The sequence below is a fragment of the Pseudomonas inefficax genome (genome assembly GCF_900277125.1).
Lineage (GTDB): Bacteria > Pseudomonadota > Gammaproteobacteria > Pseudomonadales > Pseudomonadaceae > Aquipseudomonas > Aquipseudomonas inefficax.
Window position 1 is genome coordinate 1 of the sequence record NZ_OPYN01000083.1, and the last position, 56,292, is coordinate 56,292.

Annotated in this window: 53 protein-coding genes, 7 tRNA genes and 1 pseudogene; 49 read left to right on the plus strand and 12 right to left on the minus strand. The window is 63.5% G+C overall.

Annotated features, from left to right (window positions below):
• Positions 1-325: 325 nt before the first annotated feature.
• From JV551A3_RS10400 to murB, 7 genes are read left to right on the plus strand one after another with little or no spacing between them, the layout of a single operon-like run.
• Positions 326-961: a MotA/TolQ/ExbB proton channel family protein gene (locus JV551A3_RS10400; protein WP_016391244.1), complete on the plus strand. Its 636-nt coding sequence runs from the start codon at positions 326-328 to the stop codon at positions 959-961.
• On the plus strand, positions 958-1,392 hold the full coding sequence (locus JV551A3_RS10405) for an ExbD/TolR family protein (protein WP_046617071.1): 435 nt from the start codon (positions 958-960) through the stop codon (positions 1,390-1,392). Before JV551A3_RS10400 ends, JV551A3_RS10405 begins: the two co-directional genes overlap by 4 nt.
• Positions 1,392-2,393, plus strand: coding sequence for a tetraacyldisaccharide 4'-kinase (lpxK, locus tag JV551A3_RS10410; RefSeq protein WP_133970739.1), 1,002 nt, complete (start codon positions 1,392-1,394; stop codon positions 2,391-2,393). The genes JV551A3_RS10405 and lpxK overlap by 1 nt, the downstream gene beginning before the upstream one ends.
• Before the next feature lie 44 nt (positions 2,394-2,437).
• Positions 2,438-2,623, plus strand: a complete 186-nt coding sequence (locus JV551A3_RS10415) for a Trm112 family protein (RefSeq protein WP_003247142.1) — start codon at positions 2,438-2,440, stop codon at positions 2,621-2,623.
• Positions 2,620-3,384: a 3-deoxy-manno-octulosonate cytidylyltransferase gene (gene kdsB / locus JV551A3_RS10420; RefSeq protein ID WP_133970740.1), complete on the plus strand. Its 765-nt coding sequence runs from the start codon at positions 2,620-2,622 to the stop codon at positions 3,382-3,384. The genes JV551A3_RS10415 and kdsB overlap by 4 nt, the downstream gene beginning before the upstream one ends.
• Positions 3,384-3,848, plus strand: a complete 465-nt coding sequence (locus JV551A3_RS10425) for a low molecular weight protein-tyrosine-phosphatase (protein ID WP_003259973.1) — start codon at positions 3,384-3,386, stop codon at positions 3,846-3,848. Before kdsB ends, JV551A3_RS10425 begins: the two co-directional genes overlap by 1 nt.
• Complete coding sequence (murB, locus tag JV551A3_RS10430) at positions 3,845-4,864, plus strand: UDP-N-acetylmuramate dehydrogenase (protein WP_133970741.1); 1,020 nt, start codon at positions 3,845-3,847, stop codon at positions 4,862-4,864. Before JV551A3_RS10425 ends, murB begins: the two co-directional genes overlap by 4 nt.
• 264 nt (positions 4,865-5,128) lie before the next feature.
• Here murB and rne read toward each other — a convergent pair whose 3' ends face one another.
• The gene (gene rne, locus JV551A3_RS10440; protein WP_177421270.1) at positions 5,129-8,407 is read right to left on the minus strand and encodes a ribonuclease E; all 3,279 of its coding nucleotides are present in this window, start codon (positions 8,405-8,407) and stop codon (positions 5,129-5,131) included.
• A 797-nt stretch (positions 8,408-9,204) separates the two neighbouring features.
• Here rne and rluC point away from each other — a divergent pair.
• From rluC to sppA, 3 genes are read left to right on the plus strand one after another with little or no spacing between them, the layout of a single operon-like run.
• Positions 9,205-10,161 carry a 23S rRNA pseudouridine(955/2504/2580) synthase RluC gene (gene rluC / locus JV551A3_RS10450; RefSeq protein ID WP_103449704.1) on the plus strand — a complete coding sequence of 319 codons (957 nt, stop codon included), beginning with the start codon at positions 9,205-9,207 and terminating at the stop codon, positions 10,159-10,161.
• A 3-nt stretch (positions 10,162-10,164) separates the two neighbouring features.
• Complete coding sequence (locus JV551A3_RS10455; RefSeq protein ID WP_133970744.1) at positions 10,165-10,839, plus strand: HAD family hydrolase; 675 nt, start codon at positions 10,165-10,167, stop codon at positions 10,837-10,839.
• 6 nt (positions 10,840-10,845) lie between these two features.
• Entirely contained in the window at positions 10,846-11,835 is a 990-nt protein-coding gene (gene sppA / locus JV551A3_RS10460; protein WP_133970745.1) for a signal peptide peptidase SppA, read from the plus strand.
• Between the two features lie 137 nt (positions 11,836-11,972).
• On the opposite strand, the gene JV551A3_RS10465 is transcribed toward sppA, so the two are convergent.
• The gene (locus JV551A3_RS10465) at positions 11,973-12,551 is read right to left on the minus strand and encodes a Maf family protein (RefSeq protein ID WP_133970746.1); all 579 of its coding nucleotides are present in this window, start codon (positions 12,549-12,551) and stop codon (positions 11,973-11,975) included.
• A 96-nt stretch (positions 12,552-12,647) separates the two neighbouring features.
• Between JV551A3_RS10465 and JV551A3_RS10470 the strand changes: the two genes are divergently transcribed.
• The 17 genes from JV551A3_RS10470 to JV551A3_RS10550 all read left to right on the plus strand — a co-directional run bounded on the left by JV551A3_RS10470 (position 12,648) and on the right by JV551A3_RS10550 (position 26,772).
• Positions 12,648-13,175, plus strand: coding sequence for a YceD family protein (locus tag JV551A3_RS10470; protein WP_012313431.1), 528 nt, complete (start codon positions 12,648-12,650; stop codon positions 13,173-13,175).
• Positions 13,176-13,188: 13 nt separating this feature from the next.
• On the plus strand, positions 13,189-13,371 hold the full coding sequence (gene rpmF / locus JV551A3_RS10475; RefSeq protein ID WP_003247154.1) for a 50S ribosomal protein L32: 183 nt from the start codon (positions 13,189-13,191) through the stop codon (positions 13,369-13,371).
• Between the two features lie 3 nt (positions 13,372-13,374).
• Entirely contained in the window at positions 13,375-14,385 is a 1,011-nt protein-coding gene (plsX, locus tag JV551A3_RS10480; RefSeq protein WP_133970747.1) for a phosphate acyltransferase PlsX, read from the plus strand.
• A 253-nt stretch (positions 14,386-14,638) separates the two neighbouring features.
• Complete coding sequence (gene fabD / locus JV551A3_RS10485) at positions 14,639-15,577, plus strand: ACP S-malonyltransferase (RefSeq protein WP_112253334.1); 939 nt, start codon at positions 14,639-14,641, stop codon at positions 15,575-15,577.
• Between the two features lie 15 nt (positions 15,578-15,592).
• On the plus strand, positions 15,593-16,333 hold the full coding sequence (fabG, locus tag JV551A3_RS10490) for a 3-oxoacyl-ACP reductase FabG (RefSeq protein ID WP_003247160.1): 741 nt from the start codon (positions 15,593-15,595) through the stop codon (positions 16,331-16,333).
• A 202-nt stretch (positions 16,334-16,535) separates the two neighbouring features.
• Positions 16,536-16,772 (plus strand): acyl carrier protein, encoded by a 237-nt coding sequence (gene acpP, locus JV551A3_RS10495; protein ID WP_016715141.1) that lies wholly within the window; start codon positions 16,536-16,538, stop codon positions 16,770-16,772.
• A gap of 185 nt (positions 16,773-16,957) precedes the next feature.
• On the plus strand, positions 16,958-18,202 hold the full coding sequence (gene fabF, locus JV551A3_RS10500) for a beta-ketoacyl-ACP synthase II (protein WP_133970748.1): 1,245 nt from the start codon (positions 16,958-16,960) through the stop codon (positions 18,200-18,202).
• Positions 18,202-19,017 (plus strand): aminodeoxychorismate lyase, encoded by an 816-nt coding sequence (gene pabC, locus JV551A3_RS10505; RefSeq protein WP_133970749.1) that lies wholly within the window; start codon positions 18,202-18,204, stop codon positions 19,015-19,017. Before fabF ends, pabC begins: the two co-directional genes overlap by 1 nt.
• Positions 19,018-19,021: 4 nt before the next feature.
• Positions 19,022-20,224, plus strand: a complete 1,203-nt coding sequence (gene mltG, locus JV551A3_RS10510; RefSeq protein WP_133970750.1) for an endolytic transglycosylase MltG — start codon at positions 19,022-19,024, stop codon at positions 20,222-20,224.
• Positions 20,225-20,233: 9 nt separating this feature from the next.
• Positions 20,234-20,866, plus strand: a complete 633-nt coding sequence (gene tmk, locus JV551A3_RS10515; RefSeq protein WP_133970751.1) for a dTMP kinase — start codon at positions 20,234-20,236, stop codon at positions 20,864-20,866.
• Positions 20,859-21,845, plus strand: a complete 987-nt coding sequence (locus JV551A3_RS10520) for a DNA polymerase III subunit delta' (protein ID WP_133970752.1) — start codon at positions 20,859-20,861, stop codon at positions 21,843-21,845. Before tmk ends, JV551A3_RS10520 begins: the two co-directional genes overlap by 8 nt.
• A gap of 30 nt (positions 21,846-21,875) precedes the next feature.
• Positions 21,876-22,664: a TatD family hydrolase gene (locus tag JV551A3_RS10525; RefSeq protein WP_133970753.1), complete on the plus strand. Its 789-nt coding sequence runs from the start codon at positions 21,876-21,878 to the stop codon at positions 22,662-22,664.
• Between the two features lie 342 nt (positions 22,665-23,006).
• Complete coding sequence (locus JV551A3_RS10530; protein ID WP_003260720.1) at positions 23,007-23,642, plus strand: TetR/AcrR family transcriptional regulator; 636 nt, start codon at positions 23,007-23,009, stop codon at positions 23,640-23,642.
• A 282-nt stretch (positions 23,643-23,924) separates the two neighbouring features.
• Positions 23,925-24,893 carry a GTP 3',8-cyclase MoaA gene (locus JV551A3_RS10535; protein ID WP_133970754.1) on the plus strand — a complete coding sequence of 323 codons (969 nt, stop codon included), beginning with the start codon at positions 23,925-23,927 and terminating at the stop codon, positions 24,891-24,893.
• A 66-nt stretch (positions 24,894-24,959) separates the two neighbouring features.
• Positions 24,960-25,565: a DUF4823 domain-containing protein gene (locus JV551A3_RS10540; protein WP_133970755.1), complete on the plus strand. Its 606-nt coding sequence runs from the start codon at positions 24,960-24,962 to the stop codon at positions 25,563-25,565.
• Positions 25,566-25,575: 10 nt separating this feature from the next.
• A complete protein-coding gene (locus JV551A3_RS10545) occupies positions 25,576-26,136 on the plus strand; it encodes a DUF1285 domain-containing protein (protein WP_133970756.1) in 561 nt (186 codons plus the stop codon).
• Positions 26,137-26,355: 219 nt separating this feature from the next.
• Positions 26,356-26,772, plus strand: a complete 417-nt coding sequence (locus JV551A3_RS10550; RefSeq protein WP_133970757.1) for a cupin domain-containing protein — start codon at positions 26,356-26,358, stop codon at positions 26,770-26,772.
• Between the two features lie 353 nt (positions 26,773-27,125).
• Here JV551A3_RS10550 and JV551A3_RS10560 read toward each other — a convergent pair.
• Together JV551A3_RS10560 and JV551A3_RS10565 are read right to left on the minus strand one after the other, a co-directional pair.
• Positions 27,126-27,201, minus strand: a tRNA-Asn gene (locus JV551A3_RS10560).
• Positions 27,202-27,263: 62 nt separating this feature from the next.
• Positions 27,264-28,460 (minus strand): amino acid aminotransferase, encoded by a 1,197-nt coding sequence (locus JV551A3_RS10565; protein WP_075044142.1) that lies wholly within the window; start codon positions 28,458-28,460, stop codon positions 27,264-27,266.
• Between the two features lie 288 nt (positions 28,461-28,748).
• Between JV551A3_RS10565 and uvrB the strand changes: the two genes are divergently transcribed.
• The 13 genes and pseudogenes from uvrB (at position 28,749) to JV551A3_RS10640 (ending at position 37,357) form a co-directional block, all read left to right on the plus strand.
• Complete coding sequence (gene uvrB / locus JV551A3_RS10570) at positions 28,749-30,764, plus strand: excinuclease ABC subunit UvrB (protein ID WP_133970759.1); 2,016 nt, start codon at positions 28,749-28,751, stop codon at positions 30,762-30,764.
• 210 nt (positions 30,765-30,974) lie between these two features.
• Positions 30,975-32,456 (plus strand): glutamate--tRNA ligase, encoded by a 1,482-nt coding sequence (gltX, locus tag JV551A3_RS10575; RefSeq protein WP_025338230.1) that lies wholly within the window; start codon positions 30,975-30,977, stop codon positions 32,454-32,456.
• A 289-nt stretch (positions 32,457-32,745) separates the two neighbouring features.
• Positions 32,746-32,821: transfer RNA gene (locus JV551A3_RS10585), tRNA-Ala, on the plus strand.
• A 72-nt stretch (positions 32,822-32,893) separates the two neighbouring features.
• Positions 32,894-32,969, plus strand: a tRNA-Glu gene (locus JV551A3_RS10590).
• A 53-nt stretch (positions 32,970-33,022) separates the two neighbouring features.
• Positions 33,023-33,098: transfer RNA gene (locus JV551A3_RS10595), tRNA-Ala, on the plus strand.
• Between the two features lie 42 nt (positions 33,099-33,140).
• A tRNA-Glu gene (locus JV551A3_RS10600) sits at positions 33,141-33,216 on the plus strand.
• 60 nt (positions 33,217-33,276) lie between these two features.
• Positions 33,277-33,352, plus strand: a tRNA-Ala gene (locus JV551A3_RS10605).
• Positions 33,353-33,394: 42 nt separating this feature from the next.
• Positions 33,395-33,470 (plus strand) — tRNA-Glu (locus tag JV551A3_RS10610).
• A 173-nt stretch (positions 33,471-33,643) separates the two neighbouring features.
• Positions 33,644-34,183, plus strand: a complete 540-nt coding sequence (locus JV551A3_RS10615) for a TetR/AcrR family transcriptional regulator (RefSeq protein WP_133970764.1) — start codon at positions 33,644-33,646, stop codon at positions 34,181-34,183.
• A gap of 15 nt (positions 34,184-34,198) precedes the next feature.
• Positions 34,199-35,026: pseudogene (locus tag JV551A3_RS10620) on the plus strand (alpha/beta fold hydrolase); the annotation flags it as partial.
• Between the two features lie 194 nt (positions 35,027-35,220).
• On the plus strand, positions 35,221-35,655 hold the full coding sequence (locus tag JV551A3_RS10625; RefSeq protein ID WP_112253317.1) for an acyl-CoA thioesterase: 435 nt from the start codon (positions 35,221-35,223) through the stop codon (positions 35,653-35,655).
• A gap of 51 nt (positions 35,656-35,706) precedes the next feature.
• Complete coding sequence (locus JV551A3_RS10630; protein WP_133970765.1) at positions 35,707-36,678, plus strand: tRNA dihydrouridine synthase; 972 nt, start codon at positions 35,707-35,709, stop codon at positions 36,676-36,678.
• Between the two features lie 235 nt (positions 36,679-36,913).
• Positions 36,914-37,357, plus strand: a complete 444-nt coding sequence (locus tag JV551A3_RS10640) for an Hsp20 family protein (RefSeq protein ID WP_133970766.1) — start codon at positions 36,914-36,916, stop codon at positions 37,355-37,357.
• 208 nt (positions 37,358-37,565) lie between these two features.
• Here the strand turns inward: JV551A3_RS10640 and JV551A3_RS10645 are convergent, their stop codons facing one another.
• Positions 37,566-40,862: a PAS domain S-box protein gene (locus JV551A3_RS10645; RefSeq protein WP_133970767.1), complete on the minus strand. Its 3,297-nt coding sequence runs from the start codon at positions 40,860-40,862 to the stop codon at positions 37,566-37,568.
• A 62-nt stretch (positions 40,863-40,924) separates the two neighbouring features.
• Positions 40,925-41,803, minus strand: coding sequence for a LysR family transcriptional regulator (locus JV551A3_RS10650; RefSeq protein ID WP_112253314.1), 879 nt, complete (start codon positions 41,801-41,803; stop codon positions 40,925-40,927).
• Positions 41,804-41,933: 130 nt separating this feature from the next.
• Here JV551A3_RS10650 and leuC point away from each other — a divergent pair, with 130 nt between their 5' ends.
• The 9 genes from leuC (at position 41,934) to JV551A3_RS10710 (ending at position 50,165) form a co-directional block, all read left to right on the plus strand.
• Positions 41,934-43,367 (plus strand): 3-isopropylmalate dehydratase large subunit, encoded by a 1,434-nt coding sequence (gene leuC / locus JV551A3_RS10655; protein ID WP_013971600.1) that lies wholly within the window; start codon positions 41,934-41,936, stop codon positions 43,365-43,367.
• Entirely contained in the window at positions 43,364-44,008 is a 645-nt protein-coding gene (gene leuD, locus JV551A3_RS10660; RefSeq protein WP_112253313.1) for a 3-isopropylmalate dehydratase small subunit, read from the plus strand. Before leuC ends, leuD begins: the two co-directional genes overlap by 4 nt.
• A gap of 148 nt (positions 44,009-44,156) precedes the next feature.
• A complete protein-coding gene (locus JV551A3_RS10665; RefSeq protein WP_112253311.1) occupies positions 44,157-44,921 on the plus strand; it encodes a class I SAM-dependent methyltransferase in 765 nt (254 codons plus the stop codon).
• Positions 44,922-44,975: 54 nt separating this feature from the next.
• Positions 44,976-46,058 carry a 3-isopropylmalate dehydrogenase gene (leuB, locus tag JV551A3_RS10670; protein ID WP_015269433.1) on the plus strand — a complete coding sequence of 361 codons (1,083 nt, stop codon included), beginning with the start codon at positions 44,976-44,978 and terminating at the stop codon, positions 46,056-46,058.
• Between the two features lie 63 nt (positions 46,059-46,121).
• Entirely contained in the window at positions 46,122-47,234 is a 1,113-nt protein-coding gene (gene asd / locus JV551A3_RS10675) for an aspartate-semialdehyde dehydrogenase (protein ID WP_112253309.1), read from the plus strand.
• 1,067 nt (positions 47,235-48,301) lie between these two features.
• Positions 48,302-48,706, plus strand: a complete 405-nt coding sequence (locus JV551A3_RS10695) for a TraR/DksA family transcriptional regulator (RefSeq protein WP_003259022.1) — start codon at positions 48,302-48,304, stop codon at positions 48,704-48,706.
• Between the two features lie 178 nt (positions 48,707-48,884).
• On the plus strand, positions 48,885-49,079 hold the full coding sequence (locus tag JV551A3_RS10700; RefSeq protein WP_112253275.1) for a hypothetical protein: 195 nt from the start codon (positions 48,885-48,887) through the stop codon (positions 49,077-49,079).
• A gap of 406 nt (positions 49,080-49,485) precedes the next feature.
• Positions 49,486-49,956: a hypothetical protein gene (locus JV551A3_RS10705; RefSeq protein WP_003259020.1), complete on the plus strand. Its 471-nt coding sequence runs from the start codon at positions 49,486-49,488 to the stop codon at positions 49,954-49,956.
• The gene (locus JV551A3_RS10710) at positions 49,953-50,165 is read left to right on the plus strand and encodes a hypothetical protein (RefSeq protein ID WP_112253274.1); all 213 of its coding nucleotides are present in this window, start codon (positions 49,953-49,955) and stop codon (positions 50,163-50,165) included. The genes JV551A3_RS10705 and JV551A3_RS10710 overlap by 4 nt, the downstream gene beginning before the upstream one ends.
• Before the next feature lie 12 nt (positions 50,166-50,177).
• On the opposite strand, the gene JV551A3_RS10715 is transcribed toward JV551A3_RS10710, so the two are convergent.
• The 6 genes from JV551A3_RS10715 to JV551A3_RS10740 are packed head-to-tail and all read right to left on the minus strand — an operon-like array spanning position 50,178 to position 56,235.
• Complete coding sequence (locus tag JV551A3_RS10715) at positions 50,178-50,543, minus strand: Na+/H+ antiporter subunit G (protein WP_133970578.1); 366 nt, start codon at positions 50,541-50,543, stop codon at positions 50,178-50,180.
• Complete coding sequence (locus JV551A3_RS10720; RefSeq protein WP_003259015.1) at positions 50,540-50,818, minus strand: K+/H+ antiporter subunit F; 279 nt, start codon at positions 50,816-50,818, stop codon at positions 50,540-50,542. Before JV551A3_RS10720 ends, JV551A3_RS10715 begins: the two co-directional genes overlap by 4 nt.
• The gene (locus tag JV551A3_RS10725) at positions 50,815-51,303 is read right to left on the minus strand and encodes a Na+/H+ antiporter subunit E (RefSeq protein WP_133970579.1); all 489 of its coding nucleotides are present in this window, start codon (positions 51,301-51,303) and stop codon (positions 50,815-50,817) included. Before JV551A3_RS10725 ends, JV551A3_RS10720 begins: the two co-directional genes overlap by 4 nt.
• Positions 51,300-52,979: a monovalent cation/H+ antiporter subunit D gene (locus JV551A3_RS10730; RefSeq protein ID WP_133970580.1), complete on the minus strand. Its 1,680-nt coding sequence runs from the start codon at positions 52,977-52,979 to the stop codon at positions 51,300-51,302. The genes JV551A3_RS10725 and JV551A3_RS10730 overlap by 4 nt, the downstream gene beginning before the upstream one ends.
• The gene (locus JV551A3_RS10735) at positions 52,976-53,320 is read right to left on the minus strand and encodes a Na+/H+ antiporter subunit C (protein ID WP_013971840.1); all 345 of its coding nucleotides are present in this window, start codon (positions 53,318-53,320) and stop codon (positions 52,976-52,978) included. The genes JV551A3_RS10730 and JV551A3_RS10735 overlap by 4 nt, the downstream gene beginning before the upstream one ends.
• Complete coding sequence (locus tag JV551A3_RS10740; RefSeq protein WP_133970581.1) at positions 53,320-56,235, minus strand: monovalent cation/H+ antiporter subunit A; 2,916 nt, start codon at positions 56,233-56,235, stop codon at positions 53,320-53,322. Before JV551A3_RS10740 ends, JV551A3_RS10735 begins: the two co-directional genes overlap by 1 nt.
• Positions 56,236-56,292: the final 57 nt, after the last annotated feature.

Genomic DNA, 56,292 nt, shown 5'->3' on the forward strand with positions numbered 1-56,292 from the left:
CATGACACGGCGGTCGAGGGGGCGTTGCGGTTGGTGCTGGGTGGGGGCGGGGAGGTTGAGAGTGTGCGCCGACAGAGGCGGTTCTGGCGTGATGTTGCAGGTGGCTGAGCTGGCCCTTTCGCGGGTAAACCCGCTCCCACAGGTACGGCGCAAAGCTTGAGAGCGGCGCAATACCTGTGGGAGCGGGTTTACCCGCGAAGAGGCCAGTCCAGACACTCCAAAGCCCAAGCTGGAAACTGGCCCGGTCAATTCCCTGACCTCCGGCAGATGAGCCCCCCGCGCGCCTATGGTAGAGTGGCGGCCTTTTTCCAAAGGGGCGTTTACTGTGTGGGAATTGGTCAAGTCCGGTGGTTGGATGATGCTGCCGATCATTCTGAGCTCCATCGCAGCCATGGCTATCGTCGTCGAGCGCCTGTGGACCCTGCGCGCCAGTCGCGTGACCCCGCCGCACCTGCTGGGCCAGGTGTGGATGTGGATCAAGGACAAGCAACTGACCAGTGACAAGCTCAAGGCCCTGCGCGCCGATTCGCCACTGGGCGAAATCCTTGCCGCCGGCCTGGCCAATTCGCGCCATGGCCGCGAAATCATGAAGGAATGCATCGAGGAGGCCGCCTCGCGTGTCATCCACGAACTGGAGCGCTACATCAGCACCCTTGGCACCATCGCTGCCATGGCCCCGCTGCTGGGCCTGCTGGGCACCGTGCTGGGCATGATCGACATCTTCAGCGCCTTCATGGGCTCACAGATGACCGCCAACGCCGCAGTGCTGGCCGGTGGTATATCCAAGGCCCTGGTCACCACAGCGGCCGGCCTGATGGTCGGTATCCCGGCGGTGTTCTTCCACCGCTTCCTGTTGCGTCGCATCGACGAGCTGGTGGTAGGCATGGAGCAGGAGGCGATCAAGCTGGTGGAGGTGATTCAGGGCGACCGTGAAGTGGAAGTGGCCGGAGGCAAGGCGTGAAGTTCCGGCGCAACCGCCAGCGGGAGAACGTCGACATCAACCTGGCGTCGCTGATCGATGTGGTGTTCGTCCTGCTGCTGTTCTTCGTGGTCACCACCACTTTCACCCGCGAGACCCAGCTGCGCGTCGAGCTGCCCGAAGCCGCCAGCGCCGAACAGGCGCCGCCCGACCAGGGCAAACTGGTGGAAATCACCATCAGCGCCGAAGGCGTGTACTCGGTGAACAACCACCTGTTGCCCAAGAGCGACCTGGCCACCCTGAGCGAGGCGATCGAGCGTGAGTCGGGTGGCGACAACAAGCTGCCGCTGGCGATCAGCGCCGACGGCAAGACCCCGCACCAGGCTGTGGTCACCGCGATGGACGCCGCCGGCAAGCTCGGTTTCAGCCAGTTGCGCATGACCACCGTCGAGGCGGCCCAGGGTACGCCTTGATGGCCTTCGCCGACCGTCTGCTCGCCGCCTGGTACGCCGGGCACCCGGCCCTGGCACTGCTGCGCCCGCTGGAGGCGCTGTATCGCCGCGTGGTCACGCGCAAGCGGGCGCGTTTTCTCAGTGGCGAAAGCGCCAGCTACCGGGCCCCGGTTCCGGTCATCGTGGTGGGTAACATCACCGTGGGTGGTACCGGCAAGACGCCGATGATCCTGTGGCTGATCGAGCACTGCCGTCAGCAGGGGCTGAAGGTGGGCGTGGTCAGCCGTGGCTATGGCGCCAAACCGCCGCAGTTACCCTGGCGCGTGCAGGCCGACCAGGCTGCCGGGCAGGCTGGCGACGAACCGCTGCTGATCGTGCAGCGCACCGGCGTGCCGCTGATGATCGACCCCGACCGTTCCCGCGCCGTGCAGGCCCTGCTGGCCAGCGAACCCCTCGACCTGATCCTGTGCGACGACGGTATGCAGCACTACCGCCTGGCGCGCGACCTGGAGCTGGTGCTGATCGATGCCGCCCGGGGCCTGGGCAATGGCCGCTGCCTGCCGGCGGGGCCGTTGCGTGAGCCGGCCGAGCGCCTGCACGAGGCTGACGCGGTGTTGTTCAACGGTGCCAGCGCAGACCGCGCCGATGGTTTCGGCTTCCGCCTGCAGCCGTCCACCCTGGTAAACCTGCGGACTGGTGAGCGCCGCGCGCTTGACCATTTCCCCGCAGGCCAACGCCTGCATGCGGTGGCCGGTATCGGCAACCCGCAACGTTTCTTCAATACCCTGCTGGAGCTAAACTGGCAGCCGGTGCCGCATGCCTTTGCCGACCATGCACAATTCAGCGCACAGAGCCTGGCCTTCAGCCCGCCGCTGCCGCTGGTCATGACCGAAAAGGATGCGGTGAAATGCCGGGCCTTCGCCGCTGACGACTGGTGGTACCTGGCCGTCGAGGCGCAGCCCACGCCGGCCTTCAGCGCCTGGTTCGACAACCAGTTGCAACGCTTGCTGCGCAAGCCCTGAGCCCTATTTCAATTCCCGGCCACTTGGCCTAAAGGAAGCCTCCAATGGACACCAAACTGCTCGATATCCTGGCCTGCCCGATCACCAAGGGCCCACTCAAGCTCAGTGCCGACAAGACCGAGCTGATCAGCAAGGGAGCTGGCCTGGCCTACCCGATCCGCGATGGCATCCCGGTCATGCTGGAAAGCGAGGCACGCACCCTGACCGACGACGAGCGTCTGGACAAATGAGCCTGGACTTCACCGTGGTAATCCCCGCCCGGCTGCGCTCCACGCGCCTGCCGGGCAAGCCGTTGCTGCCGATTGCCGGCAAGCCGATGGTGCAGCATGTATGGGAACAGGCCCGCAAGAGCGGTGCCAGCCGCGTGGTCATCGCTACCGACGACGCCAGTATTCTGGAGGCCTGCCAGGCCTTCGGCGCCGAAGTACTGATGACTCGTGCCGACCATGAGTCCGGCACCGATCGCCTGGCCGAAGTGGCCGCGCACCTCGGCCTGCCGGCCGATGCCATCGTGGTCAACGTGCAGGGTGACGAACCGCTGATCCCGCCGGTGATCATCGACCAGGTGGCAGCCAACCTGGCGGCGCATCCGGAAGCTGGCATCGCCACCCTGGCCGAGCCGATCCATGAGCCGGAAACCGTGTTCAACCCCAATGCCGTCAAGGTGGTCAGCGACAAGAACGGCCTGGCCCTGACCTTCAGCCGTGCACCGCTGCCCTGGGCCCGCGATGCTTTTGCCAAGGACCGCAACGTGTTGCCAGAAGGCGTGCCGTATCGCCGGCACATCGGCATGTACGCCTACCGCGTCGGCTTCCTGCAGGATTTCGTCAGCTGGGGCCCGTGCTGGCTCGAACAGACCGAAGCGCTGGAGCAACTGCGTGCCCTGTGGCATGGCGTACGCATCCACGTCGAAGACGCCATCGAGGCGCCTGCCGTGGGCGTGGATACCCCTGAAGACCTGGAGCGCGTACGGCGCTTGCTGGAGGCTTGATGCGCGTCCTCTTCGTCTGCCTCGGCAATATCTGTCGCTCGCCCACCGCCGAAGGCGTGCTGCGCCATCAATTGCAGGCTGCCGGGCTTGCCGACCGGGTGCATGTGGCCTCGGCCGGCACCGGCGACTGGCACGTCGGCAAGGCGCCTGACAGCCGCACCTGCAAGGCAGCGCTGGCGCGTGGCTATGACCTGTCGCAGCAACGCGCCCAGCAGGTCAAGGCGGCGCACTTTGCCGAATATGACCTGATCCTGGCCATGGACGAGAGCAACCTTGGCCACTTGCGTGCGATGCGCCCGCACACAGCAGTGGGGGAGCTCGACCTGTTCCTGCGGCGCTATGGTGCAGCACTGGATGAAGTGCCAGATCCGTACTACGGCGGTGCCGACGGCTTCGAGCAGGTGCTCGACCTGGTGGAAGCCGCGTGCCAGGCGCTGGTCCTGGAAATCAAGGGGCGGCTATGACAGAGCAGTGGCAGGAGCAGGTATCGCTCAAGCCTTACAACACCTTTGGCATCGATGTGAAGGCGCGGTACTTCAGCCAGGCACATGATGACCAGGAAGTGCGCCAGGCGCTCGCCCAGGCGCATCAGGGCGGCTTGCCAGTGCTGGTGGTTGGCGGTGGCAGCAATCTGCTGCTGACCCGCGATATCGATGCGCTGGTGCTGCATATGGCCAGCCGTGGCCGGCGCGTGCTCAGCGACGATGGCGAACGTATCGTGGTCGAGGCCGAGGCCGGTGAGCCGTGGCACCCGTTCGTGCAGTGGACACTGGCGCAGGGGTATTGCGGGCTGGAGAACCTCAGCCTGATCCCTGGCACCGTGGGCGCCGCGCCGATGCAGAACGTGGGCGCCTATGGCGTGGAAATCAAGGACGTGTTCGCCGGCCTGACCGCCCTGGACCGCGAGACCGGCGAGTTGCGTGATTTCGGCTTGGCTGAATGTGCCTTCGGGTATCGCGACAGCCTGTTCAAACGCAACCCCGGGCGTTGGTTGATTCTGCGGGTGCGCTTTGCCTTGAGCCGCACGCTGCAGGCTCACCTGGACTACGGCCCGGTGCGCCAGCGCCTGGCAGAGCAGGGTGTGACCGAGCCGACGGCGCAGGCGATCAGCGAGGCGATCTGCAGCATTCGCCGCGAAAAGCTGCCAGACCCGGCAGAGCTGGGTAATGCCGGGAGCTTCTTCAAGAACCCGGTGGTCTCGGCGGAACAGGTTGAGCGTATCCGTGCGCAGCACCCGGGGGTTGTGGCTTATCCGCAGGCCAATGGCCAGGTGAAGCTGGCGGCAGGCTGGTTGATCGAGCAGGCAGGCTGGAAGGGCCATCGCGAGGGGGACGCCGGGGTGCATCGTTTGCAGTCGTTGGTGCTGGTCAACTACGGCCAGGCGAGCGGGGCGCAGATGCATGCGCTGGCGCGGCGGATCCAGGCCGATATCCTGGAGCGGTTCGGGGTGGAGCTGGAAATGGAGCCTAACCTCTACTGATTCATTGCCTGTACGCAGGTATCAGGCTCATGCGTTACCTGTGGGAGCGGGCGTGCCCGCGAAGAACCCAGCGCGGTAGCTGGCACCGGCTGCGCCGGTGTTCGCGGGCACGCCCGCTCCCACAGGGACCTCGCAGGACCTGAGGGTAGTGGGGGCCTGTGGGAGCGGGTTCACCCGCGAAGAGGCCGGTACAGGCAAAACGCCCAGATAAGAAAAAGCCCCGCCAGTTCGCACTGGCGGGGCTTTTTCATTCAGCCTTGGCTATCAACCGTGATGAGGCTTTTGCTCATCGGTGGCTTCCAGGGCTGGCTCCTCAGCGGCTGCAGCAGCTTCCTGCGCGGCTTTGGCGGCAGCCTCGGCCTCACGTTTGCGGCGACGCACTTCACGCGGGTCGTTCGGCGCACGACCGTTGGCCAGCATCACAGTGGCAGGTTCCACCGCCGCAGGGGCTTCGACCGGTGCAGGCTCGACGACCACTGGAGCAGGCTCGGCCACTACTTCTGGCTGGGCTTCGACAACTGGAGCAGCTTGCTCGGCAACCGGAGCAGCCTCGACCACGGCCGGGGCCTGCTCGATTTCACCGGCCTCGACGGCAGGCGCTTCTACCGGTGCCTCGGCAACCACTACCGGTTCGGCAGCAGGTGCTTCTTCGACCACTGGCTGCGGAGCGACTTCGACCACGGGCTCGGCAGTTGCCTCGACCACGGCTACAGGCTCGTTGACCGGCTGCTCGACCACTGGCGCCACGGCCACTTCTTCAGCCTTGGCGGCAGCGTCGACCTGCTCGACCTTCTCAACCGGCTGGGCGGCTTCGCTGTTGTCGGTTTGCGCAACGGTGGCGACTTCGGCGGTGGCAAGCTCGGCCTGCTGGTTGGCCTGGGCTTCGGCGTCGGCACTGATGTTGCTGCTGGCGACAGCGGCGGTCACGGCCAAGCCAGCGGCCAGTTCGGCACCCAGCTCGGTGGCCTGGTGCGGTTGTGCCTGCTCTTCGCTGCCTTCTTCCTCGCTGCCGTCGATCAGCTCGCCGTTGGCGTTGCGCTGACGCTCACGACGGTTGCTGCGGCGACGCTGGCCACGGGAACGGCGGCGCGGGCGCTCGCCATCGGTGCCTTCCTGTTCGTCCTGCAGCAGCTCTTCGTTCGGCAGTTGCTCTTCGGCCAGCTCGGCAGCCTGCTCAGCGGCTTCTTCGGCTACGCGTGGCTGACGCTCTTCACGTGGCGGGCGCGGGGCGCGTTCTTCGCGAGGAGCACGCTCTTCACGAGGTGCGCGCTCTTCACGCGGAGCACGTTCTTCGCGAGGTGTGCGTTCTTCACGCGGAGCACGCTCTTCACGCGGTGCACGTTCTTCGCGTGGGGCGCGTTCCTCGCGAGGTGCGCGCTCTTCACGCGGGGCACGTTCTTCGCGTGGGGCACGTTCTTCGCGGGCAACACGTTCCTCACGCGGCTGGCGTTCCTCGCGCTCGGCAGGGGTGGCGTCCAGTGGCTCACGCAGTTCGCGCACGCGCTCTTCGCCACGGTTGCCGCGGCGGTCTTCGCGTGGCTGGCGCGGAGCACGCTCTTCACGCGGTGCACGTTCTTCACGTGGGGCGCGTTCTTCACGTGGTGCACGCTCTTCGCGCGGTGCGCGTTCCTCTCGTGGAGCACGTTCCTCACGAGGTGCGCGCTCGGCACGCTCTTCACGCGGTTTGCGTTCTTCGTCGCGGCGGCCGTTGCGGTTGCGGCTCTGCTGGCGGCCGTTGCGGCGTTCTTCGTTGCGTGGGCTGCGCTCGGCGGCCGGTTTCTCGGCGGCAGCTACAACTGGCGCAGCGGCAGGCTCTTCCTTGCCGGCGAACAGGCTTACCAGCGACTTCACCAGGCCCTTGAACAGGCTTGGCTCCGGGGCGACCGGGGCAGGGGCGACCGGTGCGGCAGGCTGCGGCTCTTCGACAGTGGCCGGTACCGGTGCGTTGGCGCGGGCCGGGGCAGTCTTGACCGCGGCCTCCTGGCGAACCAGGGTGCGGGTAGCGGTCGGCTGCGGCGCTTCTTCGGCTTCGGCGGCGGCGATCTCGTAGCTGGACTGGTTGTTCATCACTTCCGGGTTGTCGTCGCGCAGGCGCTGGACTTCGAAGTGCGGGGTTTCCAGGTGATCGTTCGGCAGGATGATGATGCGCGCACGGGTGCGCAGTTCGATCTTGGTGATCGAGTTGCGCTTCTCGTTGAGCAGGAAAGCAGCCACCGGGATCGGCACCTGTGCGCGAACTTCGGCGGTGCGGTCCTTCAGGGCTTCTTCTTCGATCAGGCGCAGAATGGCCAGCGACAGCGATTCGACGTCACGGATGATGCCGGTGCCGGAGCAGCGAGGGCAGACGATGCCGCTGCTTTCGCCCAGCGACGGACGCAGGCGCTGACGGGACATTTCCAGCAGGCCGAAGCGCGAGATGCGACCGACCTGGACGCGAGCGCGGTCGGCCTCGAGGCATTCACGCACGCGCTCTTCCACCGCGCGCTGGTTTTTCGCCGGGGTCATGTCGATGAAGTCGATGACGATCAGGCCGCCGATGTCACGCAGGCGCAGCTGGCGGGCGATTTCCTCGGCCGCTTCCAGGTTGGTCTGCAGGGCGGTTTCTTCGATGTCGCTGCCTTTGGTGGCGCGTGCCGAGTTGATGTCGATGGACACCAGGGCTTCGGTCGGGTCGATCACGATCGAACCGCCGGACGGCAGGTCGACCACGCGCTGGAAGGCGGTCTCGATCTGGCTTTCGATCTGGAAGCGGTTGAACAGCGGCACGCTGTCTTCGTACAGCTTCACCTTGCTGGCGTACTGCGGCATTACCTGACGGATGAAGGTCAGGGCTTCTTCCTGGGCGTCGATGCTGTCGATCAGCACTTCGCCGATGTCCTGGCGCAGGTAGTCGCGGATGGCGCGGATGATGACGTTGCTTTCCTGGTAGATCAGGAATGGCGCGGCGCGGTCCAGGGACGCTTCCTTGATGGCGGTCCACAGTTGCAGCAGGTAGTCGAGGTCCCACTGCATTTCTTCGCTGCTGCGGCCAAGGCCGGCAGTGCGCACGATCAGGCCCATGTCGCCCGGTACGGTCAGGCCGTTCAGGGCTTCACGCAGCTCGTTGCGCTCTTCGCCTTCGATGCGGCGGGAGATACCACCGGCGCGCGGGTTGTTCGGCATCAGTACCAGGTAGCGGCCGGCCAGGCTGATGAAGGTGGTGAGGGCGGCGCCCTTGTTGCCGCGTTCTTCCTTCTCGACCTGGACGATGACTTCCTGGCCTTCGCTCAGCACTTCCTTGATGTTGACCCGCCCTTCGGGGGCCTTCTTGAAGTATTCGCGGGAGATTTCTTTCAGCGGCAGGAAGCCGTGACGTTCGGAACCGAAGTCGACGAAGGCGGCTTCGAGGCTGGGTTCGATGCGGGTGATCTTGCCTTTGTAGATGTTGGCCTTTTTCTGCTCGCGCGCGCCGGACTCGATGTCCAGGTCGTAGAGACGTTGGCCGTCCACCAGGGCTACACGCAACTCTTCGGGTTGAGTCGCGTTAATCAGCATTCTTTTCATGTTGTACCGTCGGTTTCCGGGCTGCCGGAAACGGCGTTCGGCACACACGACGTCTCATGGTCGGTGCCAAGGTGCGCAAAGGGTGGCCGGGCCACCCCCGTGTCGAGCAACGTTCGGCACCAGCCGGTTGCCCAGCCTGCCGTTGTCGCGACGACGCGTCCTGTTTGCTGCGGTGCCAACAAGGCCCCGGTGGCTTCGAATTGGAATCCGAATCAACCAAGCGGGCCTTGTGCACTCAGTCAGGAGGAGGAATCAACCGTCAGCCGTGGACGCCCGGGGGCATCTGTTCAGGACCTTATCCGCTCGCCAGCCGTCAGTGGACTGGTGGGCCGGACGCGGTGCTACACGGTCCGAGGGCTGTGCATCTCCACCCTGCACGTATCCCTGATAATTCGGGTGCTGCCGCGCGCTGAATCCGCAACGGGTTGCATTTTTCGCCAGCGCAGGTTCTGCGCTGGCGCCATTCATGTCCAAGGCAGGTATTTCCGAAGCATTCGCCGGGCGTTGCGTGGAAGCGACGGGCGGGCAGAGGTACAGCGAAAAGAATCGGGTAAGCAGGTGAAACACCGCACTTGTCGTTTTTTTTCGGTCTTCTCTACACAGCGCTGGTGGCGATTCCAGGCAATTCGGTAAACTGGCGAAAACCCCGTAGGACGGCCTCGCGTCCTGGAGAATTGCGTTGGTCAGGGACCGGCAACAAGCCTGGTACCACTGGCCTGCCGCTTTTGGCGGCGTTCGCGACTATAGCAGCAATGATTAAGTGCTTCAATTCCATAAAAAATTGTTATGATCCCGCCATGACGACCAATACCCCTCCGACTTCCGGCGTTCAGCTGATCGAAGTCGCGCCGGAGCTTGCCGGCCAACGCATCGACAATTTCCTCATCACGGCCCTCAAGGGCGTGCCCAAGACCTTGGTGTACCGCATCCTGCGCAAGGGTGAGGTACGGGTCAACAAGGGGCGCGTCAAACCGGAGTACAAGATCCAGGCTGGCGACATCGTGCGGGTACCGCCCGTCCGCCTGCCGGAGCGAGACGAGCCGGCGCCGGTGGCCCAGGGCCTGCTGCAGCGCCTGGAAGCGGCCATCGTCTACGAAGACAAGGCGCTGATCGTGATGAACAAGCCGGCCGGCATCGCCGTGCATGGTGGCAGCGGCCTGAGCTTCGGCGTGATCGAGGCACTGCGCCAGTTGCGCCCGGACGCCAAGGAACTGGAACTGGTGCACCGCCTGGACCGCGACACCTCCGGGCTGCTGATGATTGCCAAGAAGCGCAGCATGCTGCGCCATCTGCATGCCGCGCTGCGTGGCGATGGCGTCGACAAGCGCTACATGGCGCTGGTGCGCGGCCATTGGCCGACCTCGAAGAAACAGGTCAACGCACCGCTGCTCAAGAGCAACCTGCGCTCTGGCGAGCGTATGGTCGAAGTCAACGACGAAGGCAAGGAGGCGCTGACCCTGTTCCGCGTGCTGCGCCGCTTCGGCGAGTTCGCCACCATTGTCGAGGCGCGCCCGATCACTGGCCGTACCCATCAAATCCGCGTGCATACCCTGCATGCCGGGCACATGATCGCCGGTGACAGCAAGTACGGCGACGAAGACTTCAGTCGCGAAATCCGCGAGCTGGGCGGCAAGCGCCTGTTCCTGCATGCCTATGCGCTGACCGTACCGCTGCCGGACGGTGGCGAGCTCAAGCTCGAAGCGCCGGTGGATGAAGTCTGGGCAAAAACCGTTGAGCGGCTGAGTGCGTCCTGATCCATGAAAAAAGGCTATGAGCTACTGATCTTCGACTGGGATGGCACTCTGGCCGACTCCATCGGGCGTATCGTCGAGGCGATGAACACCGCCGCCACGCGCGCCGGCGAGGCGCAAAGCAGCGAGGATGCGGTGAAGGGCATCATCGGCCTCGCCCTGGGCGAGGCGATCCACACCTTGTACCCGCACCTGGCGCCTGCGCAGGTCGAAGGCTTCCGTCAGCACTATGCCGATATCTACATGGCGCTGGATCAGCAGCCCTCGCCATTGTTCGAGGGGGTGGTCGAGTCGCTGGATGCCTTCCGCGCCGAGGGTTACCGCCTGGCGGTGGCCACCGGCAAGGCCCGTCGCGGGCTGGATCGGGTGCTCAAGGCCAACGGCCTGGAGCAGTTCTTCGACATCACCCGCGCCGCCGACGAGACCCGAGGCAAGCCGCACCCGCTGATGCTCGAGGAAATCCTCGGCCATTGCGGCGTCGAACCCGCGCGTGCGCTGATGGTCGGAGATTCGGCGTTCGACCTGTTGATGGCCAGCAATGCTGGCATGCATTCGGTGGCCGTGGGCTATGGTGCCATGTCGCTGTCGGCGCTGGCCGAATTCGGCCCGCAGGTATGCATCGATCATTTTTCCCAGTTGCGTGAGTGGCTGGGTGGTTCCGCAATTCCATTTCCAAGGTAGGTAAGCATGGCAGACGAATGGAAAGCCCCCGAGGCCGAACCCGAGGAGCGCGAAGAGCGCAAGAGCTGGAAGCTGCTGGAAAAGACCCTGCTGGCGAGCGTTCAGGAGCAGCGTCGGGCGCGGCGCTGGGGGATCTTCTTCAAGGCGCTGACGTTCGTCTACCTGTTCGGCATTCTGGCGTTGTTCACGCCGTTGATGGACATGGACAAGGCGGCGTCGCGCAGTACCAGCCATACCGCGCTGGTCGAGGTGCGCGGGGTGATTGCCGACCAGGAGCCGGCCAGCGCCGACAATATCGTCAAGAGCCTGCGTGATGCGTTCAAAGACAGCAAGACCAAGGCTGTGGTGATGCGCATCAACAGCCCTGGCGGCAGCCCGGTGCAGTCGGGCTACGTGTATGACGAAATTCGCCGCCTGCGTGCCGAATATCCGGCGATCAAGCTGTATGCGGTAATTGCCGACCTTGGTGCTTCCGGCGCCTACTACATCGCCAGTGCCGCGGACGAGATCTATGCAGACAAGGCCAGCCTGGTAGGCTCGATTGGTGTGACGGCGGCCGGTTACGGCTTTGTCGGCACCATGGAGAAGCTGGGGGTGGAGCGACGTACCTACACGGCAGGCGAGCACAAGGCCTTCCTCGACCCGTTCTCGCCGCAGAAGCCGGAAGAGACCGAGTTCTGGCAGGGCGTGCTGAATACCACGCATCAGCAGTTCATTGCCATGGTCAAGCAGGGGCGGGGCGAGCGCCTGAAGGACAAGGAGCATCCGGAGCTGTTCAGTGGCCTGGTCTGGTCGGGTGAGCAGGCCAAGGAGCTGGGGCTGGTCGATGGGCTGGGCAGTGCCAGCTATGTGGCGCGTGAGATCGTGGGTGAGAAAGACCTGGTGGACTTCACCGTGCAGGAGTCGGCGCTCGATCGCTTCTCCAAGCGTGTGGGGGCCAGTGTGGCCGAGCGTTTGGCGATGTGGATGGGGTTCCAGGGGCCGCAATTGCGCTGATCCGGGATTGCCGGGGGCGCTTTGCGCCCCTTCGCGGGCACGCCCGCTCCCACAGGGGATCGCGCAAAACCCGCAGGTTGCGACACGCCTGTGGGAGCGGGCGTGCCCGCGAAGGGCCGCAGCGCGGCCCCAAGGTCTCAGGGAATCACCACCCCTTCCCTGGTCAACATATCCACCAATCTAATCAGCGGCAGCCCAATCAGGCTGGTCGCATCGCACCCATGCGTGCTCTGGAACAAACTCACCCCCAGCCCCTCGGCCTTGAAGCTGCCAGCGCAGTCCAGCGGCTGTTCCGCCGCCACATAGCGCTCCACCCGCTCCCGGTCCAGTTCGCGCAGGGTCACGGTAAACGGCACGCAGTCCACCTGGCAGTGCCCGGTGGCGCTGTTCAGCAATGCCAGCCCGGTCAGGAAGCTCACCTGCTGCCCGCTGCACTCCAGCAGTTGCTCGCAGGCCCGCTCGAAGGTGTGCGGCTTGCCCAGTACCTGCTCGCCCAGCACCGCAACCTGGTCCGAACCGATGATCAGGTGCCCGGGGTGGCTACCCGCCAGGGCCTCGGCTTTTTGTCTGGCCAGCCGGCGCACCAGTTCCATCGCCGGCTCATCATCCAGGCGCTGCTCGTCTATATCGGGGCTTGCCCAGGTGAAAGGCAGGCGCAGGCGCGCAAGCAGTTCGCGGCGGTAGGCAGAGCTGGAAGCCAGTAACAGAGGAAGCATGGTAGACTCCTGAATCAGTTGAACAAATTCTATCACGCACGATGCCGCCGAATTTCCTTTGACAGGGGCGGGGGGCATCCCTAGAATGCTGCGCCTATGTTGAATGACCCGATTCCACCTCACGTTGACCCGCGCAAATTAGCCGATCGTGGCGTAACCCTTAACGGTTCGCTGCAACTCGCTGATTTGGAAAGACTCTGCGACCCGCTTTCCGACAATGTCGGTACGGTGCAGGCGAAGTTCGATTTTGAACGAGATGAACAGCACGTGGTGGTTATCCACAGCGAGCTGGACGTCGAGGTCAAGATGGTTTGCCAGCGTTGTCTTGAGCTGGTCACCCTGCCGATCCACAGCGAATGTACATACGCCGTGGTAAAGGAGGGTGCGAATACCCAGTCGTTGCCGAAAGGCTATGACGTGCTGGAACTGGGCGAAGATCCTTTGGATCTGCAGGCATTGATCGAGGAGGAGCTTCTGCTCGCCTTGCCAATTGTGCCTGCTCACCATCCGGAAGAATGCCAGCAGCCGGCGGGCGCAGACGAGCCCGAATCGAGCAAGGACGAGGTATCGCGGTCCAACCCGTTCAGTGTTTTGGCGCAGTTAAAGCGTGACCCAAACGTTTAGGAGTTAATCAATTATGGCTGTTCAGCAGAACAAAAAATCCCGCTCTGCCCGTGACATGCGCCGTTCGCACGACGCCCTGTCGGAAAACGCGCTGTCGGTAGAGAAAACCACCGGTGAAGTACACCTGCGTCACCACGTTTCGCCAGAAGGCGTATACCGTGGTCGCAAAGTGGTCGACAAGGGCGCTGACGAGTAATCCTTGTCCGCTCAGATCATCGCGATCGACGCAATGGGCGGGGACTTCGGTCCCCGCAGCATTGTCCAGGCTAGCATTGCCTGCCTTTCGGCTACCCCCTCGCTGCATCTGACCCTCGTCGGTCAACCCTCCCTCCTTGAAGATCTTGTCAGCGGCCTTGCGGCTGCGGATCGCGCGCGCCTGCAAATCGTGGCCGCCAGCGAGGTGGTGGGCATGGACGAGCGGCCATCCCAGGCGCTGCGCGGCAAGCCGGACTCGTCGATGCGCATCGCCCTCGAGCTGGTACGCGACGGCAAGGCCCAGGCCTGCGTCAGTGCCGGCAACACCGGGGCGCTGATGGCGCTGTCGCGTTTCGTGCTCAAGACACTGCCGGGTATCGATCGGCCTGCCATGGTGGCGGCGATTCCGACCCAGGCCGGTTACTGCCAGTTGCTCGACCTTGGTGCTAACGTCGACTGTAGCGCCGAGAACCTCTACCAGTTCGCCGTGATGGGCTCGGTGGCCGCCCAGGCCTTGGGTGTGCAACGGCCGCGCGTGGCGCTGCTGAACATCGGTACCGAGGACATCAAGGGCAACCAGCAGGTCAAGCTGGCGGCCAGCCTGTTGCAGAACGCCCGAGGGCTCAACTACATAGGCTTCGTCGAAGGTGACGGGTTGTATCGCGGCGAAGCCGATGTGGTGGTGTGCGACGGCTTCGTCGGCAACATCCTGCTCAAGTCGAGCGAGGGGCTGGCGACGATGATTGGCGCGCGCATCGAGCAGTTGTTCAAGGGGGGTGTATTGTCGCGGGCGGCCGGGGCCGTGGCCATGCCACTGCTCAAGCGCCTGCAGGCCGACCTGGCACCGGCGCGGCATAATGGCGCAAGCTTTCTGGGGTTGCAGGGCATCGTCATCAAGAGCCATGGCTCGGCGGGGGTGCAGGGCTTCCAGAGTGCCATCCAGCGGGCCTTGATCGAGATCCAGGAAAACCTGCCGCAGCGCTTGCATGGGCGGCTGGAAGACCTGCTGCTGTAGCCTGTGCCGGCCCCTTCGCGGGTAAACCCGCTCCCACAGGTGCCCCACAACTTTCAGGTCTGTGGTAACTCTGTGGGAGCGGGTTTACCCGCGAAAGGGCCGGTGCTGAAGGAATAAAGACCTTAGGCATATCGCCGATGAAGTGCTTAAATGTGACCGCTTGGTCCGCGTCTCCATCCAAGCTTTCAGATTCCGCGCCTGGCCCAGGGCCTGGCGCACCCTATCCGACGACAAGATCATAAGGGCTTGTTCAATGTCTGCATCTCTCGCATTCGTCTTTCCCGGTCAAGGTTCCCAGTCGCTGGGCATGCTCGCCGAGCTCGGCGCCGAGAAGCCAGTGATCATCGAAACCTTCAAGGAAGCGTCCGAGGCACTCGGTTACGACCTGTGGAAGCTGGTCCAGGAAGGCCCGGAAGAGCAACTCAACCAGACCGACAAGACCCAGCCGGCCATCCTCACCGCGTCCATCGCGCTGTGGCGCCTGTGGCTGGAAGAGGGTGGCGCCAAGCCAGCCTTTGTTTCTGGTCACAGCCTGGGTGAGTACAGCGCCCTGGTTGCCGCCGGCAGCCTGAGCCTGAAAGATGCCGTGCGCCTGGTCGAACGCCGTGGCCAACTGATGCAGGAAGCCGTGCCGGCCGGCCATGGTGCCATGGCCGCCATTCTCGGCCTGGATGACGCCGTGGTCGTGGAAATCTGCGCCGAAGCGGCCGAAGACCAGGTGGTCAGCGCGGTCAACTTCAACTCGCCAGGCCAGGTGGTCATCGCCGGCAACAAGGCCGCCGTCGATCGCGCCATCGAGCTGTGCAAGGCCAAGGGTGCCAAGCGCGCCCTTCCGCTGGCGGTCAGCGTGCCATCGCACTGCGCGCTGATGAAGCCGGCTGCCGAGCGCTTTGCCGAGTCGGTCAACGCCATCGAATGGCACGCCCCGCAAATTCCTGTGGTGCAGAACGTCACCGCTGCCGTTGCCGCTGGTCTCGATGCCCTCAAGCACGACCTGCTGGCGCAGCTGTACCAGCCTGTACGCTGGGTTGAATGCGTGCAGACCCTGGCAGCCAATGGTGCCGTCAACCTGGTCGAGTGCGGCCCGGGCAAGGTGCTGGCCGGCCTGAACAAGCGTTGCGCCGACGGCGTGACCACCTACAACCTCAACACCCCTGACGCCGTCGCCGCCACCCGCGCGGCGCTGGCCTGATTTGGAGAAGCTTGCATGAGCCTGCAAGGTAAAGTTGCACTGGTCACCGGCGCCAGCCGTGGCATTGGCCAGGCCATCGCCCTCGAACTGGGCCGCCAGGGCGCGACCGTGATCGGCACCGCCACTTCGGCCTCCGGCGCCGAGCGCATTGCGGCAACCCTGAAAGAGCACGGCATCACCGGTACCGGCATGGAACTGAACGTGACCAGCGCCGAATCGGTTGAAGCTGTATTGGCCGCCATCGGCGAGCAGTTCGGCGCACCGGCCATCCTGGTCAACAACGCCGGTATCACTCGCGACAACCTCATGCTGCGCATGAAGGACGACGAGTGGTTCGATGTGATCGATACCAACCTGAACAGCCTCTACCGTCTGTCCAAGGGTGTGCTGCGTGGCATGACCAAGGCACGTTGGGGTCGTATCATCAGCATCGGCTCGGTCGTCGGCGCCATGGGTAATGCCGGCCAGGCCAACTATGCGGCCGCCAAGGCCGGCCTGGAAGGCTTCAGCCGCGCCCTGGCGCGTGAAGTGGGCTCGCGTGGCATCACCGTCAACTCGGTGACCCCGGGCTTCATCGACACCGACATGACCCGCGAGCTGCCAGAAGCGCAGCGCGAAGCCCTGCAGACCCAGATCCCGCTGGGCCGCCTGGGCCAGGCCGACGAAATCGCCAAGGTGGTTTCGTTCCTGGCCTCCGACGGCGCAGCCTACGTAACCGGCGCCACCGTGCCGGTCAACGGCGGGATGTACATGTAAAACTGCAACTCAATGTGACGGATTTCGTAAAAAAAGAGTCATACTGCGAGCCTAAAATCCGTTATAAAGCTGCAACCAGATTCCAGGCAGCGGGTGTGGTGACTGGTGTGAAGGTGCGTTTAGCTTGAAAAGCGAACGTCTTTCTATAAAATTAGCCACCGGCCAGCTGCCTGACATATATCCATTAGGAGTAAACCTAGGTATGAGCAACATCGAAGAACGCGTCAAGAAAATCGTCGCCGAGCAACTGGGCGTCAAGGAAGAAGAAGTGACTCTCGAGAAGTCCTTCGTCGATGACCTGGGTGCCGATTCGCTTGACACCGTTGAGCTGGTGATGGCTCTGGAAGAGGAATTCGAGACCGAAATCCCTGACGAAGAAGCCGAGAAGATCACTACCGTTCAAGCTGCCGTAGACTACGTCAAAGCCCACCAGGCCTAAGACGCTCCAGTCGACGCTACTTGTCGGGGAAAACCGCACTGCCTTCGCCGGCGTGCGGTTTTTTCTTTGCGAGCGCCCCGCATTTCAGGCCGCTTTGTTCACCGCGCACCAAGAGCTTGTTGCCATTTCATTCCATTGCTTGAATGCAATGGCAAGAAACTCTGTGATTAGAAAAGGAGAGTACTGTGTCGCGTAGACGCGTCGTGGTCACCGGTATGGGTATGCTGTCGCCTCTGGGTACCGATGTACCGAGCACCTGGCAGGGCATTCTGGCTGGCCGCAGTGGCATTGGTCCGATCGAACACACGGACCTGTCTGCCTACTCCACCCGTTTTGGCGGCTCGGTGAAGGGCTTCGAGGTCGAGCAGTACCTCTCGGCCAAAGAGGCCCGCAAGCTCGACCTGTTCATTCAGTACGGCCTGGCGGCCGGTTTTCAGGCGGTGCGTAACGCCGGCCTGGAAGTAACCGACGTCAACCGCGAGCGGATTGGCGTGGCCATGGGTTCGGGCATCGGTGGCCTGACCAACATCGAGGAAACCAGCCGCACCCTGCACGATTCGGGGCCGCGTCGTATTTCGCCATTCTTCGTGCCGGGCTCGATCATCAACATGATCTCCGGTTTCCTGTCGATCCACCTGGGTCTGCAAGGGCCGAACTACGCCATCGCCACGGCCTGCACTACAGGTACCCACTGCATCGGCATGGCCGCGCGCAACATCGCCTATGGTGAAGCCGATGTGATGATCGCCGGTGGCGCCGAAATGGCCGCGTGCGGCCTGGGCATGGGCGGCTTCGGTGCCTCCCGCGCACTGTCCACTCGCAACGATGAGCCAAGCCGGGCCAGCCGCCCGTGGGACAAGGGCCGTGACGGCTTCGTGTTGTCCGACGGCGCCGGTGCCCTGGTGCTCGAAGAGCTGGAACATGCCAAGGCACGTGGCGCGACCATCTATGCCGAGCTGGTCGGCTTCGGCATGAGCGGTGACGCCTACCACATGACTTCGCCACCCGACACCGGCGAAGGCGCTGCCCGTTGCATGACCAACGCCTTGCGCGATGCCGGCATCCAGCCGGAAGAAGTCAGCTACATCAATGCCCATGGCACCTCGACCCCAGCGGGCGACATCGCCGAAGTCGCGGCGATCAAGCGCGTGTTCGGTGAGCATGCCTACAAGCTGGCGGTCAGCTCGACCAAGTCGATGACTGGCCACCTGCTGGGCGCTGCAGGTGCCGTGGAAGCGATCTTCAGCGTGCTGGCGATCAACAGCCAGATGGCCCCGCCCACCATCAACCTGGACGAGCCGGACGAAGGTTGCGACCTTGACTTCGTGCCGCACCAGGCGCGCAGCATGCCGATCGATGTGGTGCTGTCCAACTCGTTCGGCTTTGGCGGGACCAACGGTTCGCTGGTATTCCGCCGGTTCGCCGGTTGATGCAAAGCTGGATCGATGGCCAGCCGGCGGCTGCAGTGAACCTGCAGAACCGCGGCCTGGCCTACGGCGATGGGCTGTTCGAGACCATCGCCGTACGTGGTGGCCGGCCCAGCCTGCTGGACGGCCACCTCGCACGCCTGACGCTGGGATGCCAGCGGCTGGCAATCAGTGCCGACCTGGCGCTGGTGCGCGACGAACTCCTGCGCTATGCCAGCCAGCTCGAAGATGGCGTAGCCAAACTCATTCTTACTCGTGGCGACAGCCAGCGCGGTTACGCGCCGGTTGCCGGTGCCGCGCCGCGGCGTATCCTGCAGGGCAGCCCGTTGCCCAGCTATCCTGTCGAACATGCCGAGCATGGCGTGCGCCTGTTCCCGTGCCAGACCCGGCTTGGGGAACAACCGCTGCTGGCTGGCCTCAAACACCTCAACCGCCTGGAGCAGGTACTGGCCCGTGCCGAATGGCAGGACAGCGAACATGCCGAAGGCCTGATGCGTGACGGGCAGGGCAGGGTGATCGAAGGGGTGTACAGCAACCTGTTCCTGGTACGCGATGGCGTGCTGTTCACGGCCGACCTCAGCCGCTGTGGCGTCGCTGGCGTGATGCGCGCCGCGTTGCTGGAACAGGCTGCGCTGCTGGGCATCCCGGCGCAGGTGTGCGACCTGCCGTTCGAGGCGCTGGAGCAGGCCGATGAAGTATTTGTCTGCAACAGCGTCTACGGTGTCTGGCCCGTGCGCGGCGTTGCCGCGCTAAACTGGTCGCCGGGCCCGCTCACCCGTAAACTGCAGGCCGTTGCCCGTACGTTACTGGAAACCTGAATTCGTGAGACGTAAATTCCTGCTGCTGCTGGAAATGGGCTTGATCCTCGCCGGCCTTGCCGTGGGCTGGTCGGCCTGGAAGGTCAACTCGGTCCTGCAGCAGCCCCTGCACGTGACGCAGGAGCGCCTGCTCGACGTGCCCAATGGCACTACCCCAAACCGCATGTTCTATCGCATGCAGAACGAGGGGTTGCTCGACGACGCCGTCTGGTTGCGCCTGTACTGGCGCTTCAACATGGCCGGCACTCCCCTGCACACTGGTGAGTACCGCCTGACCCCTGGCATGACCGTGGAGCAACTGTTCGATGCCTGGCGTCGGGCCGATGTGGTGCAGTACAACCTGACCCTGGTCGAAGGTTGGACCTTCCGCCAGGTGCGCTCGGCCGTGGCCAAGCATGAAAAGATCAAGCATACCCTGGACGGGCTTTCCGATTCGGAAGTGATGGACAAGCTTGGCCATACCGGCGTGTTCCCCGAGGGGCGCTTCTTCCCGGACACCTACCGCTTCGTGCGCGGCATGAGCGACGTCGAGTTGCTGCAGCAGGCGTATATGCGCCTGGACGAAGTGCTGGCCAAAGAGTGGGCCGAGCGCACCACCGACCTGCCATACCGTGACCCGTACCAGGCGCTGATCATGGCCTCGCTGGTGGAGAAGGAGACCGGCATACCCCAGGAGCGCGGGCAGATTGCCGGCGTTTTCGTACGGCGCCTGCGTCTGGGCATGATGCTGCAGACCGACCCGACGGTGATCTACGGCATGGGTGAGCGCTACAACGGCAAGATCACCCGCGCCGACCTGCGCGAGCCGACGCCCTACAACACCTACACCATCACGGGCCTGCCGCCGACCCCGATCGCGATGGTCGGCCGCGAGGCGATTCACGCGGCGCTGAACCCGTCCGATGGCACCAGCCTGTATTTCGTCGCCCGTGGCGATGGCAGCCACGTGTTTTCCGACGACCTCGACGACCACAACTCGGCGGTGCGCGAGTTCCAGCTCAAGCGCCGTGCGGACTACCGCTCCAGCCCAGCATCGCCATCGCAGCCAGAGCCACAGCCGCAACCAGATGCCGACGAGGCCGAACAGCCCGAGGCGCCTGCCGATGAGTCTACTGCGCAGCCAGCGCCCGACCAGCCGCCTGTGCAGGACGCCCCTGCTGGCGGCGCGCAAGCGGCCGAGCGGCCTATGCCTGACGAACAACATTAAGGACTGCCTGTGAGCGGCTTGTTTATTACTTTGGAAGGCCCCGAAGGCGCGGGCAAGAGCACCAACCGCGACTACCTGGCCGCGCGCCTGCGCGAGCAGGGCCTGGATGTGGTGCTGACTCGGGAGCCCGGCGGCACGCCGCTGGCCGAAAAGGTCCGTGAGCTGCTGTTGGCGCCCAGCGATGAAAGCATGGCGGCCGACACCGAACTGCTGCTGGTGTTCGCGGCGCGTGCCCAGCACCTGGCGCAGGTGATTCGTCCGGCGCTGGCGCGCGGGGCCGTCGTCTTGTGTGACCGGTTTACCGATGCCACCTACGCCTATCAGGGTGGCGGTCGCGGGTTGCCGGTCGAGCGTATCGCCACCCTGGAGCAGTTCGTCCAGGGCGACCTGCGCCCCGACCTGACCCTGGTCTTCGACCTACCGGTAGAAGTGGGCCTGGCCCGCGCCGCCGCCCGCGGTCGTCTCGATCGTTTCGAACAGGAAGGCCAGGCGTTCTTCGAAGCCGTGCGCCAGGCTTACCTGCAGCGCGCCGAGCGCGCGCCACAGCGCTACCGTCTGCTCGACGCCGGCCAGTCGCTGGAGGCCGTGCAGCGCGCCATCGATGCGTTGCTACCAGGCATCGTGGAGCGTTGCCGTGGCTGAGGCCTACCCCTGGCAGCAGGCCCTCTGGCAACAACTGGCCGGTCGCAGCCAGCACGCCCACGCCTACCTGTTGCACGGGCCGCAGGGTATCGGCAAGCGCGCCCTGGCCGAGCGCCTGATGGCGCGCCTGCTGTGCCAGCAGCCCTTAGGGCTGGATGCCTGTGGCGGGTGTAAGTCCTGTCTGTTGCTCAAGGCCGGTAGCCATCCGGACAACTTTGTCCTCGAGCCCGAGGAAGCTGACAAGCCGATCAAGGTCGATCAGGTGCGTGAGCTGGTGGCCTTCGTGGTGCAGACCGCACAGCTGGGTGGACGCAAGGTGGTGCTGATCGAGCCGGTGGAGGCGATGAACGTCAACGCCTCCAATGCCCTGCTCAAGAGCCTCGAAGAACCCTCTGGCGATACCGTGTTGCTGCTGGTCACCCACCAGCCCAGCCGCCTGTTGCCGACCATCAAGAGCCGTTGCCAGCAGGTTGCCTGCCCGCAGCCCAGCCTGGCCCAGAGCCAGGCCTGGCTGGCCGGCGCGCTACCCGACAGTGACGAGGCCGAGCGCGACGAGTTGCTGACCCTGGCTGCCGGTTCGCCGCTGATGGCAGTCAGCCTGCAGGCGCAAGGCGTGCGCGAGCAGCGCGCGCTGGTCACCGACGGGGTGAAGAAGCTGCTCAAGCAGCAGCAATCCCCCAGTCAGCTGGCTGATGCCTGGAACGGTGTGCCGCTGTTGCTGCTGTTCGACTGGTTCTGCGATTGGGCGCACCTGATCCTGCGCTACCAGTTGACCCAGGACGAGGAGGGGCTAGGCTTGGCCGATATGCGCAAGGTGGTGCAGTACCTGGCCCAGAAGAGCCGTCAGGCCAAGGTGCTGGAGGTACAGGCATGGATCCTGGAGCAACGCCAGAAGGTGCTGGGCAAGGCCAACCTCAACCGCGCCCTGCTGCTTGAATCGCTGCTGGCCCACTGGCTGCAGTTGCCGGGCGCCCGCTGATTTTCATTTTTTCATGTGTGCCGTTATCCCATGCTCGTAGATTCCCATTGCCACCTCGACCGTCTTGACCTGAGCGCCCATCAGGGCTCCCTCGATGCTGCCCTGCAGGCGGCGCGTGAGCGCGGGGTCGGGCATTTCCTCTGTATTGGCGTCAGTGCCGAGAATGCTGGTGCGGTGAAGGCGCTGAGCGAGCGCTACGTCGATGTCGATTGCTCGGTGGGCGTGCACCCGCTGGACCTGGCGCCAGGTGAAACGCCGGCGCTGGAATGGCTGCTGCGCGAACTGGCTCACCCACACGTGGTGGCGATTGGTGAAACGGGGCTGGATTATCACTACGAGCCGGAAGCAGCCGAGTTGCAGCAGGCCTCGTTCCGCCTGCACCTGGAGGCCTCGCGGCAGACCGGCAAGCCGGTAATCGTGCACACCCGTGCGGCGCGTGCCGATACCCTGGCGCTGCTGCGCGAGGCCAGCCTGCCGCAGGCCGGCGTGCTGCACTGCTTCACCGAAGACTGGGACATGGCCAAGGCGGCGCTGGACCTGGGGTATTACATTTCGTTGTCTGGCATCGTTACCTTCCGCAATGCCGATGCCCTGCGCGAAGTGGCGCGGCAGGTGCCGGTCGATCGGCTGCTGGTGGAGACCGATTCGCCGTACCTGGCGCCGATCCCGCATCGGGGCAAGCCGAATTTGCCACAGTACGTGCGTGAGGTGGCGGAGTATGTGGCTTCGTTGCGTGGGGCCAGTTATGAGCAGTTGGCCGAACAGACCACTGCCAACTTCAAGCGCTTGTTCCCGTTGGCGCGGGTGAGCGGACAGTAGTTCGTCACAGTGGGCAGTAAGCAAAAAAAACCCGGGTTCTGGGGGGGGAATCCGGGTTAAGACCATTAGGAGTAAAACAAAGGTACGCGGTCCCTGAGCACCTTTATCGGCGCGCCACTTGGGGGGGATGCGCCGCGCCAACACTTCAAGTATTGGTCAGGTTTGGCGCAGTGCCAGCGCATATTGATCGTTTTTTAAACAGATTTGGAATACGCCGAGGTTTCATTCCTCCCGCAGCGCATGGCAGTAAGCATCGTGAAACACAGACATGCTTGGATGATCCGTGCAATTTCCCGCAAGATAGGCATAATAAACCGCTTCGATTGTCATCCAGTCCTTCCTATGCAGAAAGAACCTCGTAAGGTCCGTGAGTTTCGCCGTCGCGAACAGGAAATCCTCGACACCGCGCTCAAACTGTTCCTGGAACAGGGAGAAGACAGCGTCACCGTCGAGATGATCGCCGACGCCGTTGGCATCGGCAAAGGCACGATCTACAAGCACTTCAAGTCCAAGGCGGAGATCTACCTGCGCCTGATGCTCGACTACGAGCGCGACCTGAACGCGCTGTTGCATTCGGCCGACGTCGATCGCGACAAGGAAGCCCTGTCGCGAGCCTACTTCGAGTTCCGCATGCGCGATCCGCAGCGCTACCGGCTGTTCGACCGCCTGGAAGAAAAGGTGGTCAAGGGCAACCAGGTACCGGAAATGGTCGAACAGCTGCACAGCATCCGTGCGTCCAACTTCGACCGCCTGACCCAGCTGATCAAGGGCCGTATCAGCGAAGGCAAGCTCGAAGACGTACCGCCGTATTTCCACTATTGCGCCGCCTGGGCGCTGGTACATGGCGCCGTGGCGCTGTACCACTCGCCGTTCTGGAGCAATGTTCTGGAGGACCAGGAAGGCTTCTTCCAGTTCCTGATGGACATCGGCGTGCGCATGGGCAACAAGCGCAAGCGCGATCCCGAACCCTCCAACTGAGTTAGTGCAGGCTCTCCCTGAGGCCTGCCAGCCCGCGTTGTTTGGGCCGCTTTGCGCCAATCGCAGGCAAGCCAGCTCCCACCGGTACAACGCAGACTTGAAGGTTGCGCGATCCTGTGGGAGCTGGCTTGCCTGCGATGGGCTGCGTAGCAGCCCCATGACTGACAAGCCTGTTCCCACAGCAGCACGGCAACACCGACAGCGGCAAAAAGGATAGGACTTGCAAAAACCTGATTTATGAGTCAGGTTTTGCCAGCCCCATCATTCATGCCGGAGTCATTCATGATCGTCGATCGTCAAGGCAGGCGTTTTCGCAACCTGCGCGTCAGCCTGACGGCTGCCTGTAATTATGCCTGCACCTACTGCGTGCCAGACGGCAAGCGCCTGGTGGCAGCACAGGACGAACTGCCGGCGGATGCCCTGGCCCGTGGCGTGGCCTACCTGATCGAAGCCGCCGGCATCGAGCGCTTGCGTATCACCGGCGGTGAGCCATTGGTCAGTCCGCGCCTGGATGCCTTCCTGGCTGCCGTGGCCAGGCTCGACCTTGACGATATTTCGCTGACTACCAATGGCCAGCTGCTGGCGCGCAAGTTGCCCCAGTTGCAGGCGGCAGGCATCCGCCGCTTGAACGTTTCCCTCGATACCCTCGATCCACATGCCTTCCGCCGTATTGCCCGGGGCGGCGACCTTGCCAGCGTACTGGCGGGTATGGAACAGGCCAGCGCCATGGGCATGCAGATCAAGGTAAACATGGTGCCGATGCGCGGGGAGAACCTCGATCAGGTGTTGCCGCTGCTGGATTACTGCCTTGAACGCGGCTTCGAACTGCGTTTCATCGAGCTCATGCGCATGGGCCACCTGGCCCGTGACCACAACGCCTTCCTGCAGCAGTTCGTCGGCCTTGACCAACTGCTAACACTGATCGCTGGCAGGCATGCCTACGTTCAGGTGGATGCGCCTCTGGACGCCACCGCCTTGCGATATCAGGTGCCCGGCAAAGGCCACTTCGGTGTGATCGCCAACGAAAGCGTACCATTCTGCCGTACCTGTTCGCGGCTGCGCCTGTCCTCCACGGGCTGGCTGCATGGCTGCCTGTCCTCGGGCAACCGCCATTTCGTCGGCGACCTGCTGGAAAAACCGCGCCATCAGGCGCTGCCGGCCCTGCAGCGCTTGCTGGTCAAAGCCTTGGCAGACAAGCAGGACCTGGCGTTTTCCGGCGATGTGATGGTGATGAAGGTGATCGGTGGCTGAAGCTGGCGCAAAAGCTGCATCCGCCGGCTATTCGCCGGTTTTTCGTCGCCGGCCACTGGAGGAAAGATGCGTAGCCTGGTTTTGCTGCTGGCGCTGATGGCGCTAGGCGGTTGCATGAATGTCAGCGATATGGGCGAGGGCGTCCGTTACCACCTGAGCGATGCCGGTCTGCTGGACCACAGCGATACCCGTCGTACCCTGTCAATCCGCCTGCAGCCTGATTCATTCATCTTCATCGGCCAGGGCGCGTTCGTGCCGCCGGGCAAGGGGCCGGTGCCGCGGCAGAATGCGGTGGCCGAGCAGGCCTTCAAGAGCTTCGTCGAGTATTTCCCGCTGGTACGCCGTGCCCAAGGGCCACTGGGCCTGGAAGATGCCATAGCCCAGGCGCGTTCGGTGGGTGCCGACTACGTGCTGTATACCCGCTTTGCCCGCACCGACGACCGTATCGGCAATGGCGACGAGTGGTATGACGAGCAGGCAGTCGACCGCCTGGGCTGGGACACCGGTGTGGTGCAGATGATGCTCATCGAAACCAGCACCCGCTACCTGATCGACACTGCGCGGATCAAGAGCCGTGGCGGTTTGTTGACGTTCCACGATAATACCCCGGAGGATTTGCTTGGCGCGCCGATGCGCGAGTACGCTCGTAGCCTTCTGGGTATGAGTGAATGAGGCAAGCGTGATGAGCGATTCCGGCAAGGCCAATGATCTTCTGGCGCAGATCCCCAAAGCCAAGGGCCTGCCGCCGGTGCATCTGTGGAACCCGGACTTCTGCGGTGACATCGACATGCGCATCGCCCGCGATGGCACCTGGTACTACCTGGGTACGCCGATCGGTCGCAAGCCGATGGTGCGGCTGTTTTCCACCATCATCCGCCGCGATGGCGATGATTACTTCCTGATTACCCCGGTAGAGAAGGTGGGCATCCGCGTCGACGATGCGCCGTTCGTGGCAGTGGCCCTGGAAGTGGAAGGTGAGGGTGAACAACAGGTGCTGCGCTTCACCAGCAATGTCGAGGACCAGGTCGAAGCCGGGCCGGCCAACCCGCTGCGGGTGGTGATCGACCCGGCCACTCAGGAGCCATCGCCGTATGTGCTGATGCGCAGCAACCTCGAGGCGCTGATTCATCGCAATGTGTTCTACCAGTTGGTGGAGCTGGCGGTGCCGTGTGAGATCGAAGGGGAAGAGTGGCTTGGGGTGTGGAGCCAGGGAGAGTTTTACCCGATCGGGCGTAGCAGCTGAAACCTCCGTTGTCTGTGTTGGCCTCTTCGCGGGTAAACCCGCTCCCACAGGTTGCTCCACGGGCTTCAAAAACGGCGCCGTACCTGTGGGAGCGGGCAAGCCCGCGAAGAGGCCGGCACAGGCAATAATCGGCCTCTTGGTTTTTCCCAGAATTGGCCATTTGCCGCTCGCCTCTCCAGGCCTAACCTGCAGGCAATTGCCATCCAGGAGCAGCCCCCCATGAAACCCCTGAGCATCATCCTTTTCGCCCTGCTCGCCGCCCAAACCCCTGCCTGGGCGCACGGCGACGCTGCCGACCAGGTCAAGGTCCTGCAGCAGCAACAACCCTCGAACGCCCCCGGCAAGAACGCCGTGATGCTCACCGTCAACTACGCCCCCGGCCAGGCATCACCCGCGCATCAACACCCGGGCGCAGTGATGGCCTACGTGCTGGAAGGGGCAGTGGTATCGAAGCTCGATGACGAGCCGGAGAAAACCTACAAGGCCGGTGAATACTGGTACGAGGCCCCGGGTACCATACACAGCGTGTCACGCAACGCCAGCCAGACGCAGTCAGCCAAGTTGCTGGTCTGGAGCCTGGTGGATGAAGGCAGCGCCGTCACAGTGCCCTATCCGGCAGCAGGCTCGGAGCGCTGAGCCAGCCCCAGCCGGGTTGTCACATCTATCTGCTGCGAGAGCTGTGTCGACCAACGGCTCGGCCAGTTCGATGCCAGGCAGGCGAGGGTCTGCACTTTTGATGCGCAGGCTCCATGGGCTCAAGCCCGCCACCCACGGCGAACGTTGCTTGTCGGCTTGCCAGGAGGGCTTGGTGGGTGGCGATTGCTACCGCTTGCTGAGCGTTCTGGGTGAAATCGTAGGCTGTCATGCGTGTTCTGTACTCGTCGAATGATCTCAGACGATACAGCAGCCGTGCGCTGGCATTAGGGGGTAGGGGGATAAGTGCAACAAAAAAACCTCCAGTGCTTGCGCAACTGGAGGTTTTCAATGTTTGGCTCCGCGACCTGGACTCGAACCAGGGACCCAATGATTAACAGTCATTTGCTCTACCGACTGAGCTATCGCGGAATCTGTGCGTATCTTACTGATTGCCTAGGGGAAGTCAAGCCACCCCTAGGCAAAACAAGGAGTTACAGCACCTGAACGATAGCTTTGGTCACCACGTGGATGTTGCTCTGGTTCAGCGCGGCCACGGCGATGCGGCCGGTATCCAGCGCGTAGATGCCGAACTCGTTCTTCAGGCGGGCGACCTGTTCGACGGTCAGGCCCGAGTACGAGAACATGCCGACCTGGCGGCCAACGAAGCTGAAGTCGCGGTTGGCGCCATATTCGGCCAGCAGCGAAACCATCTGCTTGCGCATGCCGTGGATGCGCTCGCGCATTTCGGCCAGCTCGGTTTCCCACATCTGGCGCAGTTCGGCGCTGTTCAGTACGGTGGCAACGATGGTTGCACCGTGGGTCGGCGGGTTGGAGTAGGTGGTGCGGATCACGCGCTTGACCTGCGACAGCACACGGGTGCTCTCGTCCTTGGAGGCGGTGACGATCGACAGCGCACCGACGCGCTCGCCGTACAGCGAGAACGACTTGGAGAACGAGCTGGACACGAAGAACTCCAGGCCCGACTCGGCAAACAGGCGCACGGCGAAGGCGTCTTCGGCGATGCCGTCACCGAAGCCCTGGTAGGCCATGTCGAGGAACGGCACGTGGCCCTTGGCCTTGACCACTTCCAGGACGTTTTTCCAGTCGTCCAGGCTCAGGTCGACGCCGGTCGGGTTGTGGCAGCAGGCGTGCAGCACCACGATCGAACCGGACGGCAGGTTGTTCAGGTCTTCGAGCATGCCAGCGCGGTTGACGTCGTTGGTCGGCGCGTCGTAGTAGCGGTAGTTCTGCACCGGGAAGCCGGCCGATTCGAACAGCGCGCGGTGGTTCTCCCAGCTCGGGTCGCTGATGGCGACCACGGCGTTCGGCGACACACGCTTGAGGAAGTCGGCACCAATCTTCAGCGCGCCGGTACCGCCGACGGCCTGCACGGTAACCACGCGGCCAGCGGCCAGCAGTGGCGATTCGGCGCCGAACAGCAGCTTTTGTACAGCCTGGTCGTAGGTGGCGATGCCGTCGATCGGCAGGTAGCCGCGCGAGGCGTGCTGGGCGGCACGCTGGGTCTCGGCTTCGATCACGGCGCGCAGCAGCGGAATGCGGCCTTCCTCATTGCAGTACACACCCACGCCCAGGTTGACCTTGTCGGTACGTGGGTCGGCGTTGAATGCTTCGTTGAGGCCCAGAATAGGGTCGCGGGGTGCCAGCTCGACAGCGGAAAACAGGCTCATTGTTACCTTGGCTCTGATTGGAGTGTGATAGGACATACACGCTCCAGCCCGAATGCACTGAAGCGGTGCACAAACGGGGAGTCAGTATAGTGATACCGACCGGTCACCGCGACAGTCCGGCATCGCTTTTCCGGTCATTTGCGCAAATATTTTTCGACCATTGGTCTAATTGCCGGGTCCACCGTAACAAGCGCTCACAGCTGTGCCTTGAAAGCGCCCCCCGGCGGGCGTATTTGGGTATAGACTACTGGCTAAATTTACAGTTGCTGCAACACCGCGAGGTCCGTCATGTCCGAGTTCCAGCTCGTCACCCGTTTCCAGCCGGCCGGCGACCAGCCCGAGGCCATCCGCCAGATGGTCGAAGGCATCGAGGCGGGGCTGTCGCACCAGACGTTGCTCGGGGTGACCGGTTCTGGCAAGACCTTCAGCATCGCCAACGTCATCCAGCAGGTGCAGCGGCCTACACTGGTGCTGGCGCCGAACAAGACCCTGGCCGCGCAGCTGTATGGTGAGTTCAAGGCGTTCTTCCCCAACAATGCGGTGGAGTATTTCGTCTCCTACTACGACTACTACCAGCCTGAAGCCTATGTGCCGTCGTCCGACACCTTCATCGAGAAGGACGCTTCGATCAACGACCACATCGAGCAGATGCGCCTGTCGGCGACCAAGGCGTTGCTCGAGCGGCGTGACGCGATCATCGTCACCACGGTGTCTTGCATCTACGGCCTGGGTAGCCCCGAGACTTACCTGAAGATGGTCCTGCACGTGGACCGCGGCGACAAGCTCGACCAGCGCGCGCTGCTGCGCCGCCTGGCCGACCTGCAATACACCCGCAACGAGATGGACTTCGCCCGCGCCACCTTCCGCGTACGCGGCGATGTGATCGACATTTTCCCGGCCGAATCGGACCTCGAGGCCATCCGCATCGAACTGTTCGATGACGAGGTCGAGAACATCGCCGCCTTCGACCCGCTGACCGGCGAAGTCTTCCGCAAGCTGCCGCGTTTCACCTTCTACCCCAAGAGCCACTACGTCACCCCGCGCGAAACCCTGCTGGAAGCCGTGGAGGGGATCAAGGAAGAGCTCAAGGACCGCCTGGAATACCTGCAGAAGGCCAACAAGCTGGTCGAGGCCCAGCGCCTGGAGCAACGCACCCGCTTCGATCTGGAGATGATCCTGGAGCTGGGTTACTGCAACGGCATCGAGAACTACTCGCGCTACCTGTCCGGCCGCCCGGCCGGGGCGCCACCACCCACCCTGTACGACTATCTGCCAGCCGATGCGCTGCTGGTGATCGACGAATCCCATGTCAGCGTTCCGCAAGTCGGCGCCATGTACAAGGGCGACCGCTCACGCAAGGAAACCCTGGTCGAGTATGGCTTCCGCCTGCCTTCGGCGCTGGACAACCGGCCGATGCGTTTTGACGAGTGGGAAGATGTCAGCCCGCAGACCATCTTCGTATCCGCCACCCCGGGTCCCTATGAGGCTGAGCATGCCGGGCGCGTGGTGGAGCAGGTGGTGCGCCCGACCGGCCTGGTCGACCCACAGGTGGAAGTGCGCCCGGCGCTTACCCAGGTGGATGACCTGCTGTCGGAAATCCGCAAGCGCGTGGCGCAGGGCGAACGGGTGTTGGCCACCACGCTGACCAAGCGCATGGCCGAAGACCTTACCGACTACCTGGCCGACCACGATGTGCGGGTGCGTTACCTGCACTCAGACATCGACACCGTCGAGCGGGTGGAGATCATCCGCGACCTGCGCCTGGGGACTTTCGATGTGCTGGTGGGCATCAACCTGTTGCGTGAGGGCCTGGACATGCCCGAGGTGTCGCTGGTGGCGATCCTCGATGCAGACAAGGAAGGTTTCCTGCGCTCCGAGCGTTCACTGATCCAGACCATCGGCCGTGCTGCGCGTAACCTCAATGGCCGGGCCATCCTGTATGCCGATAACATCACCGGTTCCATGCAGCGCGCCATCGACGAGACCGAGCGTCGTCGCGAGAAGCAGATCGCCTTCAACCTGGCCAATGGCATCGTGCCCAAGGGCGTGGTCAAGGACATCACCGATATCATGGAAGGCGCCACCGTGCCGGGTTCGCGCAGCAAGAAGCGCAAGGGCATGGCCAAGGCGGCGGAGGAGAGCGCCCGTTACGAAGCCGAGCTACGCACGCCGGGCGAGATCACCAAGCGCATCAAGCAGCTGGAAGAGAAGATGATGCAGTTCGCCCGCGACCTGGAGTTCGAGGCCGCGGCGCAACTGCGCGACGAAATTGCCCAGCTGCGTGAGCGGTTGATTACCAGCTGATTGCTTTGTCACCTGTACTGGCCTTTTCGCGGGTAAACCCGCTCCCACAGGAATCACGCATTTTTCGCTAGTTGTGTAGTACTTGTGGGAGCGGGTTTACCCGCGAAGAGGCCAGTACAGGCAACCACCCACTCAATGGGATTGCTGGAGCCCGATGCCCGCCTCCTGCTAACATCCCGCCTTTGTTTCATCTTTCGTTCGAGACCCTCCATGACCACCGTACGCACGCGTATCGCGCCATCGCCTACCGGCGACCCCCATGTTGGCACCGCCTACATCGCCCTGTTCAACTACTGCTTTGCCAAGCAGCACGGCGGTGAGTTCATCCTGCGCATCGAAGACACCGACCAGTTGCGCTCCACGCGCGAGTCGGAACAGCAGATCTTCGATGCGCTGCGCTGGCTCGGCATCGAATGGAACGAAGGCCCGGATGTCGGCGGCCCGCACGGCCCGTACCGGCAGAGCGAGCGTGGCGAGATCTACGCCAGATACGCCAAGGAACTGGTCGACGCCGGCCATGCCTTCTACTGCTTCTGCACCGCCGAAGAGCTGGAGCAGATGCGCGCCGAGCAGCAAGCCCGTGGCGAAACCCCGCGCTACGACGGCCGCGCGCTGTTGCTGAGCGCCGAGGAAGTGCAGCGCCGCCTGGACGCTGGCGAGCCGCACGTGATCCGTATGAAAGTGCCGAGCGAAGGCGTGTGCGTGGTACCGGACATGCTGCGTGGCGATGTCGAAATCCCGTGGGACCGCATGGACATGCAGGTGCTGATGAAGAACGACGGCCTGCCGACGTACTTCCTGGCCAACGTGGTCGACGACCATCTGATGGGCATCACTCACGTGCTGCGTGGCGAAGAGTGGCTGCCATCGGCACCCAAGCTGATCAAGCTGTACGAATACTTCGGTTGGGAACAGCCCAAGTTGTGCTACATGCCGCTGCTGCGTAACCCGGACAAGTCCAAGCTGTCCAAGCGCAAGAACCCGACCTCGGTGACGTTCTACGAGCGTATGGGCTTCATGCCCGAGGCAATGCTCAACTACCTGGGGCGCATGGGCTGGTCGATGCCGGACGAGCGCGAGAAGTTCTCGCTGGCCGAGATGGTCGAGCACTTCGACCTGTCGCGTATCTCGCTGGGTGGCCCGATCTTCGACATCGAGAAGCTGTCCTGGCTGAACGGCCAGTGGCTGCGCGAGCTGCCGGTCGAGGAGTTTGCCGCGCGCCTGCAGAAGTGGGCGTTCAACAGCGACTACATGATGAAGATCGCCCCGCACGTGCAGGGCCGGGTGGAAACCTTCAGCCAGGTTGCGCCGCTGGGCGGGTTCTTCTTCGAGGGCGCGCTGAAGCTGGACGCCAAGCTGTTCGAAAGCAAGAAGCTGTCGGCCGACCAGGTGCGCCAGGTAATCCAGCTGATCCTGTGGAAGCTCGAAAGCCTGCGTCAGTGGGAAAAAGAGCGCATTACCGGTTGCATCCAGGCGGTGGTCGAGGCGCTGGAGCTGAAGCTGCGTGACGCCATGCCGCTGATGTTTGCCGCCATTACCGGCCAGGCCAGTTCGGTTTCGGTACTGGATGCGATGGAAATCCTTGGCCCGGACCTGACCCGCTACCGCCTGCGCCAGGCACTGGACCTGCTGGGTGGTGTGTCGAAGAAAGAAAACAAGGAGTGGGAAAAGCTGCTGGCTTCTATTGCCTGATAACGCTCCTGAGGCCATCGCCGAACCTGTGGGAGCGGGTTTACCCGCGAATACGAGGGTGCATGCACCGCCGCCTTCGCGGGTAAACCCGCTCCCACAGGGCTCACTGTTCAGCTTTTGGTAGGGGCAGGGCGGTAAGTGATTGTTATCTGTGAAAATTTTTTTGAATATTTTGAAAAATTAGTTTGACAGCCCTGCAATCCGATCTTAATATGCGCCCCGTCCACAGCGATGAACGAAAACGAAACGCCAGGCACCCAGCCAGCGCTTCGGTTCAAAGCGACATTGTGGGGCTATAGCTCAGCTGGGAGAGCGCCTGCATGGCATGCAGGAGGTCAGCGGTTCGATCCCGCTTAGCTCCACCAAATTCCGCTTGGCAGCCAAGCCTGTCGAGCAAGACCGGGTCCAGCAACCGGGTCTTGAAGGTAAGAAGGTTCGTCCCCTTCGTCTAGTGGCCTAGGACACCGCCCTTTCACGGCGGTAACAGGGGTTCGAGTCCCCTAGGGGACGCCAGTTTTGCACAAGCGATGTTTCAGGATGTCGCTGGGCCGAGAGGCTAGAAATCCGGGGCTATAGCTCAGCTGGGAGAGCGCCTGCATGGCATGCAGGAGGTCAGCGGTTCGATCCCGCTTAGCTCCACCAATTCTGCCGCGGTTCGCGTAAGCGGATCGGCACGAAGGTTACGTCCCCTTCGTCTAGTGGCCTAGGACACCGCCCTTTCACGGCGGTAACAGGGGTTCGAGTCCCCTAGGGGACGCCACTTTTCCTGCGTTTTGCAGGGCTTTAAAGGCTCGTCGATTACTGATGAGCCTTTTGTTTCGGGGCTATAGCTCAGCTGGGAGAGCGCCTGCATGGCATGCAGGAGGTCAGCGGTTCGATCCCGCTTAGCTCCACCATTTCTGCCAGGGTTCACACGCTTGAATCTTCGCGAAGGTTACGTCCCCTTCGTCTAGTGGCCTAGGACACCGCCCTTTCACGGCGGTAACAGGGGTTCGAGTCCCCTAGGGGACGCCACGTTTACCCGCGTTTTGCGGGACTTTGAAGGCTCATTCGATTATTGGATGGGCCTTTTGTTTTTCTCCCCTGCTCAAAACTTCGCGACCGACAGCCGGCTGCAGATTCCGCTTGCCAAAAAATATTATGAGAATAATATTTCGATCATCATATTTTGATCGGCGAGTGGCCTGATGAGCGACAAGAAGAGCAGAACCCGCGAACGCATTCTCGAGGCGGCACGAAGTGCGCTGATCCAGCACGGCCCGGCCGAGCCCAGCGTCAGCCAGGTCATGGGCGCAGCAGGCCTGACCGTTGGTGGCTTTTATGCCCACTTCGACAGCAAGGACGAGCTGATGCTCGAAGCGTTCTGCCAGTTGCTGGGCGAGCGCCGCGCCTTGCTCGCGCAGATCGACCCCAGCCTTGATGGCGCCGGGCGACGCGCGCTGGCCAGCGCCTTCTACCTGTCGCGCAAGCACCGTGATGCCGAGGTGCACGCCTGCCCGCTGCCCAACTCGCTGGGCGAGATGCAGCGCCTGCCCGAGGCCTTCCGTGAGGTGCTGGCCGAGCATATCGAGTTGATGACTGCCGCCATGGTCGACCGCCCCGAGGACGCCGACAAAGCCTTGGCCGACCTGGCCCTGATGGTTGGCGGCCTGGCGCTGGCCCGTGCCCTGGGCACCAGCGAACTATCTGATCGTATTCTGCGCGCCGCCAAATCGGCGGTGCTTTGACCCTGGAGCGTGGCGATGACTACCCTGAGCTGGATTCGTGGTGTCAATGGCACCCTGGGCCGCCTGGCCCCTGAGCATGTCGCGGGCAAGATGCGCCGTGCCTTCATGACCCCGCGCAATCTGCCGCCGCGGGATTGGGAATTGCCCGTGCTGGCCAGTGCCGAGCGCATCACCCTGCGCTTCGGCTTGTCGGCCCTGCGCTGGGGCAAGGGGCCGACCGTGCTGCTGATGCACGGCTGGGAAGGGCGCCCGACCCAGTTTGCCGCGTTGATCGAAACCTTGGTCCAGGCCGGGCATACGGTGGTGTCGCTGGAGGGCCCGGGGCATGGGCGTTCGCCTGGCGAGCAGGCCAATGTGGTGCTGTTTGCCCGAGCGCTGCTGGAGGCTGCCGCCGAGCTGCCTCCGCTGCGCGCGGTGATTGGCCATTCCATGGGCGGCGCCAGCGTGCTGCTGGCCTTGCAGATGGGCCTGCGCGCGGAGGCGGCGGTGAGCATTGCTGCCCCGGCGCGATTGTTGGGCGTGTTGCGTGGCTTTGCCCATCGTCTGGGGCTGCCGGCACGGGCGCGGGCAGCGTTCATTCGCCAGGTGGAGCGGGATGTGGGCATGCAGATTGCGCGACTGGATGTGACTGGCTACCAGCTGGAGTTGCCTGGGCTGGTGGTGCATGCCGCCGATGATGCGTTGGTGGCAGCCGATGAGGCCCAGGTAATCCACAAGGCATGGTTCGACAGCCGCCTGATGTTGCTGGAGGCGGGTGGCCACCAGCGGGTGCTGTCCGACCCGCGCCTTAGTGAAGCGGTGCTGGAGCTGCTGGCCCGCGCTGACGCGGTCCCTGTAGGAGCGGCCTTGTGTCGCGATGGGGCGCGCAGCGGCCCCAAAATCTCAGTCCCGGCACAGATTGCCGGGGCTGCTGCGCAGCCCATCGCGACACAAGGCCGCTCCTACAGGGACCGCGTAGCCCCGCAGGCAAGTGCAGAAGGGCTGGACTTTCCCCCGGCGGTCCCTGCTAAATCCACTTTTGCTCCAAGGAAGCGAACATGAGCTGGGACCTGGCAACACCCTTCATCATCGATCTGCGCGTCGGCAGCGAGGATATTGATGGCCTCGGCCACGCCAACAATGCGGTCTACGTCACCTGGCTGGAGCGCTGCGCCTGGCGCCACTCCCAACGCCTGGGCCTGGACCTGGCCGAATATCGCCGGCTGGACCGCGCCATGGCCGTGGTGCGCCACGAAATCGACTACCTGGCCGCTGCCTATGAGGATGACGAGTTGCAGCTGGCCACCTGGATCATCGATTGGGACCAGCGCCTGCGCATGACCCGGCGTTTCCAGCTCAAGCGCCCGCGCGACGGCGTGACCTTGCTGCGCGCCCAGACCACCTTTGCCTGCATCGAGCTGTCCAGCGGCAAGCCCAGGCGCATGCCAGCGGAGTTCCTCGACGGTTACGGCCCGGCGCTGATCGGCGCCTGAAACACCGGCAAATTTTGTTAGACTGCCGGCTTTTTCCGCCGAGACCCCGACATGCAAATTGCCCTGGCCCCCATGGAGGGGCTGGTCGACAACATCCTGCGCGACGTGCTGACACGCGTGGGCGGTATCGACTGGTGCGTCACCGAGTTCATTCGCGTGTGCGACCGCCTGCTGCCGCCTTCCTCGTTCGACAAGCTGGCACCCGAGTTGCGCAATGGCGCACGGACCGCCGCCGGGGTGCCAATGCGCGTGCAGCTGTTGGGTTCGGACCCTGTGTGCCTGGCGGAAAACGCCGCGCTGGCCTGCGAACTGGGCGCACCGGTGATAGACCTGAACTTCGGTTGCCCGGCCAAGACCGTCAACAAGTCACGCGGTGGAGCGGTGCTGCTCAAGGAGCCGGAGTTGCTGCACGCCATTGTGCGTGAAGTGCGCCGTGCCGTGCCGGCGGATATCCCGGTCACCTCGAAGATGCGCCTGGGTTTCGACACCCCCGATGGCGCGCTGGAGTGTGCCACGGCACTGGCCGAAGGCGGCTCGGCGCACCTGGTGGTACATGCGCGGACCAAGGTCGAGGGCTACAAGCCGCCGGCTCACTGGGAGTGGGTGGCACGGGTGCAGGATGTGGTCAAGGTACCGGTGTTCGCCAATGGCGAGATCTGGACCGTGGACGACTGGCGGCGTTGTCGTGAGGTCAGTGGCGCCGAAGACATCATGCTGGGCCGCGGGCTGGTCTCGCGCCCCGACCTGGGGCTGCAGATTGCCGCGGCGCGTGACGGACGGGAGTATCAGCCGATGAGCTGGGACGACCTGCTGCCGTTGTTGCGCGAGTTCTGGCGTCAGGCCCAGGCCAAGTTGTCGCCGCGCTATGCGCCGGGGCGGATGAAGCAGTGGTTGGCAATGCTGACCCGCAGTTATCCCGAAGCGGTTGTGCTGTTTGCCGAGTTGCGGCGGGAGGATGATTGTGCGCGGATCAGCCGGTTGCTGGGGGTTGAGGTGCAGGCGCTTGAGGCTTGTGTTGCCTGATCTGGCCTCTTCGCGGGTGAACCCGCTCCCACAGGTACTGCGCAGGGCTCAAGGCCTGTGGGTGATGCTGTGGGAGCGGGTTCACCCGCGAAAGGGCCATTGAATCCAGTACAAAAATCGGATTTTTTCTACTCCCCCCCTTGAAAGCATTTCCCTCGGCCATATCTCTTGAGTACGCGATGCCGAAGTCGGGTCGCGTAATGACTTACTTGCTGAATCTCAGGAGTTCATGACCATGACCACTGCTTTCTCTCTCGCTCCACTGTTCCGCCATTCCGTTGGTTTCGACCGTTTCAACGACCTGTTCGAATCCGCGGCACGTAACGAGGCCGGTAGCAGCTACCCGCCCTACAACGTGGAAAAACATGGCGATGACCACTACCGCATCGTGGTTGCCGCAGCCGGCTTCCAGGAAGAAGACCTCGACCTGCAGGTTGAAAAAGGCGTCCTGACTGTTACTGGTGGCAAACGCGACAATGGCACTGCTGAAGTGACCTACCTGCATCAGGGTATCGCGCAGCGCGCCTTCAAGTTGTCGTTCCGCCTGGCCGACCATATCGAAGTCAAGGCCGCCGGTCTGGCCAATGGCCTGCTCAGCATCGACCTGCTGCGCATCGTGCCTGAAGAAGCCAAGGCCAAGCGCATTCCGATCAACGGCGACAAGCCAGCGCTGAACTGATCGTGTAGATGTGAAAAAGGGCACCCTTAGGGGTGCCCTTTTTATTGTGATCGCCTGAAGGCCGGCTTCCTTGTGGGAGCGGCCTTGCGTCGCGAAAGGGCTGCGCAGCAGCCCCGGCAACGCTGCAGGATGGCTGAGATCCTGGGGCCGCTGCGCGACCCTTTCGCGACGCAAGGCCGCTCCCACAGGAGTCGCATCCGCATCGGTTTCAGTAATCCGCCGGCGCCTCCAGCAACATCTGCCGAAACTCCGGCAACGGCAGCGGTCGGCTGTGCAAGTACCCTTGGTACAGGTGGCACCCCAGCCGTTCCAGGAACTCCAGCTGCTCGGTCAGCTCCACCCCTTCGGCAATCACCGCCAGGTCCAGGCTGCGGGCCATGGCGACGATGGCGCGGACGATTTCGGCATCGTTGGGGTCAACCGGTGCATCGCGCACGAAGGTCTGGTCGATCTTCAGCGCATCCACCGGCAGGCGTTTCAGGTAGGTCAGCGAGGAATAGCCGGTGCCGAAGTCATCCATTGCAAAGCTCACCCCATAGCGCTTCAGCTCGCGCATCTTGCTGATGGTGTCTTCCAGGTTCTGGATAACGATGCCTTCGGTAATCTCCAGCTTCAGCATGTGCCGTGGCAGGCGGTAATCGTCCAGGCTGCGTAGCACCCGCCCGACAAAGTCGTTCTGGCGGAACTGTCGTGGGCTGATGTTCACGCACAGGCTGAAATCAGCGGCGTCGATCAGCCCGTCGGCGAGCATGCGCGCGCAGGCATCGCACGCTTCATCGAGGATCCAGCTGCCAACCTCCAGGATCAGGCCGCTTTCTTCCAGCACCTGTATGAATTGCGCGGGCGGTTGCTGACCCAGTTGCGGATGGTGCCAGCGTAGCAGTACCTCGGCGCCGACGATGCGGTTGTCACGGGCATCCACCTGTGGCTGGAAGTGCAGCGCCAGTTCGCCGCGGGCCAGGGCCAGGCGCAGGTCGTTTTCCATGCGCAGGCGCTCGCTGGCAGCTTTCTGCATGGTGGTATGGAACAGCTGGGTAGTGTTGCGCCCGGAGTCCTTGGCACGATACAGGGCGATATCGGCACGCTTGAGCAGGTCGGCCGGGGTGGCGCCGTGGTCAGGGATCAGCGCTACGCCGATGCTGGGTGTTACCTGCAGGCGCTGGCCGTCCAGCGACATCGGCTCGGCCAGCAGTTCGCGCAGGGTGTCGGCCAGCCCGCGGACTTTCTCTTCGACCAGTTCGCGGCTGCCCTCAAGGCCGCTGAGCAATACCACGAACTCGTCGCCACCCAGGCGCGCCACGGTGTCTTCCAGGCGCACACTGGCTTCCAGCCGCGCCGTGATGATCTTCAGCACCGTGTCGCCCACCGGGTGGCCCAGCGAGTCGTTGATGTGCTTGAAGTGGTCGAGGTCGAGGAACAACAGGGCGCCGCGCAGGTTGTGGCGCCTGAGCAGGGCGATCTGCTGGCTCAGGCGGTCCATCAGCAGGGCGCGGTTGGGCAGGTTGGTCAGCGGGTCGTGGTAGGCCAGGTGACGTATCTGTGCCTGGGCGTTCTTCAGCTGGCTGACATCGCGGGCGGTCAGCAGCAGGCAGTCCACTTCGTTGAGGGTGATCGGCTCCACCGACACCTCTACGGTAAGGATATCGCCGCGCTTGTTGCGCCCGAGCATCTCGCGGTGGTGCACCCGCCCACGCTCGCGCAATTCGGCCAGCAGGGCGCTGCGCTGCTTGTCGTCGGCCCAGATGCCGATCTCGTACACCGTGTGGCCGACCACCTCGGCGGCGCTGTAGCCGGTCAGGCGGCAGAAGCCGTCGTTGATTTCCAGGTAGCGACCGCTATGGCGTTCGGTGATGGTGATGGCGTCTGGGCTGGAGTGGAAGGCCTTGGCGAACTTTTCCTCGCTGGATTTGAGCGCCGCTTCGGCGCGCTGCTGCTGGGTGATGTCGCGCAGGGTGGTCACGCTGCAGGGCTGGTCATCGACGGTGATGAGGCGGCTGGAAATCACGCAGGTCAGTGGTGCGCCATTGCGGTGGTTGACCACCACGGCGACGTTGCTCAGTGCCTGCTCGCGTATGACCCGCTCGATGCGTTGCGCGCGTTCGATGGACTCCGCCCACAGGCCGATTTCCTCAGCGGTGCGGCCGATCACCTGGTCGGTGCCCCAGCCGAAGGTCTGGGTGAACGCCGGGTTGATCTCGATGAACTGGCCAGTGTCCTGACGGGTGACGCAGATCGGGTCGGGGCTGACCTGGAACAGGCTGGCGAACTTCTCTTCCGAGGCGCTCAGGCGCTGTTCGCGTTCCACCTGGTCGGTGATGTCGAGCAAAGTGCCGGCCATGCGCAACGGGTTGCCCTGCTCGTCGCGGTACAGTCTGGCGCGGCTTTCGATGTAGCGCGAGATGCCGTTTTCCAGTTGTACCCGGTAGGTGATCTGGTAGTTGCCGGCAGGCCCTTCGCGCAGGCTGCGATAGGCCTGGCGCATCGAGTTGCGCTCCTGCTCCGGTACCCCCTCGAAAAACGCGTCGAACGATTCGTGAAAGGGGATGGGCGGCAGGCCGTGCAACTGCGCGGCGCGGGCCGAGCCGTAGAGCATGCCGCTGGGGATGTGCCAATCCCAGGTGCCCAGTTGTGCCGAGTCCAGGGCCAGGTCCAGGCGTTCCTGGCTGTCCTTCAGGGCTTGCTCGGCGCGCTTGCGTTCGGTGGTGTCGACGAAGGTGCTGATCAGGAAGGTCACGCCTTCCAGCTCGATGCCCTGGGTGCAGAGGATGCCGTCATGCACCTTGCCGCTGATGGCGCGGAACTGCACCTCGAGAATCAGCGGGCCACTGTTGGCGCGGGTCGATTCCAGCATCTGCTGGCGTTGTTCGGGGTTGACCCACAAGCCCAGTTCCAGGCTGGTCTTGCCGATCACCTGGCTGCCGGGCCAGCCGAACATGTCTTCGAAGTGCTGGTTGACCTCGAAGATCATGCCGTCGTGGCGGCGGGTGAGCAAAATGGCGTTGGGGCTGAGGTGGAACAGGGTGGCGAAGCGTTTTTCCGAATTGATCAGCGCCGTTTCCCGCTCGCGCTGACGGGTGATTTCGCGGATCACCCCGATCATCTGTGGCCGGCCGTGCAGGTCGTGGGTCAGGCTGCCGTTGATCTCCAGCCAGTGCAGGCTGCCGTCCGGCCAACGGATACGGTGGCGCATGGCCTGTTCCACCGGTTCGCCGTTGAACACTGCCTGGAACACCTGGCGCGTGCGCGCACGGTCTTCCTCGGGCAGCAGGTCGAGGTAGTCGATATCGGCGGGGAGCGGGCGCTGCGGGTCGAAGCCGAACAGGGCCTGGGTGCCCCGTGACCAGCTGACCCGGCCGCTTTCGATATCCCATAGCCAGGCACCCAGCCGGGCGCCGTTGAGCGCGGCCAGCAGTTGCGGGGCGTTCTGCCAGGCCTGTTCCGACTCCTGAGGGTCGGCCGCGGGTATGCGCGGCAGGCGCAAAAAGCGATTCGCTGATTTGGGCATCGGTACCAGACCTTTGGCGTATGACGCGTCCTTGGAGATGGCAATACCGGGCTTACGACCGGTCAGGCGGGCCCCGCGTGGCTGTCGAGCAAGGCCATGAATGCCCTGGCCGCGTTCGACAGCGTGCGCTCCGTGTGCAAGATGTAGCCTAGCTGGCGCGACAGCTGTATGCCCGGCAAGGCGATGGGTGCAACCTGTTCGTCGAGCATGGTGCGCGGCAGCACGCTCCAGGCCAGGCCGATCGACACCATCATCTTGATGGTTTCCAGATAGTTGGTACTCATGGCGATGTTCGGCGTCAGGCCCTGGCTTTCGAACAGGCGCTGGACAATATGGTGGGTAAAGGTGTTGCCGCCGGGGAACACGGCCGGGTGGCGGGCGACGTCGGCCAGGCTGACCTCATGGTTGTTGGCCAGTGGGTGCTCGGGTGCGGCGACGAAGTCCAGGGCGTCGTCCCATACCGGCACGGCCTTGACCAGATGGTGCGGCTCCGGCGCCAGGGTGATGACGGCAATCTCCGCGCGGCCATGCAGAATCTCGTCGTAGGCCTGCTCCGAATCCATGAACTGAATATCCAGTGCCACTGCAGGGTATTCACGAGTGAAGGCCCGCAGCAGCGGGGGCAGGCGGTGCAGGCCAATGTGGTGGCTGGTGGCCAGGGTCAGGCGACCGCTAACTTCCCCGGTCAGATTGGTCAGCGCCCGGCGGGTATCATCGAGCACATTGAGAATCTGGTAGGCCCGCGGCAACAAGGCGCGCCCGGCTTCGGTCAGGGTCACCTCACGGCCCAGGCGGTCGAACAGGCGCACATCCAGCTGCTGCTCCAGCCCGGCGATGCGCTTGCTGATGGCTGGCTGGGTCAGGTGCAGGCGCTCGCCGGCGCCGGAGAAGCTGCCGGTTTCGGCGATGGCGATGAAAGCACTGAGGTTGGCCAGGTCCATTGCTTGAATTCCTGATGGTTATGCAAAGCATGAAAATTATGAATTTGAGTTATTCAATCTATCGCCATAGCATCGTCCGTACAAGCCAAGGGGTCTTTGGCATAGAAAGACGCTGATGAGGAACAGTCTGATGGCTGGCAAAACGCTCTACGACAAACTCTGGGAAGCCCATGAGGTCAAGCGCCGTGATGACGGCTCGTCCTTGATCTACATCGACCGTCACATCATCCACGAAGTGACGTCGCCCCAGGCCTTCGAAGGCCTGCGCCTGGCCAACCGCAAACCCTGGCGCATCGACGCCAACATCGCCACGCCGGACCACAACGTGCCGACCACGCCAGAGCGCAAGGGCGGTATCGAAGCCATCGTCGACCAGGTGTCGCGCCTGCAGGTGCAGACCCTCGACGAGAACTGTGACGAATACGGCATCGTCGAATTCAAGATGAATGACGAGCGTCAAGGTATCGTCCACGTCATCAGCCCGGAGCAGGGTGCTACCTTGCCTGGCATGACCGTGGTCTGCGGTGACTCGCACACCTCCACCCACGGCGCATTCGGTGCCTTGGCCCACGGCATCGGCACCTCCGAGGTAGAGCACGTGCTCGCTACCCAGTGCCTGGTCGCCAAGAAGATGAAGAACATGCTGGTGCGCGTGGAAGGCCAGTTGCCTGCCGGCGTTACTGCCAAGGACATCGTCCTGGCCGTGATCGGCAAGATCGGTACCGCCGGTGGTAACGGCCACGCCATGGAATTTGCCGGCAGCGCCATCCGCGAATTGTCGATGGAAGGCCGCATGACCATCTGCAACATGTCCATCGAAGCCGGTGCCCGCGTAGGCCTGGTGGCCGTGGACGACACCACCGTTGCCTATGTCGAAGGCCGCCCGTACGCGCCGAAGGGTGAGCAGTGGAAGCAGGCGGTGGAGGCTTGGAAAGGCCTGGTTTCCGACGCTGACGCGGTGTTCGACACCGTGGTCGAGCTCGATGCTGCGCAAATCAAGCCGCAGGTCAGCTGGGGCACCTCGCCGGAGATGGTCCTTGCCGTCGACCAGCGCGTACCGGACCCGGCTGCCGAGCCAGACCTGATCAAGCGTGGTTCGATCGAGCGTGCCCTCAAGTACATGGGCCTCGCCGCCAACCAGGCGATTACCGACATCAAGCTCGACCGCGTATTCATCGGTTCGTGCACCAACTCGCGCATCGAGGACCTGCGCGCCGCCGCCGAAATCGCCAAGGGCCGCAAGGTAGCTGCCAACGTCAAGCAGGCGCTGGTGGTACCGGGCTCGGGCCTGGTCAAGGCCCAGGCCGAGCGTGAAGGCCTGGACAAGATCTTCCTCGAAGCCGGTTTCGAATGGCGTGAACCAGGCTGCTCGATGTGCCTGGCGATGAACCCGGACCGCCTGGAGAGCGGCGAGCATTGCGCGTCCACCTCCAACCGCAACTTCGAAGGCCGTCAGGGTGCCGGTGGCCGTACCCACCTGGTCAGCCCGGCCATGGCCGCCGCCGCCGCGGTGACCGGCCACTTCATCGATGTTCGCGAGTTGATCCAAGGGAGCGCAGCATGAAAGCCTTTACCCAGCACACTGGCCTCGTCGCGCCGTTGGACCGTGCCAACGTCGACACCGACCAGATCATCCCCAAGCAGTTCTTGAAGTCGATCAAGCGCACCGGCTTCGGTCCCAACCTGTTCGACGAGTGGCGTTACCTGGATGTGGGCCAGCCCTACCAGGACAACAGCAAGCGCCCGCTGAACAAGGAGTTCGTGCTCAACCACGACCGCTACCAAGGTGCCAGCGTGTTGCTGGCGCGCGAGAACTTCGGTTGCGGCTCCAGCCGCGAGCATGCCCCGTGGGCGCTGGACGAGTACGGTTTCCGCAGCGTGATCGCGCCGAGCTTTGCCGACATCTTCTTCAATAACAGCTTCAAGAACGGCTTGCTGCCGATCATCCTCAGCGATGAGGAAGTCGACGAGCTGTTCAAGCAGGTAGAAGCCAACCCGGGCTACCAGCTGGTCATCGACCTGCAGGCCCAGGCGGTGACCCGCCCGGATGGCAAGGTACTGCACTTCGAGATCGATGCGTTCCGCAAGCACTGCCTGCTCAACGGCCTGGACGACATCGGCCTGACCTTGCAGGACAGCGACGCGATCAAGGCCTTCGAAGGCAAGCACCGTGCAGCGCAGCCTTGGCTGTTCCGGGATGCCTGAAGTATGTAGGTGACAGTACCGGCCTCTTCGCGGGTGAACCCGCTCCCACAGGTACGGCGCAGGATTCGAAACCTGTAGAGGACCTGTGGGAGCGGGTTCACCCGCGAAAGGGCCAGTACAGGCAGCAAGAAACCAACAGGATCGAGACATGACCAGCACCCAACACACCGATGTGGTCCAACGCCAGTTCGGCGAACAGGCCAGCGCCTACCTCAGCAGCGCCGTGCACGCCCAGGGCAGTGAATTCGCCCTGCTGCAGGCCGAACTGGCAGGGCAGGGCGCTGCCCGCGTGCTGGACCTGGGCTGCGGTGCCGGTCATGTCAGCTTCCACATCGCCCCGCTGGTCGCCGAAGTGGTCGCCTACGACCTCTCGCAGGCCATGCTCGATGTGGTCGCCAGTGCCGCCGCCGAGCGCGGCCTGGCCAATATCACCACCGAGCGCGGTGCCGCCGAACGCCTGCCGTTCGCCGATGCCTCGTTCGACTTCGTCTTCAGCCGTTACTCGGCCCACCACTGGAGCGACCTGGGCCTGGCCCTGCGCGAAGTGCGCCGGGTGCTCAAGCCGGGTGGCGTGGCGGCGTTCATCGATGTGATGTCGCCGGGCAGCCCGCTGCTCGACACCTACCTGCAAACAGTCGAAGTACTGCGCGACACCAGCCACGTGCGCGATTATTCCGCCGCCGAATGGCAGCGCCAGGTCAGCGAGGCTGGTTTGCATGTGCGCAGCCACACCCGCCAGCCGCTGCGCCTGGAGTTTTCCAGCTGGGTCGAGCGCATGCGCACCCCCGAGCCGATGCGCGTGGCAATTCGCCAATTGCAGCAAGCCATGGGTGAAGAAGTGCGGCAGTATTACCAGATCGAGGCCGATGGTTCGTTCAGCACCGATGTGCTGGTGTTGTGGGCCGAGCGTTAAGAACTTTTCGGTGGGGCCCGCTTGGCCGCACCGCGTGAATGGATAGAGGAAAGCATGAGCAAGCAGATTCTGATTCTCCCAGGTGACGGTATCGGCCCGGAAATCATGGCCGAGGCGGTCAAGGTGCTGGAGCTGGCCAACGACAAGTTCCAGCTCGGCTTCAACCTGGAGCACGATGTGATCGGTGGCGCCGCCATCGACAAGCACGGCGTGCCGCTGGCCGACGAGACCCTGGAGCGTGCGCGCAAGGCCGATGCCGTGCTGCTGGGCGCCGTTGGCGGGCCGAAGTGGGACAAGATCGAGCGTGACATCCGCCCCGAGCGCGGCCTGCTGAAAATCCGTTCGCAACTGGGCCTGTTCGCCAACCTGCGCCCGGCCATCCTCTACCCGCAACTGGCCGATGCCTCGTCGCTCAAGCCCGAGATCGTTTCCGGCCTGGACATCCTCATCGTCCGCGAGTTGACCGGCGGTATCTATTTCGGTGCCCCGCGCGGCCAGCGCGAGCTGGAAGGCGGCGAACGCCAGGCCTACGACACCCTGCCGTACAGCGAAAGCGAAGTGCGCCGCATCGCCCGTGTCGGCTTCGACATGGCCCGCGTGCGTGGCAAGAAGCTGTGCTCGGTGGACAAGGCCAACGTCCTGGCTTCCAGCCAGCTGTGGCGTGAAGTGGTCGAGGATGTGGCCAAGGACTACCCGGATGTGGAACTGAGCCACATGTACGTCGACAACGCCGCCATGCAACTGGTGCGCGCGCCCAAGCAGTTTGATGTGATGGTGACCGACAACATGTTTGGTGACATTCTGTCGGATGAAGCTTCCATGCTCACCGGTTCCATCGGCATGCTGCCTTCGGCGTCGCTGGATGCCGACAACAAGGGCATGTACGAGCCGTGCCACGGTTCGGCGCCGGACATCGCAGGCCTTGGCATCGCCAACCCGCTGGCGACCATCCTGTCGGTATCGATGATGCTGCGTTACAGCTTCAATCAGTCGGCTGCCGCCGAGGCGATCGAGAAGGCCGTGAGCCTGGTCCTGGACCAGGGCCTGCGCACCGGCGACATCTTCTCGGAAGGCTGCCGCAAAGTTGGTACGCAGGAAATGGGCGACGCAGTAGTCGCAGCGCTGCGGAATCTGTAATCTCTCTGGCCCGCCACCCAAAATTCCCGGTGGCGGCCCACTTTTAGCAAAGGTGTAGTTGCGATGAAACGTGTAGGTCTGATCGGTTGGCGCGGTATGGTCGGTTCCGTGCTCATGCAGCGGATGCTGGAGGAGCAGGATTTCGACCTCATCGAGCCGGTGTTCTTCACCACCTCCAATGTTGGCGGCCAGGGCCCGAACGTGGGCAAGGATACAGCTCCGCTCAAGGACGCTTATTCGATTGAAGAGCTCAAGACCCTCGACGTGATCCTGACCTGTCAGGGCGGCGACTACACCAACGAGGTCTTCCCCAAGCTGCGTGAAGCCGGCTGGCAGGGTTACTGGATCGATGCCGCCTCGTCCCTGCGCATGCAGGATGACGCGGTGATCATCCTCGACCCGGTCAACCGCAAGGTCATCGACCAGCAGCTGGACGCGGGTACCAAGAACTACATCGGCGGCAACTGCACCGTCAGCCTGATGCTGATGGGCCTGGGCGGCCTGTTCGAAGCCGGCCTGGTCGAGTGGATGAGCGCTATGACCTACCAGGCGGCTTCGGGTGCCGGCGCGCAGAACATGCGCGAGCTGATCAAACAGATGGGTGCTACCCATGCAGCCGTTGCCGATGACCTGGCCAACCCGGCCAGCGCCATCCTCGACATCGACCGCAAGGTTGCCGAGACCATGCGCAGCGAAGCGTTCCCGACCGAAAACTTCGGCGTGCCGCTGGCTGGCAGCCTGATCCCGTGGATCGACAAGGAACTGCCGAACGGCCAGAGTCGTGAAGAGTGGAAGGCCCAGGCCGAGACCAACAAGATCCTCGGCCGCTTCAAGAGCCCGATCCCGGTCGATGGCATCTGCGTGCGCATCGGCGCCATGCGTTGCCACAGCCAGGCGCTGACCATCAAGCTGAACAAGGACGTGCCGCTGGCCGACATCGAAGGCATGATCAGTCAGCACAACCCTTGGGTGAAGCTGGTGCCTAACCAGCGTGAAATCAGCATGCAGGAGCTGAGCCCGACCAAGGTTACCGGTACCTTGAACGTTCCGGTTGGCCGCCTGCGCAAGCTGAACATGGGTTCGCAGTACCTGGGCGCGTTCACCGTTGGTGACCAGCTGTTGTGGGGCGCGGCCGAGCCGCTGCGCCGCATGCTGCGGATTCTGCTGGAGCGTTGATCGTTCCGGTCTGACCGAAAACCCGCGCTGGCGACAGTGCGGGTTTTTTTATATCCGAGCCACCCCAGCCCGCCAGGCTCTTGCTGGCTTTGGCTTTGGCTTTGGCTTTGGCTTTGGCTTTGGCTTTGGCTTCTAAGCGCGCGGTAGTTCAGGCGCCGCCGATTGCGACTTCAGGAGGCCGAACGAAGGGACTGCGGAGGGAGGTGACGGGCATGGATGCCCGTCAAGCGCTGAGGCCCCATGGATGGGGCCTGCAGCGCGTACTCCCGGGAGCAGGCCCGTAGCGAGGGGACCCCGGAGCGAAGCGGAGGGGCCGGATGATGGGAGCCGACGGTTTTTGGTTCCTTTTTGCCACGACAAAAAGGGACCCGCCGTAAGGGCGGAAAGGTGACTTGGCGCCACCATTGCAAATGAATGTCTACTCGATGTGAATGCCCACAGACAAAAAGCCAAAAGCTTAAGCGGCGGTTTTGATAGGGCGAACAGTCCATTTGCGATGGCGACGCATACTCACCTTTTCGCCCTTACGGCGAGTCACTTTTTGCCAAACGCGGCAAAAAGTAACCAAAAAACGCTGCGCTCCCATCATCCGGCCCCTGCGCTGCGCTCCGGGGTTCCCTCGCGCCGGTCTTGCTCCCGGGAGTACGCGCTGCAGGCCCCATCCATGGGGCCTCAGCGCTTGACGGGCATCCATGCCCGTCACCTCCCTCCGCAAGACCTCTGCTCGGCCTCCTGAAGTCGCGAAGATCAAGATCAAGAGCAAGAGCAAGAGCAAGAGCAAGAGCAAGAGCAAGAGCAAGAGCAAGAGCAAGAGCAAGAGCAAGAGCAAGAGCAAGAGCAAGAGCCAGAGCCAGAGCCAGAGCCAGAGCAGGGGGCGCCGACTGGCGGAATGTGGGCACCGGAAGCAAATTCGCACTCAATTGCAGTTGCTCCACGCGACGCGGCGCCTTAGACTGCCGCCCCCTGTAAAAGAGTGCCGGTTGGCGCTTGAAGAATTCCGCTGCCGATGCCAAGGCGTCGGCGGCACCGGGAATCGCCCAAATGCACATTTTTTCATAGAGAAATCGATGACCAAGGAACAGTTGCTGGCCATGTCGGCCGATGACTACATGAACGCTGACCAGCTGGCTTTCTTCGCTGGCCTGCTGCAGGCGATGAAAGTCGAAACCCATGAACGCATCGAGCTGAGCCGTGCCACCATCGAAGGCCTGGACACCCCGTCGGACCCTGCCGACGTGGCTTCGGTCGAAGAAGAGCGTAGCTGGCTGGTGAACGCCATTGACCGCGACCAGCGCCTGCTGCCGCAGCTGGAAATGGCCCTGGACCGTATTGCCGACGAAAGCTTCGGCTGGTGCGATGACAGTGGTGAGCCTATCGGCCTGAAGCGTCTGCTGATCAGCCCGACCACCAAGTACTGCATCGAAGCCCAGGAGCGCCACGAGCAGCTCGACCGCCACCAGCGCCAAGTGTAACCGCGCGCGGTGTGCCAAGCCCCACGGAGCGATCCCTGGGGCTTTTTGCGTTTCTTGCCGGCGGCGGTTTTGTTGCCCCCTACGTAACACTGCTATACCGGGATGCGCTGTTTCCGCGCCATAAGCAGGCGTATCATGACTTTATCGTTAGGGTGCTAATTAAATTCCGGAGGGAATGATGAATAGCCGGGTCGATGTAGCCGTGATGATTGGTTCGGGTGTGCCTGCCGCACTACGGGCGCTGGGTGTGCGCAACTGCTGGGTAGTGCTGGTCAATGGCGAACGCCGTGGCACCGCATTCGCCACCCGTGAAGAGGCGCTGGAGTGCCAGGCGGCCTGGCAGCAGCAGTTGAAGAAGGGCTTGGCTGCCTGAGCGCCGTGAGTGCTGTCGGCGAGTGAACGGGGTTGCTCAGGGCGTTCCCTGTAAGAAATGTACTTTACCTCTCGACGAATTTCGGTGTTTTCGTGCATATTCTTCCCCCAGTAATGCGCTGATGGATTGCAGGGCCCGTTCTCACGTGCGCTCTGGCATCACCTGCCGCATCTTTTCTGGCGGTTTTGTTGTCAGACATTACGCTTCCCGAATTGGGAATATGCCGAAAGCCTGTATTCGAGGCCAGATCTGGCAAGCCAGAGTAAAGATTCCTGCACGCTGCAGCGCCAGCGGGCACAGACATTTCGCATATCGCTTTATTATTCTTTCGCCTATCGATAAGAAATGACCGTGCCTCACCGAGCTTTGGGTGAGGGCGGGTTGTAACCGGTTGAGGATTACTTCATTGGCAGTCAGCACTCTTGATACCCATGCCTTGTTCGCCCTGGGCGACTTGCGCGGTAAATTGGCCCAGTTGTTTCAGGGCCGCTTTGTCTATGTCACCGAACAGAGTCCCGAAGGCCTGTACATGGCCGAAATCGACACCGAAAGCGCTTTGGTCGTCGATGACAAGCAACGTTTGGAACTGAAGGTCGGCGACCACTTTCGCGCCGCGGTACTGCCCAGCCGTGAAGGCGGCAAACTGGAAATGCGCTTTCGTGAAATCAAGCTGAACGTATATGGCGTGGGCGACTATGCCTTCGTGTCGGTGCCCGAAGGCGAAGGCATCGTGTTCCGTGAAGGCCACGGTGTGATGCTGGTGTTCGCTGCGCAGCAGCAAGTGCAGGAAGGCCTGGGCAAGTTGCTCAAGGCGGTGACCGGAAAGGTTGCCAAATGGCGCAAAGGTGAGCTGACCACCTTCAAGGCCAGTGAATGACCCACAGTGACGAGGTGCCCGCCACGCGTGCCGAGTTCCATCGGCAGCACCAGGCGGATGCCCTGGCCGAGGCCGAGCGTTTGCTGGCCAGGCGCGATGAACTGCAAGGCGCCTGGTTGAACTGGGTGGCAGGCGAATTATATCGCCTCGGCCCCCCGCCTTATGTGGCCATGGTCCGGCGCGAGTTGCAGCGCCTTGCCCAAGGGTGAGGCCGCGACTTGTCAGTTGCCGCGATCGCGGCCGCTGCTGACTTCTTCAGGTACCGGCTCTTTCGCCATGCGCTTGCGGAACAGTGCTGCCCGGGCCAGCAACAATGTGGTCACCGGTACGGTGATCGACAGCAGGATCGGAATCAGCCAGGCGTGCAACACCGGGGCTTCCTTGAGCCAGGAAAAGTAGATGATCGAAGCCAGTGCCACGCACCAGGCACCAATGGTCGAGGCCAGTGCCGGCGGGTGCATGCGCTGGAAGTAGTCCTTCAGCCGCAACAGGCCCACGGCGCCGATCAGGGCGAAAAGGCTGCCGGTCAGCAGCAGTGCGGCAGTGACCAGCTCCAGCCAGAAGGGGAGTAGCAGGTTTTCAGTCATTCGATCACCTCACCGCGCAGCAGGAACTTGGCCAGGGCGAACGAGCCAACGAAACCGAACAGCGCAATCAGCAGGGCACCTTCGAAGTAGGTGTCACTGGCATAACGGATTCCCAGTACCAGCATGGTCAGCATGGCCAGGATGTACAGGTAGTCCAGCGCCAGCACCCGGTCCTGGGCGGACGGGCCGCGGAATAGCCGGATAAGTGCCAGGGCCATGGCCAGGGCGAAGATGAACAGGCTGGCGAGGACAGCATTGGCGAGCAGGCCTGTCATTGGAAAATCTCCATAAGCGGGCGTTCGTAGGTGTCCTTGAAATGCCGGATGAAGGCCGCCTCATCGTCCAGGTCGAACACATGCAGCAGCAACACGCTGCGGTCCAGCGCCAGTTCGGACCAGACCGTGCCAGGCACCACCGTGGTAATCATCGACAGCGCTGCCAGGCCATGAGGGTCACGCAGGGCCAGCGGGATGTGCACGAACGCCGAGCGTGGCGGCTGCTTGCCGGCGCGCAGCACGCCACGGGCAACCAGCAGGTTGGACATGATCACATCGATGCCGACCCGGCAAATCAGTCGGATGATGGCCAGCGGCCGTCGCACATGGGCATGCTGTGGGCGCAGTGGCGCCATCAGCAGCGGCGCCAGCACGCCGAGCGCGGCAGCCAGCAGCAGGTTGCCGGGGCTGACCGAGAGGTTCAGCAACAGCCACAGTGCGAACAGCGAAACCGACAATAGGGGTGCGGGGAATAGTCGATTCATGGCTGCACCTGTACGTCAAGCGAGGTGGGGCCAGGAATCGGCCGCGCGGCCATCACGGCTTCGATATAGGCGTCGGGGGCCTGCAGGCCGGCAGCGGTGTCCTGGGTGTAGCGCAGCAGTGGCTCGGCCTTGAAGCTGAGGATGATGCACAGGCCGAGCAGCATGGCGATGGGCAGGCATTCATAGCGGCGCAGCACCGGCGACGGGCGTTCCTCAGGCTTCCAGAAACGCTGGATGCCGACACGGCCGAAGGCGATCAGCGAGGCCATGCCAGACAGGATCAGCAAGGCCACCAGGCCCCAGCCTGCCGGCCCCAGTGGCTGCTCGGCAGGCACGCCCAGCCCTTGCGGGTTGAACAGCGCGCTGATCAGGTTGAGCTTGCCGACAAAGCCCGACAGCGGCGGCATGCCGATGATCAGCAGGGCGCAGGCGATGAAGCTGAGGCCGAGGAAGGCCATGGTCCACGGAATGATCTGGCCGATCACCACCTTCTGTTCGTCGTCGAGGTTGATGCCCTTGGGTGGGTGCAGTGATTCCAGCGGTGGCGGCATGGCGTCTTCTTCGTCGTCCAGCGGTGCTTCGTTGGCCGAGCGCGAACGCTCGACCAGTTCGGCGAGCAGGAACAGCGCGCACAGCGCCAGGGTCGAGTTGACCAGGTAGAACAACGCCGCGCCGGTCAGCGCCGATTGAGCGAAACCGACGGCGCCGAGCAGGGTGCCGGCCGAAACCAGGATGCTGAGGGCGGCCATGCGCTCCAGGCGCTGCGCGGCCAGGATCGACACCGCCGCCACCGCCAGGGTGACCAGGCCACCGTATACCAGCCATTCACCACCGAAGTGCGCCGAGGCCCCGGCCTGCCCGGAGAACAGCAGTGTCCACAGGCGCAGTACGGCATACAGGCCGACCTTGGTCATGATGGCGAACAGCGCAGCCACCGGCGCGCTGGCCGAGGCATAGGCCGGCACCAGCCAGAAGTTCAGCGGCCAAATGCCGGCCTTCACCAGGAACGCCATGGCCAGGATCGCCGCGCCAGCGTGCAGCAGGCCACGGTCGGCCTCTGGCACCAGCGGAATCTTCAGGGCCAGGTCGGCCATGTTCAGGGTGCCGGTCACGCCATACAGCATCGCGGCGCCGATCAGGAACAGCGACGAGGCGAACAGGTTGATGGCAATGTAGTGCAGGCCGGCACGCACCCGGGCGCGGCCCGAGCCGTGCAGCAGCAGGCCATAGGAAGCCGCCAGCAGCACCTCGAAGAACACGAACAGATTGAACAGGTCGGCAGTGAGGAAGGCGCCGTACAAGCCCATCAGCTGGATCTGGAACAGCGCGTGGAAGCTGGCCCCCGCAGTATCCCAGCGAGCGCGGGCAAACAGCAGGGCACTGAAGGCGATGATTCCGGTGAGCGTCAGCAGCAGGGCCGACAGGTGGTCGACCACCAGCACGATGCCGAACGGCGCCGGCCAGTTGCCCGGCAGGTAGACACCGATGGATTCCGCCTGGCCCTGGGTGCGCACCCACAGTAACAGGCTGACCGCGATGCCCAGGCCGGCGAAAGTCGACAGGAGGTTCAGCCGGGCTTTTGTCTGCCGGTGTTTCTCGCCCAGCAGCAACATCACTGCCGCGGTCACCAGTGGCAGCAGGATGGGCGCGATGATCAACTGGCTCATGCCACTCATTCGTCACGCTCCCGGCCATCCACGTGGTCGGTACCGGTCAGGCCGCGCGAGGCCAGCAACACCACCAGGAACAGCGCGGTCATGGCGAAGCTGATGACGATGGCGGTGAGCACCAGGGCCTGCGGCAGCGGGTCGGTGTAGTGCAGCAGGTCTTGGGGCACGCCGTCCTTGATGATCGGTTCCTTGCCAATGAACAGGCTGCCCATGCTGAAGATGAACAGGTTGACCCCGTACGACAGCAGGCACAGGCCCATGATCACCTGGTAAGTTCGCGGGCGCAGGATCAGCCATACCCCCGAGGCGGCCAGCACGCCGATGGCAACTGCAATCACTTCTTCCATCAGGCGGCTCCTGCTTGGCTGGTTTTCGCCGGGTTGCCCGGGCGGTAGGCGCGCACCGACTGGTGCGCCAGGGCAGTGAGGATCAGCAGGGTCGAGCCGACCACCACGGTGAACACACCGACATCGAAGAACAGCGCGCTGGCCACGTGCACATCACCGAGCAACGGCAGGTGCAGGTGGGCGGTATGGGTAGTGAGGAACGGGTAGCCCAGCAGCATGGCGCCGGCGCCGGTCAGGGTTGCGCATAGCAGCCCGGTGCCCATCCAGCGCAGCGGGCGCAGGCTCATCTGCGCCTCGACCCACTGGGTGCCAGCCACCATGTACTGCAGGATGAACGCCACCGACATCACCAGGCCGGCGACAAAGCCGCCACCGGGCTGGTTGTGGCCCCGCATGAACAGGTACATCGACACCAGCAGGGCGATCGGCAGCAGCAGGCGCACCAGCACTGCGGGTACCATCATGAAACCCAGTGCGGTGTCGGTGGCATGCCGCGGGTTGATCAGGTCGGTGACCACATCGGGTGCCAGCTGACGCTGCTGCGCCGGCAGTTGCATGCTTTCCTTCGGCGGGCGGAAGCGCCGCAGCAGGGCGAACACGGTCAGCGCCACGGCCACCAGCACGGTGATTTCACCGAGGGTGTCGAAGCCACGGAAGTCGACCAGCATGACATTGACCACGTTGGTGCCACCGCCCTGGGGCAGTGCCCGGCTCAGGTAGAACGAGGAAATGTCGTTCGGTGTCGGCCGGGTCAGCATGGCATAGGACAGCACGGCCATGCCGCCACCTACCAGCACCGCCAGCAGCAGGTCGCGCAGGCGCCGCATGCGCGCACGCTCCAGGCTGCCCGGCAGCGGCGATACGCCTTCGATCCGCCGCGGCAGCCAGCGCAGGCCGAGCAGGATCAGCACGGTGGTGACCACTTCCACTACCAGCTGGGTCAGGGCCAGGTCGGGCGCTGAGAACCAGACGAAGGTGATGCAGGTCATCAGGCCGCAGACGCTGACCATGATCAACGCTGCCAAGCGGTGGTACTTGGCCTGGTAGGCGGCGCCGATGGCACAGGCGATGGCAATCAGCCACAGCGCGACGAACACGCCCGAGCCTGGAATCTTCGGCCGATCGCCCCAGCTCAGGCCGCTGTAGAGCATGGGCGTGAGGCCGGCGAGGAATGCGGCGAGCACCAGCATGAACAGCTGCGACTGCAGGCGGCGGCTGGTGAGCAGGCGCTCGATACGCCGCGCCAGCAGCATCAGCTGCACCTGACCGTACTCGAACAGGCGCTTGCCGTTGAAACGCTCGATCACCGGCGGGTAGGGGAAGCGGCCCAGGCGCAGCTGCTTGCGCAGCAACAGGTACAGCACGATACCGCCGCTCATGGCCACCAGGCTCATGACCAGCGGCGCGTTCCAGCCATGCCAGATGGCCAGGCTGTATTCCGGCAGGGTGCCGCCTACCACAGGCAGGGCGGCAGCGGCCAGCAGCGGGCCGACCGACTGGGCAGGGAAGATGCCCACCACCAGGCAGGTGAGCACCAGCAGTTCGACCGGCGCACGCATCCAGCGTGGCGGTTCGTGCGGGGTGTGCGGGAGATCCTGCGCAGTGGGGCCGAAGAACACATCGACGGTGAAACGCAGGGCATAGGCCACGCTGAAGGTGCCGGCCAGGGTGGCGATTACCGGCAGCGTGGCCTCGACCCAGGCGCTGGAACTGATGAACACCGTTTCGGCAAAGAACATTTCCTTGGACAGGAAACCGTTCATCAACGGCACGCCGGCCATCGAGGCGCTGGCCACCATGGCCAGGGTGGCGGTGTATGGCACCAGGCGTATCAAACCGCTGAGGCGGCGGATGTCACGGGTGCCGCTTTCGTGGTCGATGATGCCGGCGGCCATGAACAACGAGGCTTTGAAGGTGGCGTGGTTGAGAATGTGGAATACCGCTGCGACCGCGGCCAGCGGGCTGTTCAGGCCCAGCAGCAGGGTAATCAGGCCCAGGTGGCTGATGGTCGAGTACGCCAGCAGGCCCTTGAGGTCGTTCTGGAACATGGCGGCGAAGGCGCCGAGCAGCAGGGTGAGGGCACCGGCACCGCCGACGATCCAGAACCACTCCTCGCTGCCCGACAGCACCGGCCACAAGCGCGCCAGCAGGAACACCCCGGCCTTGACCATTGTCGCCGAGTGCAGATAAGCCGATACCGGGGTGGGCGCTGCCATGGCATGGGGCAGCCAGAACTGGAAGGGGAATTGGGCACTCTTGCTAAGGGCGCCGATGAGGATCAGCGGCAGCAGCACCGGGTACAGTGCATGCTGGCGAATGGTGTTGCCGGCAGCCAGGACCTTGTCCAGGTCGTAGCTGCCGACCACATGGCCGAGCAGCAGGGCACCCACCAGCAGGCACAAGCCGCCCGCGCCAGTGACCATCAGCGCCATGTAGGCGCCGCGGCGGGCGTCGGCACGGTGGTGCCAGTAGCCGATCAGCAGGAAGGAGAACAGGCTGGTGAGTTCCCAGAAGAACACCAGCTGGATCAGGTTGCCGGAGATCACCAGGCCGAGCATGGCGCCCATGAAGGCGAGAAAGAAGGCGAAGAAGCGCGGCACCGGGTCTTGCGGTGACATGTAGTAGCGGGCATACAGCGACACCAGCGTACCGATGCCCAGCACCAGCAGCGAGAACAGCCAGGCGAAGCCGTCCATGCGCAGCACCAGGTTCAGCCCCAGGCTGGGCAACCAGAGGAACTCTTCGCGAATCACGCCACCGTGGGCGACCTGAGGGTACAGCAGTGCTACCTGGACAGTGCCGACCAGGGCCACGAGCCCGGCGAGAATGGACTCCGCGTTACGTGCGTTGTGCGGCAGCACGGCTGCCAGGCAACTGCCCACGAACGGCAGAAGCAATAGCACTATCAAAGACATAGCGGCCTATTCTGGAGAAGTTTGCAAGGAATCATACGTGCCGAGGGGATGATCACC

Coding starts and splice junctions, on each gene's coding strand:
- JV551A3_RS10540 (WP_133970755.1), top strand. CDS start 24,960: ATGCGTAGCCTGGTTTTGCTGCTGGCGCTGATGGCGCTAGGCGGTTGC.
- rne (WP_177421270.1), bottom strand. CDS start 8,407: ATGAAAAGAATGCTGATTAACGCGACTCAACCCGAAGAGTTGCGTGTA.
- uvrB (WP_133970759.1), top strand. CDS start 28,749: ATGTCCGAGTTCCAGCTCGTCACCCGTTTCCAGCCGGCCGGCGACCAG.
- JV551A3_RS10695 (WP_003259022.1), top strand. CDS start 48,302: ATGACCAAGGAACAGTTGCTGGCCATGTCGGCCGATGACTACATGAAC.
- JV551A3_RS10525 (WP_133970753.1), top strand. CDS start 21,876: ATGCTCGTAGATTCCCATTGCCACCTCGACCGTCTTGACCTGAGCGCC.
- JV551A3_RS10455 (WP_133970744.1), top strand. CDS start 10,165: ATGAAAAAAGGCTATGAGCTACTGATCTTCGACTGGGATGGCACTCTG.
- gltX (WP_025338230.1), top strand. CDS start 30,975: ATGACCACCGTACGCACGCGTATCGCGCCATCGCCTACCGGCGACCCC.
- JV551A3_RS10615 (WP_133970764.1), top strand. CDS start 33,644: ATGAGCGACAAGAAGAGCAGAACCCGCGAACGCATTCTCGAGGCGGCA.
- fabD (WP_112253334.1), top strand. CDS start 14,639: ATGTCTGCATCTCTCGCATTCGTCTTTCCCGGTCAAGGTTCCCAGTCG.
- pabC (WP_133970749.1), top strand. CDS start 18,202: ATGCAAAGCTGGATCGATGGCCAGCCGGCGGCTGCAGTGAACCTGCAG.
- JV551A3_RS10665 (WP_112253311.1), top strand. CDS start 44,157: ATGACCAGCACCCAACACACCGATGTGGTCCAACGCCAGTTCGGCGAA.
- JV551A3_RS10550 (WP_133970757.1), top strand. CDS start 26,356: ATGAAACCCCTGAGCATCATCCTTTTCGCCCTGCTCGCCGCCCAAACC.
- JV551A3_RS10545 (WP_133970756.1), top strand. CDS start 25,576: ATGAGCGATTCCGGCAAGGCCAATGATCTTCTGGCGCAGATCCCCAAA.
- JV551A3_RS10725 (WP_133970579.1), bottom strand. CDS start 51,303: ATGAATCGACTATTCCCCGCACCCCTATTGTCGGTTTCGCTGTTCGCA.
- JV551A3_RS10700 (WP_112253275.1), top strand. CDS start 48,885: ATGAATAGCCGGGTCGATGTAGCCGTGATGATTGGTTCGGGTGTGCCT.
- JV551A3_RS10735 (WP_013971840.1), bottom strand. CDS start 53,320: ATGGAAGAAGTGATTGCAGTTGCCATCGGCGTGCTGGCCGCCTCGGGG.
- fabG (WP_003247160.1), top strand. CDS start 15,593: ATGAGCCTGCAAGGTAAAGTTGCACTGGTCACCGGCGCCAGCCGTGGC.
- kdsB (WP_133970740.1), top strand. CDS start 2,620: ATGAGCCTGGACTTCACCGTGGTAATCCCCGCCCGGCTGCGCTCCACG.
- JV551A3_RS10565 (WP_075044142.1), bottom strand. CDS start 28,460: ATGAGCCTGTTTTCCGCTGTCGAGCTGGCACCCCGCGACCCTATTCTG.
- JV551A3_RS10640 (WP_133970766.1), top strand. CDS start 36,914: ATGACCACTGCTTTCTCTCTCGCTCCACTGTTCCGCCATTCCGTTGGT.
- JV551A3_RS10740 (WP_133970581.1), bottom strand. CDS start 56,235: ATGTCTTTGATAGTGCTATTGCTTCTGCCGTTCGTGGGCAGTTGCCTG.
- JV551A3_RS10630 (WP_133970765.1), top strand. CDS start 35,707: ATGCAAATTGCCCTGGCCCCCATGGAGGGGCTGGTCGACAACATCCTG.
- JV551A3_RS10650 (WP_112253314.1), bottom strand. CDS start 41,803: ATGGACCTGGCCAACCTCAGTGCTTTCATCGCCATCGCCGAAACCGGC.
- leuC (WP_013971600.1), top strand. CDS start 41,934: ATGGCTGGCAAAACGCTCTACGACAAACTCTGGGAAGCCCATGAGGTC.
- JV551A3_RS10625 (WP_112253317.1), top strand. CDS start 35,221: ATGAGCTGGGACCTGGCAACACCCTTCATCATCGATCTGCGCGTCGGC.
- JV551A3_RS10645 (WP_133970767.1), bottom strand. CDS start 40,862: ATGCCCAAATCAGCGAATCGCTTTTTGCGCCTGCCGCGCATACCCGCG.
- murB (WP_133970741.1), top strand. CDS start 3,845: ATGACAGAGCAGTGGCAGGAGCAGGTATCGCTCAAGCCTTACAACACC.
- leuB (WP_015269433.1), top strand. CDS start 44,976: ATGAGCAAGCAGATTCTGATTCTCCCAGGTGACGGTATCGGCCCGGAA.
- JV551A3_RS10465 (WP_133970746.1), bottom strand. CDS start 12,551: ATGCTTCCTCTGTTACTGGCTTCCAGCTCTGCCTACCGCCGCGAACTG.
- acpP (WP_016715141.1), top strand. CDS start 16,536: ATGAGCAACATCGAAGAACGCGTCAAGAAAATCGTCGCCGAGCAACTG.
- rluC (WP_103449704.1), top strand. CDS start 9,205: ATGACGACCAATACCCCTCCGACTTCCGGCGTTCAGCTGATCGAAGTC.
- JV551A3_RS10730 (WP_133970580.1), bottom strand. CDS start 52,979: ATGAGTGGCATGAGCCAGTTGATCATCGCGCCCATCCTGCTGCCACTG.
- JV551A3_RS10535 (WP_133970754.1), top strand. CDS start 23,925: ATGATCGTCGATCGTCAAGGCAGGCGTTTTCGCAACCTGCGCGTCAGC.
- sppA (WP_133970745.1), top strand. CDS start 10,846: ATGGCAGACGAATGGAAAGCCCCCGAGGCCGAACCCGAGGAGCGCGAA.
- JV551A3_RS10715 (WP_133970578.1), bottom strand. CDS start 50,543: ATGACTGAAAACCTGCTACTCCCCTTCTGGCTGGAGCTGGTCACTGCC.
- JV551A3_RS10530 (WP_003260720.1), top strand. CDS start 23,007: ATGCAGAAAGAACCTCGTAAGGTCCGTGAGTTTCGCCGTCGCGAACAG.
- rpmF (WP_003247154.1), top strand. CDS start 13,189: ATGGCTGTTCAGCAGAACAAAAAATCCCGCTCTGCCCGTGACATGCGC.
- JV551A3_RS10720 (WP_003259015.1), bottom strand. CDS start 50,818: ATGACAGGCCTGCTCGCCAATGCTGTCCTCGCCAGCCTGTTCATCTTC.
- lpxK (WP_133970739.1), top strand. CDS start 1,392: ATGGCCTTCGCCGACCGTCTGCTCGCCGCCTGGTACGCCGGGCACCCG.
- JV551A3_RS10425 (WP_003259973.1), top strand. CDS start 3,384: ATGCGCGTCCTCTTCGTCTGCCTCGGCAATATCTGTCGCTCGCCCACC.
- JV551A3_RS10710 (WP_112253274.1), top strand. CDS start 49,953: ATGACCCACAGTGACGAGGTGCCCGCCACGCGTGCCGAGTTCCATCGG.
- JV551A3_RS10470 (WP_012313431.1), top strand. CDS start 12,648: ATGTTGAATGACCCGATTCCACCTCACGTTGACCCGCGCAAATTAGCC.
- asd (WP_112253309.1), top strand. CDS start 46,122: ATGAAACGTGTAGGTCTGATCGGTTGGCGCGGTATGGTCGGTTCCGTG.
- JV551A3_RS10415 (WP_003247142.1), top strand. CDS start 2,438: ATGGACACCAAACTGCTCGATATCCTGGCCTGCCCGATCACCAAGGGC.
- leuD (WP_112253313.1), top strand. CDS start 43,364: ATGAAAGCCTTTACCCAGCACACTGGCCTCGTCGCGCCGTTGGACCGT.